49 protein-coding genes and 1 pseudogene (1 of these 50 running past the window's edge) are annotated in these 57,671 nt (G+C 71.8%); 33 read left to right on the top strand and 17 right to left on the bottom strand.

The window, feature by feature from the left end; translation table 11 throughout:
- Window positions 1–122: 122 nt before the first annotated feature.
- The 3 genes from Aru02nite_RS12745 to Aru02nite_RS37200 form a co-directional block, all read right to left on the bottom strand.
- Window positions 123–1,358, bottom strand: coding sequence for a phosphatidylserine decarboxylase (locus Aru02nite_RS12745; protein ID WP_203657693.1), 1,236 nt, complete (start codon window positions 1,356–1,358; stop codon window positions 123–125).
- Window positions 1,359–1,443: 85 nt separating this feature from the next.
- Window positions 1,444–1,674 carry a hypothetical protein gene (locus Aru02nite_RS12750; protein WP_203657694.1) on the bottom strand — a complete coding sequence of 77 codons (231 nt, stop codon included), beginning with the start codon at window positions 1,672–1,674 and terminating at the stop codon, window positions 1,444–1,446.
- A complete protein-coding gene (locus tag Aru02nite_RS37200; RefSeq protein WP_203657695.1) occupies window positions 1,671–3,842 on the bottom strand; it encodes a PspC domain-containing protein in 2,172 nt (723 codons plus the stop codon). The genes Aru02nite_RS12750 and Aru02nite_RS37200 overlap by 4 nt, the downstream gene beginning before the upstream one ends.
- A 288-nt stretch (window positions 3,843–4,130) precedes the next feature.
- On the opposite strand from Aru02nite_RS37200, the gene Aru02nite_RS12760 reads away from it, so the two are divergent.
- From Aru02nite_RS12760 to Aru02nite_RS12775, 4 genes are all read left to right on the top strand, one after another.
- The gene (locus Aru02nite_RS12760; protein WP_239076643.1) at window positions 4,131–5,576 is read left to right on the top strand and encodes an ATP-binding protein; all 1,446 of its coding nucleotides are present in this window, start codon (window positions 4,131–4,133) and stop codon (window positions 5,574–5,576) included.
- Window positions 5,577–5,622: 46 nt separating this feature from the next.
- Window positions 5,623–6,282 carry a response regulator gene (locus Aru02nite_RS12765; protein WP_203657696.1) on the top strand — a complete coding sequence of 220 codons (660 nt, stop codon included), beginning with the start codon at window positions 5,623–5,625 and terminating at the stop codon, window positions 6,280–6,282.
- The gene (locus tag Aru02nite_RS12770) at window positions 6,279–6,869 is read left to right on the top strand and encodes a class I SAM-dependent methyltransferase (RefSeq protein ID WP_203657697.1); all 591 of its coding nucleotides are present in this window, start codon (window positions 6,279–6,281) and stop codon (window positions 6,867–6,869) included. The genes Aru02nite_RS12765 and Aru02nite_RS12770 overlap by 4 nt, the downstream gene beginning before the upstream one ends.
- A gap of 317 nt (window positions 6,870–7,186) precedes the next feature.
- Window positions 7,187–8,338, top strand: coding sequence for a thioester domain-containing protein (locus Aru02nite_RS12775; protein WP_203657698.1), 1,152 nt, complete (start codon window positions 7,187–7,189; stop codon window positions 8,336–8,338).
- Window positions 8,339–8,444: 106 nt separating this feature from the next.
- Here the strand turns inward: Aru02nite_RS12775 and Aru02nite_RS12780 are convergent, their stop codons facing one another.
- From Aru02nite_RS12780 to Aru02nite_RS12790, 3 genes are all read right to left on the bottom strand, one after another.
- The gene (locus Aru02nite_RS12780; RefSeq protein ID WP_203657699.1) at window positions 8,445–9,155 is read right to left on the bottom strand and encodes a PIG-L deacetylase family protein; all 711 of its coding nucleotides are present in this window, start codon (window positions 9,153–9,155) and stop codon (window positions 8,445–8,447) included.
- Window positions 9,156–9,363: 208 nt separating this feature from the next.
- Window positions 9,364–9,672: a chorismate mutase gene (locus Aru02nite_RS12785; RefSeq protein ID WP_203657700.1), complete on the bottom strand. Its 309-nt coding sequence runs from the start codon at window positions 9,670–9,672 to the stop codon at window positions 9,364–9,366.
- A 233-nt stretch (window positions 9,673–9,905) separates the two neighbouring features.
- The gene (locus tag Aru02nite_RS12790) at window positions 9,906–11,882 is read right to left on the bottom strand and encodes a M4 family metallopeptidase (RefSeq protein WP_203657701.1); all 1,977 of its coding nucleotides are present in this window, start codon (window positions 11,880–11,882) and stop codon (window positions 9,906–9,908) included.
- Window positions 11,883–12,198: 316 nt separating this feature from the next.
- Here Aru02nite_RS12790 and pcrA point away from each other — a divergent pair, with 316 nt between their 5' ends.
- Entirely contained in the window at window positions 12,199–14,637 is a 2,439-nt protein-coding gene (gene pcrA / locus Aru02nite_RS12795) for a DNA helicase PcrA (RefSeq protein ID WP_203657702.1), read from the top strand.
- Between the two features lie 27 nt (window positions 14,638–14,664).
- Here pcrA and Aru02nite_RS12800 read toward each other — a convergent pair whose 3' ends face one another.
- Together Aru02nite_RS12800 and Aru02nite_RS12805 are read right to left on the bottom strand one after the other, a co-directional pair.
- Window positions 14,665–15,405: a M23 family metallopeptidase gene (locus Aru02nite_RS12800; protein WP_203657703.1), complete on the bottom strand. Its 741-nt coding sequence runs from the start codon at window positions 15,403–15,405 to the stop codon at window positions 14,665–14,667.
- Between the two features lie 167 nt (window positions 15,406–15,572).
- Complete coding sequence (locus Aru02nite_RS12805; RefSeq protein WP_203657704.1) at window positions 15,573–16,331, bottom strand: esterase/lipase family protein; 759 nt, start codon at window positions 16,329–16,331, stop codon at window positions 15,573–15,575.
- 107 nt (window positions 16,332–16,438) lie between these two features.
- On the opposite strand from Aru02nite_RS12805, the gene icmB reads away from it, so the two are divergent.
- The 5 genes from icmB (at window position 16,439) to Aru02nite_RS12830 (ending at window position 21,776) form a co-directional block, all read left to right on the top strand.
- Window positions 16,439–16,843, top strand: coding sequence for a coenzyme B12-dependent isobutyryl CoA mutase small subunit (gene icmB / locus Aru02nite_RS12810; RefSeq protein WP_203657705.1), 405 nt, complete (start codon window positions 16,439–16,441; stop codon window positions 16,841–16,843).
- Window positions 16,844–17,546: 703 nt separating this feature from the next.
- Window positions 17,547–18,086: a hypothetical protein gene (locus tag Aru02nite_RS12815; RefSeq protein WP_203657706.1), complete on the top strand. Its 540-nt coding sequence runs from the start codon at window positions 17,547–17,549 to the stop codon at window positions 18,084–18,086.
- 129 nt (window positions 18,087–18,215) lie between these two features.
- Window positions 18,216–19,394 (top strand): ADP-forming succinate--CoA ligase subunit beta, encoded by a 1,179-nt coding sequence (sucC, locus tag Aru02nite_RS12820; protein ID WP_203657707.1) that lies wholly within the window; start codon window positions 18,216–18,218, stop codon window positions 19,392–19,394.
- A 1-nt stretch (window position 19,395) separates the two neighbouring features.
- A complete protein-coding gene (gene sucD / locus Aru02nite_RS12825) occupies window positions 19,396–20,280 on the top strand; it encodes a succinate--CoA ligase subunit alpha (protein ID WP_203657708.1) in 885 nt (294 codons plus the stop codon).
- Window positions 20,281–20,528: 248 nt separating this feature from the next.
- Entirely contained in the window at window positions 20,529–21,776 is a 1,248-nt protein-coding gene (locus Aru02nite_RS12830) for a cell division protein PerM (RefSeq protein ID WP_203657709.1), read from the top strand.
- 131 nt (window positions 21,777–21,907) lie between these two features.
- Here the strand turns inward: Aru02nite_RS12830 and Aru02nite_RS12835 are convergent, their stop codons facing one another.
- Together Aru02nite_RS12835 and Aru02nite_RS12840 are read right to left on the bottom strand one after the other, a co-directional pair.
- Window positions 21,908–22,396 carry a CD225/dispanin family protein gene (locus Aru02nite_RS12835; protein WP_203657710.1) on the bottom strand — a complete coding sequence of 163 codons (489 nt, stop codon included), beginning with the start codon at window positions 22,394–22,396 and terminating at the stop codon, window positions 21,908–21,910.
- A 133-nt stretch (window positions 22,397–22,529) separates the two neighbouring features.
- Entirely contained in the window at window positions 22,530–22,796 is a 267-nt protein-coding gene (locus Aru02nite_RS12840) for a hypothetical protein (RefSeq protein ID WP_203657711.1), read from the bottom strand.
- A 424-nt stretch (window positions 22,797–23,220) separates the two neighbouring features.
- On the opposite strand from Aru02nite_RS12840, the gene purN reads away from it, so the two are divergent.
- The 6 genes and pseudogenes from purN to Aru02nite_RS12870 all read left to right on the top strand — a co-directional run bounded on the left by purN (window position 23,221) and on the right by Aru02nite_RS12870 (window position 31,895).
- On the top strand, window positions 23,221–23,829 hold the full coding sequence (gene purN, locus Aru02nite_RS12845; RefSeq protein WP_239076644.1) for a phosphoribosylglycinamide formyltransferase: 609 nt from the start codon (window positions 23,221–23,223) through the stop codon (window positions 23,827–23,829).
- Entirely contained in the window at window positions 23,826–25,385 is a 1,560-nt protein-coding gene (gene purH / locus Aru02nite_RS12850) for a bifunctional phosphoribosylaminoimidazolecarboxamide formyltransferase/IMP cyclohydrolase (RefSeq protein ID WP_203657713.1), read from the top strand. Before purN ends, purH begins: the two co-directional genes overlap by 4 nt.
- Window positions 25,386–26,752: 1,367 nt before the next feature.
- Window positions 26,753–28,483, top strand: a pseudogene (locus Aru02nite_RS12855) (sensor histidine kinase); the annotation flags it as partial.
- 737 nt (window positions 28,484–29,220) lie between these two features.
- Complete coding sequence (locus tag Aru02nite_RS12860; protein ID WP_203657715.1) at window positions 29,221–29,910, top strand: enoyl-CoA hydratase/isomerase family protein; 690 nt, start codon at window positions 29,221–29,223, stop codon at window positions 29,908–29,910.
- An 11-nt stretch (window positions 29,911–29,921) separates the two neighbouring features.
- Window positions 29,922–31,094, top strand: a complete 1,173-nt coding sequence (locus Aru02nite_RS12865) for an ABC transporter substrate-binding protein (RefSeq protein ID WP_203657716.1) — start codon at window positions 29,922–29,924, stop codon at window positions 31,092–31,094.
- 12 nt (window positions 31,095–31,106) lie between these two features.
- Window positions 31,107–31,895 (top strand): class I SAM-dependent methyltransferase, encoded by a 789-nt coding sequence (locus Aru02nite_RS12870; protein ID WP_203657717.1) that lies wholly within the window; start codon window positions 31,107–31,109, stop codon window positions 31,893–31,895.
- A gap of 43 nt (window positions 31,896–31,938) precedes the next feature.
- On the opposite strand, the gene Aru02nite_RS12875 is transcribed toward Aru02nite_RS12870, so the two are convergent.
- Together Aru02nite_RS12875 and Aru02nite_RS12880 are read right to left on the bottom strand one after the other, a co-directional pair.
- A complete protein-coding gene (locus Aru02nite_RS12875; RefSeq protein ID WP_203657718.1) occupies window positions 31,939–33,300 on the bottom strand; it encodes an FAD-binding oxidoreductase in 1,362 nt (453 codons plus the stop codon).
- Window positions 33,301–33,373: 73 nt separating this feature from the next.
- Entirely contained in the window at window positions 33,374–34,834 is a 1,461-nt protein-coding gene (locus tag Aru02nite_RS12880; RefSeq protein WP_239076645.1) for an MFS transporter, read from the bottom strand.
- A gap of 134 nt (window positions 34,835–34,968) precedes the next feature.
- On the opposite strand from Aru02nite_RS12880, the gene Aru02nite_RS12885 reads away from it, so the two are divergent.
- From Aru02nite_RS12885 to mdh, 5 genes are all read left to right on the top strand, one after another.
- Complete coding sequence (locus Aru02nite_RS12885) at window positions 34,969–35,691, top strand: TetR/AcrR family transcriptional regulator (RefSeq protein WP_203657720.1); 723 nt, start codon at window positions 34,969–34,971, stop codon at window positions 35,689–35,691.
- 79 nt (window positions 35,692–35,770) lie between these two features.
- Entirely contained in the window at window positions 35,771–37,327 is a 1,557-nt protein-coding gene (locus Aru02nite_RS12890; protein WP_203657721.1) for a Na+/H+ antiporter, read from the top strand.
- A 4-nt stretch (window positions 37,328–37,331) separates the two neighbouring features.
- Window positions 37,332–37,598: a UBP-type zinc finger domain-containing protein gene (locus Aru02nite_RS12895; protein ID WP_203657722.1), complete on the top strand. Its 267-nt coding sequence runs from the start codon at window positions 37,332–37,334 to the stop codon at window positions 37,596–37,598.
- Between the two features lie 108 nt (window positions 37,599–37,706).
- Entirely contained in the window at window positions 37,707–38,570 is an 864-nt protein-coding gene (locus Aru02nite_RS12900) for a bifunctional methylenetetrahydrofolate dehydrogenase/methenyltetrahydrofolate cyclohydrolase (RefSeq protein ID WP_203657723.1), read from the top strand.
- 40 nt (window positions 38,571–38,610) lie between these two features.
- Complete coding sequence (gene mdh, locus Aru02nite_RS12905; protein ID WP_203657724.1) at window positions 38,611–39,561, top strand: malate dehydrogenase; 951 nt, start codon at window positions 38,611–38,613, stop codon at window positions 39,559–39,561.
- Between the two features lie 28 nt (window positions 39,562–39,589).
- On the opposite strand, the gene Aru02nite_RS12910 is transcribed toward mdh, so the two are convergent.
- Window positions 39,590–40,030 carry a DUF1707 domain-containing protein gene (locus tag Aru02nite_RS12910; protein ID WP_203657725.1) on the bottom strand — a complete coding sequence of 147 codons (441 nt, stop codon included), beginning with the start codon at window positions 40,028–40,030 and terminating at the stop codon, window positions 39,590–39,592.
- Window positions 40,031–40,282: 252 nt separating this feature from the next.
- Between Aru02nite_RS12910 and Aru02nite_RS12915 the strand changes: the two genes are divergently transcribed.
- A complete protein-coding gene (locus tag Aru02nite_RS12915; protein ID WP_203657726.1) occupies window positions 40,283–41,494 on the top strand; it encodes an NADP-dependent isocitrate dehydrogenase in 1,212 nt (403 codons plus the stop codon).
- 106 nt (window positions 41,495–41,600) lie between these two features.
- Window positions 41,601–42,416 (top strand): GNAT family N-acetyltransferase, encoded by an 816-nt coding sequence (locus Aru02nite_RS12920; RefSeq protein ID WP_239076646.1) that lies wholly within the window; start codon window positions 41,601–41,603, stop codon window positions 42,414–42,416.
- Between the two features lie 69 nt (window positions 42,417–42,485).
- Here the strand turns inward: Aru02nite_RS12920 and galK are convergent, their stop codons facing one another.
- Genes galK through Aru02nite_RS12940 form a run of 4 tightly spaced genes read right to left on the bottom strand, consistent with a single transcriptional unit; the run spans window position 42,486 to window position 46,514 of the window.
- A complete protein-coding gene (galK, locus tag Aru02nite_RS12925; RefSeq protein WP_203657727.1) occupies window positions 42,486–43,637 on the bottom strand; it encodes a galactokinase in 1,152 nt (383 codons plus the stop codon).
- Entirely contained in the window at window positions 43,634–44,632 is a 999-nt protein-coding gene (galE, locus tag Aru02nite_RS12930) for a UDP-glucose 4-epimerase GalE (RefSeq protein ID WP_203657728.1), read from the bottom strand. The genes galK and galE overlap by 4 nt, the downstream gene beginning before the upstream one ends.
- Window positions 44,629–45,723: a galactose-1-phosphate uridylyltransferase gene (gene galT, locus Aru02nite_RS12935; RefSeq protein WP_203657729.1), complete on the bottom strand. Its 1,095-nt coding sequence runs from the start codon at window positions 45,721–45,723 to the stop codon at window positions 44,629–44,631. Before galT ends, galE begins: the two co-directional genes overlap by 4 nt.
- On the bottom strand, window positions 45,720–46,514 hold the full coding sequence (locus Aru02nite_RS12940; protein ID WP_203657730.1) for a DeoR/GlpR family DNA-binding transcription regulator: 795 nt from the start codon (window positions 46,512–46,514) through the stop codon (window positions 45,720–45,722). Before Aru02nite_RS12940 ends, galT begins: the two co-directional genes overlap by 4 nt.
- 389 nt (window positions 46,515–46,903) lie before the next feature.
- Here Aru02nite_RS12940 and Aru02nite_RS12945 point away from each other — a divergent pair, with 389 nt between their 5' ends.
- The 10 genes from Aru02nite_RS12945 to Aru02nite_RS12990 all read left to right on the top strand — a co-directional run.
- Entirely contained in the window at window positions 46,904–48,241 is a 1,338-nt protein-coding gene (locus Aru02nite_RS12945) for an ABC transporter substrate-binding protein (RefSeq protein ID WP_203657731.1), read from the top strand.
- A 76-nt stretch (window positions 48,242–48,317) separates the two neighbouring features.
- Entirely contained in the window at window positions 48,318–49,322 is a 1,005-nt protein-coding gene (locus Aru02nite_RS12950; protein WP_239076647.1) for a carbohydrate ABC transporter permease, read from the top strand.
- Complete coding sequence (locus tag Aru02nite_RS12955) at window positions 49,319–50,230, top strand: carbohydrate ABC transporter permease (protein WP_203657732.1); 912 nt, start codon at window positions 49,319–49,321, stop codon at window positions 50,228–50,230. The genes Aru02nite_RS12950 and Aru02nite_RS12955 overlap by 4 nt, the downstream gene beginning before the upstream one ends.
- 79 nt (window positions 50,231–50,309) lie before the next feature.
- Window positions 50,310–51,320: a tryptophan--tRNA ligase gene (gene trpS, locus Aru02nite_RS12960; protein WP_203657733.1), complete on the top strand. Its 1,011-nt coding sequence runs from the start codon at window positions 50,310–50,312 to the stop codon at window positions 51,318–51,320.
- 88 nt (window positions 51,321–51,408) lie between these two features.
- Window positions 51,409–51,933, top strand: coding sequence for a 2'-5' RNA ligase family protein (locus tag Aru02nite_RS12965; protein ID WP_203657734.1), 525 nt, complete (start codon window positions 51,409–51,411; stop codon window positions 51,931–51,933).
- Window positions 51,934–52,402: 469 nt separating this feature from the next.
- Window positions 52,403–52,666, top strand: coding sequence for an SCO4848 family membrane protein (locus Aru02nite_RS12970; protein ID WP_203657735.1), 264 nt, complete (start codon window positions 52,403–52,405; stop codon window positions 52,664–52,666).
- 182 nt (window positions 52,667–52,848) lie between these two features.
- Window positions 52,849–53,913: a BMP family lipoprotein gene (locus tag Aru02nite_RS12975; RefSeq protein WP_203657758.1), complete on the top strand. Its 1,065-nt coding sequence runs from the start codon at window positions 52,849–52,851 to the stop codon at window positions 53,911–53,913.
- Between the two features lie 123 nt (window positions 53,914–54,036).
- The gene (locus tag Aru02nite_RS12980; RefSeq protein ID WP_308446266.1) at window positions 54,037–55,521 is read left to right on the top strand and encodes an ABC transporter ATP-binding protein; all 1,485 of its coding nucleotides are present in this window, start codon (window positions 54,037–54,039) and stop codon (window positions 55,519–55,521) included.
- Window positions 55,514–56,875: an ABC transporter permease gene (locus Aru02nite_RS12985; RefSeq protein ID WP_203657736.1), complete on the top strand. Its 1,362-nt coding sequence runs from the start codon at window positions 55,514–55,516 to the stop codon at window positions 56,873–56,875. The genes Aru02nite_RS12980 and Aru02nite_RS12985 overlap by 8 nt, the downstream gene beginning before the upstream one ends.
- Window positions 56,863–57,671, top strand: the 5' portion of a protein-coding gene (locus Aru02nite_RS12990; RefSeq protein ID WP_373324863.1) for an ABC transporter permease. The gene runs 487 nt beyond the window's last position; the window shows 809 of its 1,296 coding nt (coding positions 1–809); its start codon is at window positions 56,863–56,865; its stop codon lies off the right edge, out of view. Before Aru02nite_RS12985 ends, Aru02nite_RS12990 begins: the two co-directional genes overlap by 13 nt.

Genomic DNA, 57,671 nt, shown 5'->3' on the forward strand with positions numbered 1-57,671 from the left:
GGGGACGGAAGCGAGCCGAGCCTGATTCGTTCGCTGGCAAGCCGAGATTCGGCGCCGTGCGCGTCAGCACACAAGCCGGAGATCGGCGCAGTCCAGCGGGCGAACCAGGCCGGCGCAGCGCCCTAAACCCACCGAGCGATGGGGGTGGCGCCGCCGGCGACCTTTTCGCCGGGGGCGACGAGGGCTTCGGCGGCGTCGGCGGGGAGGTACACGTCGGTGCGGGAGCCGAAGCGGATGAGGCCGAAGCGTTCGCCGCGGGAGAGGAGCGCACCGGCGGGGGCACGGTGCACGATGCGGCGGGCGACGAGGCCGGTGCGTTGGGCGACGGCGACGGGTCCGCGCGGGGTGTCGAGCACCGTGTACGCGGCGACGTTGTGTTCGGCGGCTTCCTTCATCGCCGGCGCGTACCCACCGGATTCGCGGAAGACCTCGATGACGCGGCCGGCGACGGGCGCCCGGTTGATGTGGACGTCGAGGACGGACAGGAAGACGGCGATGCGCAGCCATTCGCCGGTACCGACGCCGAAACGGTCGTCGCTGAGCCGTTCGACGCTGAGTACGGTGCCGTCGCTGGCGGCGACGACGAGCGACTCGTCGTCCGGTACGGCACGCTCGGGGTCGCGGAAGAACGCGGCGACGGGGAGCGCGGCGAGCGCCGGTACGAGCCAGAGTTTCGACTGGGGGCGGGCGCGCTTGGTGAGCAGCGCCAGGCCGAGCATGGCGGCCCCGGCGACCACGCCGTTCGAGTCGAGGTGCATGCCGCCGGCGAGCGGGACGCTGCTGGGGCGGGTCGCGGGCGCGAGGGTCGCGGCGAGCGCGGGCTCGGCCGCCGTGAACCGCAGCCGGTGTACGCGCATCGGCGGGAGGTGCCGCAGCACCAGGTCGCTGCCCACCCCGTACTCCTCGGCGAGCTCGCGGAGTTCGACGTCGGCCGGGTCGCCGGGCCGGGCAGCGGCGGCGGCGACGAGGACGCCGCCGGGCGCGACCAGTTCGCGGAGGTCGGCGAGAAAGGTGGCGACCTCGTCGGCCGGGCCGGACAGCGGGGCGGCGACGACGACCACGTCGCACGGCTTGGCGTCGGCGAGCGAGGTGACGACCTCGGCCCGGCCGGCGACCTCGTCCCGTACGGCGGCGGGGGCGTCGACCGAGCCGGCGTCGGGCAGCACGGTCAGGGTGTCGCCGTCGCGGAGGCCGGCGAGGGCCCCGGCGAGCACCGGCGAGGCCGCCGGTACGCCGACCAGCAGTGCGGTCTTCGGTCCGGTGTGCCGGGCCAGCTCGCCCAGCAGCTGCGCGGCGACGCGGCCGCCCAGCTTGCCGGATCGCAGTGGCAGCACCGTACGGCTCGCGGGTTGCGTCATCGCGGGGCCTGCTCCGTCTTCCTCGGCGGGTGTGTCCACTGCCACGGTAACCCGGCGTACCGGACGGACCGGCGCGCCCCCGCGCTCAGGACGACGGCGGGGAGCCGCGGCGGCCGGAACGGATCGCGGCCACCAGGCCGATCACGCCGATCACGATCAGCGACCCGGCCGCCAACCAGCCGAACGGCACGGTCACGGTGGCGACCGCGGCGACCAGCCACCAACCGCCCATACCGAGGAAGATCAGGCCGAAGACCAGCGACAGTACGTCGGTCGCGTGCGGCTTCAGGGTGCGCCTGCGCTCGTCGTCGCTCACCGGGCCACCTCCACGTTGCCGACGCCGGACTGTACGTCGAGGGTCACGGTCCCGCCGCCGGGCCCGTCCGGGCCGTCGTCGGTGACGCGCTGCATGCCGGGCTGGTGCCCGTCGTACTGCTTGCCGAAGAGGGTCGCGTCGCCGGCGCCGCCCTGGAGTTCCACGGTCGCGTCCACGTTCCTGGGGAGGAGCACCTTCACGTCACCGACCTCCGCGCTGATCCGTACCGGGGGGATGGGGCCCTCGGGCGGCTGACCGGCGGCGCTGGTGCGCGCGAAGTCCACGTGGGTCAGGTCGAGCGTCGCGTCACCGACCCCGGTGTGGTAGTCGGACTGGATCTCGTCGACCGTCAGCGGCGTCCACGTCATGTCGCGTACGGTCGCCGGCCCCGGCTGCGGGATCCGGTCCCAGTCGGCCCGCTCGGACACCCACGAGATCGGCAGCGCCAGCGCGAACACGCAGCCCAGCGCGATCAGCCAGCGGGCCCGGCCGCGCCACGCGCCGACCACCAGGCCGGTACCGAGCACCGCGAGGCCCAGGGCGAAGAACCCGGACGCCGGCACGTGCAGGCCGAGTACGGCCAGGACGGCGAGCCCGCCGAGCGCCAGGCACAGCGCGAAGAACGTGAGGCGGCCCAGCGCCGACTTCTCCCGCGGCGGCTTCGGCGGCCGCGGCGGCTTCGACGGGCGGGCGTGGAACTGCGGCGGCGGAGGCGGGGGCGGCAGCGTGCCGGTGCCCGCCGGACCGTACGGTCCGTGCGGCGCGAACGCCTGCCGGTAGCCCGGCTGCTGCGGCCCCGTCGGCGGCACCGTGTACCCGGCGGCCGGCGCGACGCGCGTCGGCTCGGGCCGCTGCGTACCGACCGACCAGTCGGCGTTCGGTCCCGGCGGAGCGGTCGCGGGGGCCGGCGCGGCACCGTCACCGGCCGCGGTACCGGTCGCGGACCGCGCCTGGCTGCGCCGGGTCAGGACGACCGCGACGGTGGCCGCGACGGCCGCCGCCAGTACGGTGAACCGGAAGCTGTCGTTCAGGACGAAGAACACCAGCGCGACGCCGGCGACCCCGAGCAGTACGGTCACGGCCGGGTTCGTGCTCGACCGGCCCCGCCCGATCAGCGACTCCACCGGAGCCACCTGGTCGTCCTCGCGCGGCATCATCAGCCAGCCCACCACGTACGCGAGCAGGCCGACGCCGCCGAAGAACGCGGTCACCGTGAGTACGACCCGCCACAGCACCGGATCGGTGTCCGTGGCCCGCGCGAACGCGCCGCACACCCCGGCGATCTTCTTCCCGTGTACGGGACGTACCAGTCGGTGCCGGCGCGCGAACGCGGTGATCGGCGGCAGGTCGCCGTTCGCCCCGGGCCCGGGCTGTCCGGCCCCACCGGGCGGCATCCCCGCGCCGGGCGGCACCGATCCACCGGGCGGCACCGATCCACCGGGAGGCACGGATCCGCCCGGTGGCACCGATCCACCCGGTGGCACCGATCCGCCAGGAGGCATCGAGTCGCCGGGTGGCACCGATCCGCCAGGAGGCGTCGGGTCGCCGGGCGGCATCGGGGTGTCGGCGGGCGGCGGCGCGTCGGCCGCGGAGTACGTGGTGGTGTCGACGAACTCGGTCGGGCTCTCGTCCGCGGCCGGGCCGGCGTCCAGATCCACCGTCCGGTCCGGGTACGCGGCGACCGGCACGGTGTCCGACTCCGCGTCGACCCGCCGGGTGTCCGGCTCCGCGTCGACCGGCACGGTACGGTCCGCGTCCGGTTCGGCGCCGCCGTCGCCCGGTGCCGGGTCCGGGGCCGCGTCCGCCGTCGGGTCGGAGCCCGCGTCCGCGGCTGGAGCTGCCGCGCCGCCCGTGCCCGCTGTGCCGTCCGTACCCGGAACGGCGGCGGATTCCGCGAACGGCGTATCCACCGCCGACCCGCCCGCGACGTCAGCGTCCGTACCGTCCACGGCCGGTGCGTCCACGCTGTCCGCCGCCGGACCGGGCGGCGTGTCCGTGCCGTCCGCGGACGGTGCGGGCGGTACGTCCGGGTCGGGTGTGGTGCGGGCAGCGTCCGGGTCGGGCGCGGCGGCTGGCGTGGGGTCGCCGGGTGCGTCGGACCGCCGGGCCGGGTCCGTCCGGTCCGCGCGCTCCTCGCCGCCGGTACCCGGGGCGGTGTCGCTGGTCATGACACGATCGTGCCCAGGCGGGGGCGGCCACGTCATCGGGCGTCGACCCTGAGTCGACCCTGAGCCCGGACGGGGCGAAGCTCCGGGGTGCGTCCGGTGGTCCGGCGGCCGCGCCGCGTGTGACGATCGATGCGGACGGATGGGCCGTCCCCGCACGTGAGGAGCGCCGCGATCAGCACGCCGACCGGACCCGTACCCGAGCCGACGGGGTCAGGGCAGCAGCCCGGCAGCGCCGCGCCGTCGACCGGTGCCCGGCCGGGGCCGTTCCCGCCGCGCATCCTGCGCCCCATGGCGACCGCCCCGCCGCACCAGCTTCCGCCGTATCCGCCGCCGCGGCCTTACCAGCCGGGCCCGGCGTACGCGCCGCCCGGGTACGTGCCGCCGGGTGCGACGGGCCGCCCGCGTGGCCGGGCGTACGCGCCGCCAGGGCCGGTGCCGCCGGTCGCGCCGCGCCCGACCCCGCAGCCGCCGGTACCGGCGGGGCCTCGGCTCAGTCGCGCCACGAACGGCCGGGCGCTGGCGGGTGTCGCCGCGGGCATCGCGCACCACCTGCGCGTACCGGTGATCGCGGTGCGGCTGGTCTTCGTCGTCCTGATCGTGGCGTACGGGCTGGGCGCGATCCTGTACGCGGCGTTCTGGGCGGTGCTGCCGGTGGACGGCGCGCCGAAGACGTCCCGCCGTGACCTGGGCCAGCTGGCCGCGCTCGCCGCGGTCGGGGTGGGCCTGCTCGTACTGTTCGGCATGGTCGGCTGGGGCGGTACGGCCCTGCTGGTCGGTCTGCTCACCGCGGTCGTCGCGATGGGCGCCGGGGTGATCTGGCACCAGGCCGATCCGGACCGGCGCCGGCGGATGGAGGAGGCCGGCGTACCGGATCTGTCGTTCCTGGGGCGGATCGGGGACCGGGTCGGCGACCGGCGGGCGATGATCCTGCGGTTCGGCGGCGGCGCCTTGCTGGTGGCGGTCGGCATCATCGGCCTGGTCGCGATCACGACGGCGACGGGGCCGATCCGGTCGGCGGGATCGGGGGTCGGCTGGAACGCCATCCTGAACGGGCTGCTCTTCGCGCTGATCGCGGTCGCCGGCATCACGGTCGTGTTCGGGCCGCTGCTGTGGCGTTCGATGGGCCAGCTGCGTACGGAGCGGGAGGCCCGGATCCGGGAGACGGAGCGCGCCGAGATCGCCGCGATGGTGCACGACCAGGTGCTGCACACGCTGGCCCTGATCCAGCGGAACGCGCAGGACTCGCGCGAGGTGCAGCGGCTGGCCCGCGGCCAGGAACGTACCCTGCGCAACTGGCTGTACAAGCCGACCGCGTCGCCGGCGGAGAAGCTGGGCGCCGCGCTGGAGGAGGCGTCGGCGGAGGTCGAGGACTCGTTCGCGCTGAGCGTGGACACCGTCGTGGTCGGCGACTGCGACGTCGACTCGGACATCGCGGCGCTGGCCGCCGCCGCCCGCGAGGCCATGGTCAACGCGGGCAAGCACGCCGGCGTCGAGACCGTCTCGCTGTACGCGGAGGTCGAGCCCGAGCAGGTCAGCGTGTTCGTACGGGACCGGGGCGTCGGGTTCGACCCCGCCGCCGTACGGGATGATCGGCACGGGGTGCAGGGTTCGATCATCGGCCGGATGGAACGCCACGGCGGCCGCGCCGAGATCCGCAGCACCCCGGGCGAGGGCACCGAGATCCGGCTGTTCATGCCGCGGAAGGCCGAGGACTCCAAGGGTGACCGGCCGTGAGGCGGTGCATGATGGTCGGGGAATCCACCAGCGCGGAGGCGAGGACATGACGGACGAGACGCCGGCCCGGCCGTTGCGGGTCTTCCTGGTCGACGACCACGCCATGTTCCGCGCCGGCGTACGGGCGGAGCTGGGGCCGCGGGTGTCGGTGATCGGTGAGGCGGCCACGGTCGCCGAGGCGATCTCGGCGATCGCCGCGCACGAGCCGGACGTGGTCCTGCTGGACGTGCACATGCCGGACGGCGGTGGCCGCGCCGTACTGGAGGCGATGCGCAAGACGCATCCGCACGTCAAGTTCCTGGCGCTGTCGGTGTCGGACGCGGCGGAGGACGTGATCGGGCTGATCCGCGCCGGCGCCCGGGGGTACGTGACGAAGACGATCTCGGCGGACGAGCTGGCCGACGCGATCCGCCGGGTGGCCGACGGCGACGCGGTGTTCAGCCCGCGGCTGGCCGGGTTCGTGCTGGACGCGTTCGCGTCCCGGCCGGACCAGCCGGTCAGCGACCCGGAGCTGGACCAGCTGACGAACCGCGAGCGCGAGGTGCTGCGGCTGCTGGCCCGCGGCTACGCGTACAAGGAGATCGCGAAGGAGCTGTTCATCTCGATCAAGACGGTCGAGACGCACGTGTCGAACGTGCTGCGCAAGCTCCAGATGTCCAACCGGTACGAGTTGTCCCGCTGGGCGGCCGACCGCCGCCTGGTGTGACCGGCTACTACGACCGCGAGGCCGTCCGGTACGACGCGACCCGCGGTGGCCGGCCCCGTGCCCGTGCCGCGGCGACCGCGCTGGCCGGGTTGCTGGGGCCGCCGTCCGGCCCGGTGCTCGACCTCGCCGGCGGTACGGGTTCGGTGGCGGCGGAGCTGACCGCGGCCGGCCACCGGGTCCTCGTACTCGACGGCTCGGCGGGCATGCTCCGCCTTGCCGCGCAACGGATCCCGGGCCGGGTGGTACGCGGTTCGCTGGCCGCGCTGCCGGTGCGTACCGGGTCGGTGTCGGCGGTGGTGGCGGTCTGGGTGCTGCACCTGCTGCCGCCGGAGCTGGTCGCGGCGACGATGGCCGAGGTGGCCCGGTGTCTCGCCCCGGGCGGACGGTTCGTGTCCACTGTGGACAAACGGGCCGCCAACCACGGGACGCCGCGCGATCCGGACGCCACCGACTGCCGCGACACCGTCACCCGCCTCGCCGTCCACAATGGACTCACCCGGTACGCCGACGGCGGCTTCGCCGGGCACGGCCAACGTACCGACGCCGGCGCGACCCCCTGGTACCCCTTGCTCTGTCTGGGTCGTTGACCGGGCAACGGTTTCGTTTTCGGTTGCCGGGAATTGTGTGAACAAGATCCCGGCAAGTGGGCTTGTTCCCTCCGCGCGGTTCGCATAGAGTCTGCCTCTGCATTTCCTTTGGTAACTGTCGCACTCCTTGATGTTTGAAAGTCCTGGGGCGAGGATTCGTGCGCATTGCGGGGAAACCGCCGTTGCAGGGACTTCTCCTCCGGGCACTTCTTCGCGCGGCCCGTCACCTTCGGTGGGCTGCCGGTCACCCCCCAGCAGGAAGGCATTCCGTGTTCGCAGGAAAGAACCGGCGTAGAGGTCTGGGCCTCCGTGCCGCGGTGGTCGTCGCCGCGACCGGCGCGCTCGTCCTCGGCGGCGCGAGCAGCGCGTTCGCCAAGAGCGACAGCGACAAGGCGGTCAGCCCCAAGGCCGCCTCCGAACTGCCGTCCGGCGGTGCCGTCATCGGCCGCGAGGACCGCATCGCGTTCGTCGAGGACAACCAGCCGACCAAGGCCGCACCGATCGCCGAGTTCACGCTGAAGTTCAGCGACGGCAGCGTCAAGAAGGCGTACTGCATCGATTTCCACCACGACGCCGACTCCAGCGGCACCGAGTACGACCCGGGCCAGTGGAACGAGTCGACGGTGAAGAACCTGCCGAAGATCCAGTGGATCCTCACCAACAGCTTCCCGCACGAGAGCGCCACCGAGCTGCTCAACCAGGCCGGCGTCAGCGACACCGCCGGCATCGACACCGAGTTCGTGGCGTACTCGGCGACCCAGACCGCGATCTGGCACTTCAGCGACGGCGTCGAGATCACCGGTAACTCGTCGAGGTCCGGCGGCCGGGTCAAGCCGTTCTCCGACAAGGAGTACGCGGCGCTCACCAAGGTCCGGGAGTACCTGGTGGGCAAGGCGGGCACCACGCCCGAGCCGCCGGCGCCGAGCCTGAGCATCGACCCGCAGCAGGCGTCCGGCCACGCGGGCGACAAGATCGGCCCGTTCACCGTGCAGGGCACCGGCACCGTCGACCACGTCAAGCTGACGGTCAACGGCGACGCCGAGGCGGTCGACGCGGACGGCAACGCGGTGTCCTCGCCGGCCGTGGGCAGCAAGTTCTGGCTGGTGGGCAAGTCGGCCTCCAGCGTCACGGTGTCCGCCGACGGGGTCGGCGTGCTGCCGACCGGCTCGGTCTACCTGGCCAAGGCCGGCCCGCACAAGTTCCAGCAGCTGATCCTGGCCGACACCGCCACGAAGAACGTCGGGGCCCAGGCCACGGTGACCGTCACGACCAAGCCGTCGCCGAGCCCGACGCCGTCCAGCGCCTCGCCGAGCGCGCCGGCCGCGTCCCCGAGCGCCTCCGGTACCGCGGGCGGCGGCCTGCCCGTCACCGGTACCTCGCTGCCGATCATCGTCGGGGTGGCGCTGGTGCTGCTCGCCGGTGGTGGCGCCGCGGTGGTGTTCGCCCGCCGTCGCCGGGTGACCCAGTGACCCGCTGAACCACGAAGAAACGGCGCCCCCGGGGACATCCCCGGGGGCGCCGTCCTGTCCGGCCCGCGAATCGTTGCGGTACAAGCGAATCGCGGGCCCGGTGTGGTCAGTCGCGGGCGATCGCGAACGCCTCGGCGATCCGCCCCTCGCCGAACCCCGCCGTACGGCCCAGCTCGGTGAACCGGTCGCGCATGAACGCGACGGTCGCGTCCGGGTCGGTCAGCTGGCTGGCGTGCGCCCGCAGCGCCGTCACCTTCCGCTCGAACGTGTCGGTCACGTCCACGTAGTGGTCCGGCTCGGGACATCCCGAGTACCAGACCTCGGGGACGGTCCACGCGTCGAGGCCGAGATCGGTGTGCGCGAACGGATTCCGCGCGTCCGGATACACCGCGTACGTGGTGGCCTGGCCGACCGCCTGGTGGTCCGGATGGTTCGGGCCGCCCAGCCTGGACCAGTCGCGGACCGGCGAGTTCGTGAGGACCCGGTCCGGCCGGAACTCGCGGATCCGGCGCGTGATGTCGCGCCGCAGCTGATGCGTCACGTACACCGCGCCGTCCTGGTGACCGTCCAGGAACGCCACGTCGCTGACCCCCACCGCCGCCGCGGCCGCCCGCTGCTCCGCCTCCCGGATCCGCGGCATCTCCTCCCGCGGCGTGTCGTCGAACCCGCCCGCATCGCCCCGCGTGACCAGCAGGTACGCCACCTCGATGCCGGCGTCGGTCCACGTGGCGATCGTGCCGGCCGCGCCGAAGTCGATGTCGTCGGGGTGCGCGAAGACCGCGAGTACGCGCTTGACCTCGTTGTCGTGTTGGCTCACGGCGGAATCGTATGCGCCGCCAGCGAATCCGGCACCCACCCGCACCCCCCCGCGCCGCGTCTGCGGACCCGAGCGTGTCGACGAACTCGCCCGCCGCTTGCCCACACCGCAACCGCGTACGAGTCGCGAGCGGCCGGCCCGGTACGGGCGCCGTTCCGCGCATCCGCCGATTCGGCGCGGAACGGCTCCGTACGGCCGGTTCCGGGTGTCAGGCGTCGTCGATGCCGCCGAGCGGCCCGCGCCCGGCGCGGAGTACGAGCAGGGCGACCTGGGTGCCGTCGGGGCCGAGACCCTGGCGGTAGCGTTCCATGATCTCGCGTTCGCGGGAGAGGACGAGCCGGGTGCCGCCGGAGGCGATGCGGGTGGCGCCGACCTCGCGGGACGCGGCGGCGCGTTCCTGCCAGAGGTCGATGATCTGGCCGTCGATCTCGTCGATGCGGCGGCGCAGCTGCTGGATGCGGTCGCTGGCGGCGGGCTGGCTGGTACCGGTGTCCGGACCGTTGTCGGCGGAAGTCATGGCGCTCTCCTGTGGTCGTCGCGGCCGGGTGCTCCGTTGCCGTCCCGGGACAGCGAAAACGCCCCGGGCTCGGAGGAGCCCGGGGCGTCTGCGTCGGTCTGGTGTGCGCTCAGGCGCGACCTACGGTCACCGGGTCTCCGGTGCCATAAAATCGCCCGCCGAACGTCACGGCCCGACTATACACAGGGCTGCAGCTGGCACAGCAGCTCGCGCCGTGTTCGGTGGTGCGCCGGTCAGAAGGTGACCGACCAGGAGTTCAGCGTGCCCGTGTCGCCCGAGTACACGTCGGTCACCTTGAGCTTCCAGGTGCCGTTGCGGGTCTCGTCCGACGCGTTCACCGTGTACGTCGCGTTGACGTCCGCGGCGCTGTCGTACGGGTTGGCGTTCTTCAGCCGTGCCGTGTCACCCTTCGGCGAGATGAGGTCGATCTGCAGATCGCCCCGGTACGAGTGGGTGATGTGCACGGTGATCTTGGTCTGCGCGGTGGCGTTCGCCGAGCAGCCGGTGACCGCGATGGAGCTGGTGACCGAGCTGGCGTCCGGGATCGCCTGGGCCGCGCTGCTCGTCACCGCGTCGCAACTGCCGCCCTGGGTGGGAGTCGGCGTCGGCGAGGTCGGCGTGGGCGTCGGCGACGAACCGTCGCACGGCGTGTCCGAGCCGGTGACGGCCACCGCGGTCCACGCGGCCTGCGTCGCCTTGTACTCCGCGCTGCACTGGCCGTACAGGTCGGTCGCGGACTTCAGGGTGTCCTGCCGGGCCTGCGCGTACGACTCGGTGCTGACCATGTACGCGTCGAGCGCGTGGTACCAGATGTTCGCGGCCTTGTCGCGGCCGATGCCGGTGACGGTCGAACCGTCGCAGGTCGGGCTGGTGCCGTACTGCGTGTTCCCGCTGCCCTCGGCGAGCAGGAAGAACAGGTGGTTCCCGACGCCCGACGAGTAGTGCGGGTCGGCCTGCGGTACCGCCGACGACCAGCAGTCGAAGGACGCGCCGTCCTTGGACGGCTGGTACATGTAGCGCAGCGGGGTGCCGTCGCCGTTGATGTTGATCTCTTCGCCGATGTCGTAGTCGCCCGGGTCGTTCGGGTTGTTGGCGTAGAACTCGACCATCGTGCCGAAGATGTCGCTGTTGGCCTCGTTGATGCCGCCGACGTCACCGGAGTAGCCCAGGTCGGCGAGCGCCTCGGAGACGCCGTGGGACATCTCGTGGCCGGCGACGTCGATCTCGACGAGCGGGGCGTTGTCGCCCTCGCCGTCGCCGTACGTCATCTGCTGGCCGTCCCAGAAGGCGTTGACGTACCCGCTGCCGTAGTGCACGCGGGACGGCACACCCTTGCCGTCGCCGAAGATGCCGTTACGGCCCTGCTTCTCCTTGTAGTAGTCGAAGGTCATGGCCGCGCCGTAGTGCGCGTCCACGGCCGCCGACGCCCGGTCGGAGTTGGCACCCGTACCCCACGCGTTGTCCGCGTCGGTGAACTTCGTGCACGTGCCGCTCTCGGTGTTTTTCATGTCGCACGTGTAGCCGTTGCCGTGCGACGGGTCGGTCATCTCGTAGCCGCCGCTGGCCTGGGTGGTGTCCAGGTTGACGTCGCCGACGAAGATGCCCTTGCCGGTACCGGCCACTTCCTCGACGGTGTCCCAGCTGCGGATGGTCTTGCCGGTGTCGGCGTTGACCAGCACGTGCTCCTTGCTGGGGGTCTGGCCGTCCTGCTTGAAGCCGGTGACGATCGCCTCGTACGCGAGGACCGGGGCGCCGTCGGCGGCGTCGACGAGCAGGGTCGGGGTGTCGACCGAGGTGACCTTGCCCTTGTGCGCGGTACGGGCGGTGCGCGCGGCGCTCGACGCGGGGATCTTCGCCGTGGTGCCGACGCCGATCGTCTGGTGCTGCGCGACGGTCACGCCCTCGTACGACCCGCCGGGGGCGTTGTGCACGACGAAGTCGCCGCCGTACACGGGCAGGCCGTGGTAGGTGCGGGTGTAGCGGACGTGGGTGGCGCCGTCGGAGTCGGTCACGACCCGGTGGACCTTGAACGCGTCGGAGCTGGACGCGTGGATCGCGCTGCGGTGTGCGGACAGCGCGGTGTTGGCAGCGGAGATCGCCTGCGCCCGGCTGGGGGTCACCGGCCCTGCTTGTGCGGTCGCCGCGAGCCCGACGCCGATACCTCCGGCGACGAGTACTGCTGCGCCCGCGGCGGCGAGGGTCTTTTTCACCCTGAGCCTCCCTGACTTGAGGGGTACGTGACTGTTGTCACGGAAGCGGGTATAACAGGGCAGCTACCGGCCAGTAAAGAGGTACTTAAGCGACCATTAAGATTGATCGCGGTAATTGGGCAGAATTACCCAGCGGATAGCCGCCACCTGGCGGTATTGCGACCCACAGCGCGGTCTGTGGACTCCGGGACCGCGCCGGCGCGGGCGACCTTCCGCGACACCGTGCCGGGCCCGGGTACCTCCGCCGGTTCGGGGCGGTCCGTGGGCGCCGCGTCGCCGATCGAACTGTCGGTGCCCCGGAATAGACTTTGCCGCGATGCACGCACTCTTTGAGATCCCGCCGGTCAACCCCAGCGCGCAGCGAACGGGACGGCCGCACGGGCCCGACCCCGACGACCTGCTCCGCGGGCTGAACGCGCAGCAGCGCGCCGCCGTGACCCACACCGGTTCGCCGCTGCTCATCGTCGCCGGCGCCGGGTCCGGCAAGACCCGCGTCCTCACCCACCGCATCGCGTACCTGCTGGCCGCGCGCGACGTGACGCCCGGCCAGATCATGGCGATCACGTTCACCAACAAGGCCGCGGGCGAGATGAAGGAGCGGGTCGGCGCGCTGGTCGGGCCGCGCGCCCGGCGGATGTGGGTGTCCACGTTCCACTCCGCGTGCGTGCGGATCCTGCGCGCCGAGCACGAGCACGCCGGGCTGAAGTCCACCTTCTCGATCTACGACGCGGACGACTCGCGCCGGCTCATGCAGCTCGTCGCCCGCGAGCTGGACCTCGACCCGAAGCGGTACCCGGCGCGGTCGCTCGCCGCCCAGGTGTCGAACCTGAAGAACGAGCTGGTCGATGCGGAGACGTTCGCGGCGCGGGCGTCCGGTCCGGCGGAGCGCGCGCTCGCCGAGGCGTACACGATGTACCAGCAGCGGTTGCGTGAGGCGCACGCGCTGGACTTCGACGACCTGATCATGACGACGGTGCACCTGCTGCAGGCGTTCCCGGCGGTCGCCGAGCACTACCACCGGCGGTTCCGGCACATCCTCGTCGACGAGTACCAGGACACCAACCACGCGCAGTACGTGCTGGTCAAGGAGCTTGTCGGGGGCGGGGTGGGCAGCGCGCCCGAGGTGATCGCGGAAGGCGAGCCGCTGGGGCCGGCGGAGCTGTGCGTCGTCGGCGACGCCGACCAGTCGATCTACGCGTTCCGCGGCGCGACGATCCGCAACATCATGGAGTTCGAGCGCGACTTCCCGGACGCCGAGACCATCCTGCTGGAGCAGAACTACCGCTCCACCCAGACGATCCTCAACGCCGCCAACCAGGTCATCGCCCGCAACACCGAGCGCAAGCCGAAGAACCTGTGGTCCGACTCGGGCACCGGCGAGAAGATCGTGGGCTACGTCGCGGACAACGAGCATGACGAGGCCGACTGGGTCGCGCGCGAGATCGACCGCCTCGTCGACGACGACGGTGTCAAGCCGAGCGACGTCGCCGTCTTCTACCGCACCAACGCGCAGTCCCGCGTGTTCGAGGACATCTTCATCCGGGTCGGCCTGCCGTACAAGGTGGTCGGTGGGGTGCGGTTCTACGAGCGCAAGGAGGTCCGCGACGCGCTGGCGTACCTGCGGGCGATCGCGAACTCCGACGACGTGGTGAGCGTCCGCCGGATCCTGAACACGCCGCGCCGGGGCATCGGCGACCGGGCGGAGGCGTGCCTGGAAGCGTTGGCGGCCAAGGAGAAGATCTCGTTCGGTGCCGCGCTCGAAGAGGTCGGCGACGCAGCGGCGAGCGGTGGTCGCAAGCACGCACCGGCAGGCATCTCGTCGCGCGCGGTCAACGGGATCGGCGACTTCGTCGCGATGATGGCCGAGCTGCGCACCATGGCCGCGACCGAGCCGCCCGAGGACGTACTGGAGGCGGTGCTCGCGCGCTCCGGATACCTGGCCGAGCTGGAGGCCAGCGAGGACCCGCAGGACGCCGGCCGGGTGGAGAACCTGCAGGAGCTCGTCAGCGTGGCCCGGGAGTACACGGAGCGGATCGAGCGGGCGGCGGCGGCCGGGGACACCGACGACGCCGACGCGGAGGAGACCCCGTCGCTGGCCGGGTTCCTGGAGCAGGTCGCGCTGGTCGCCGACGCCGACGAGATCCCCGAGGGCGACGAGGAACACGCCGGGGTCGTCACGCTGATGACGCTGCACACGGCGAAGGGGCTGGAGTTCCCGGTGGTGTTCCTGACCGGGATGGAGGACGGCGTCTTCCCGCACCTGCGTTCGATGGGCGACAAGCGGGAGCTGGAGGAGGAGCGCCGCCTGGCGTACGTGGGGATCACCCGCGCGCGGCAGCGGCTGTACATCTCGCGTGCCGTCACGCGTTCCGCGTGGGGGCAGCCGCAGTACAACCCGGAGTCGCGGTTCGTGGGCGAGTTGCCGAGCGACCACCTCGACTGGAAGCGCACCGCCGACGCGTACACGACGTGGACGCGTGGCGGGGTGGGTCGCGGCGAGACGGTGGCGGCGCAAGGGCCCAAGGGCAAGGCGCTGGCCGACAAGCTCGGCCTGGACCCGCGGCTGGTCGGCGCGGCGAGCGAGATGCGGCAGGTGCCGTCGCTCGCGCCCGGTGACCGGGTCAACCACGACCGGCACGGCCTCGGCCGCGTCGTCGCGGTGCAGGGTTCCGGCCCGCGTGCCCAGGCGCAGATCGACTTCGGCAGCCAGACCATGTGGATCGTGCTGCGGCACGCCCCGGTCGAGAAGCTCTGACCCCCCGCCGTCTGGTGCGCGGCCGGGTCAGCCGCCGGCGAGGATGTTCAGACCGCGCGCCTTCAGGTACGGCACGGGGTCGAACGCGGTGCCGTTGAGCCGGAGTTCGAAGTGCACGTGCGGGCCGGTGGCGTCGCCGGTGGCCCCGGCGTACGCGATGAGCTGGCCGCGCTTGACGTACTGGCCGGGCGACACCGCGACGGACGAGTTGTGCCCGTACACGACGGTGATGCCGCCGCCGAGGTTCATCTCGACGCCGTTGCCGTAGCCGCCGTCCCAGCCGGCGAGGGTGACGGTGCCGGAGTGCGCGGCGTACACCGGGGTGCCGGTGGGGACGGCGAGGTCGACGCCCGGGTGGTTGGTGCCCCAGCGCGGCCCGAACTCCGACGTCACCGTGTACCCGTGCACGGGGACGCTCCAGGTCACGGCCGGTTTCTTCGTCTTCGACGGCGACGGGCTGGGGCTCGCCGACCGGCTGCGGCTCGGGCTCGGGCTGGTGCTGTGGCTGGGACTCGGGCTCGTCGTACGGATCTTGCTGCGGTTGGCGCGCTGGGACGCGTCGGCGCGGCGCGCGTCGTCGACAGACCCGCTCGGGGTCGCCGGGCGCGCGCCGGACGCGGCCTCGTCGTGCCCGGTCGCGGCGTACGCGGCGCCCGCGCCACCGATGCCCAGGACCGCGACGGCGGACGCGGCGATCACGATCCGGCGTACCGGTCGGGCCGGCTGATGGTGCCGGCCGGTGCTGCGGAAGCGCTTCGGCAGTACCACGGCTCGTCCCTCCGACTCGTGAACGACACGCCGGGTGGCGCGCGCCGGTCACCGTAAGCGGAACGTGAGCGGCGCCGGGTCACGCTTCGCCGCATATACCGGGTCTCGCCGAAACTGCGTACTTCGCTTTGCCCGCAATGGAAATACTTTGCCCACTGCGGGCTGTGTCACAACGTGACGGCGCCCTCGTCGGCGCGGTCGGGGGTGAGCGCTGTGTACACAGCGGTGAGGACCGTGGGGTGCACCAGCAGCGCCTGGTGGCCGACGGCCGGCACCTCGACGCTGCGGCAGTCCAGGTCCGGATGGTCCAGCCGGGCCGACCGCCCCGGTACGACGATCTCGTCGACCGGGCTCCACACCGCCACGAACCGGGTCGCGCAGTCGGTCGGCCCGGCCAGGTCGTGCAGCAGCCGGGAACCGGGCCGCAACTGCCGCCCCAGCCGTACCGGGAAGAGACGGGCGAGATGGGTGCCGCCGTGCGGGCTGCCGAGCGTGACGAGCACGTCGACCCGGCCGTCGCCGCCGAGCCGCTGCACGTAGTACCGGGCGATGAGGCCGCCGAGGCTGTGCCCGACCAGGCGGATCCGGCGGTGCCCCGTCATCACGCACAACCGCTCCACGTACGCGCCGAGCACCGCCGCGGCGCCTCGTACGTCGTTGGTGAGCAGGCCGTAGTTCATCGTCACGACCTGGCGGAAACCGCGCCGCCGCAGCGCACGCCGGAGTACCGCGAAGATCGAACGGTTGTCGCCGAAGCCGTGCACCAGCAGGACGGGGACGTCGCCGTCGTCGGCCGGCGCGGGCGCGAACGGGCGCGGATCGGTGTGCGTCGCCACGAAACCGAACGGCCAGAGCGCGGCGTGCAAGCCGGTCCAGGCCGCCTCAACCGCCGCACCGCGTACCAGAGCGCTCGCCGTCCGCCACATCCGACCGCCTCCCCGGCCCGACTATCGGCCAGCTCGCCATGGCTTGTCCACACCTGCCGGCCCACCCCTTAGTATTCGTTCAGTTGCCGGGTGCGGAGGGACTGACGATGACTGGACGGATCCGCGTGGTGGTCGCCAAGCCGGGCCTCGACGGCCACGACCGCGGCGCGAAGGTGGTCGCCCGCGCGCTGCGCGACGCCGGCATGGAGGTCGTGTACACCGGGCTGCACCAGACGCCCGAACAGATCGTCGCCACCGCGCTCCAGGAGGACGCCGACGCCATCGGCCTGTCCGTACTCTCCGGCGCCCACATGACCCTGTTCCGCCGCCTCGTCGAACTGCTCACCGAACAGCACGCCGGCGACATCGTCGTGTTCGGCGGCGGCATCATCCCCGACGCCGACATCCCCGAGCTGGAACAGATCGGCGTCGCCAAGATCTTCACCCCCGGCGCCAGTACGCAGGCCATCGTCGACTGGGTCACCGAACACGTCCCCGCCCACGCCGCCTAGCCCGGATCCCCAACCACGGCACCATTTCCGCCCGCGCTGCGAAGCAGCCGCGGCCCCGCACGAAATCGGATTGCCGCGCCGCGAAGCGGTCGCGACTCACGGCCTGCCTGTTGGTTCGCCGCGCCGCGAAGCGGCCGCGGCCCATCGTCACCTACGGGGGACGTGAGCGAGCCGAGCGTGATTCGTTCGCTGGCAAGCCGAGGCGAGGCGCCGTGTGCGTCAGCACACAAGTCTCGAATCGGCGCAGTCCAGCGGGCGAATCCCGCCGGCGCAGCGCCACCAACCCAAGTGAAGGGCCGGGTGCACCCCTCAGACACCCGGCCCTTCCTGTGCACGATGCCCCGCCGCCACCCCTCGACCGACAGGGCATCGGCCGTCTGTGTTGCTTGTCGGTTCCGGCTGTACCGGCGCCGACGTCCCGTTCAACGACGGCCCGTGACCGAGGTAACGCCCGGTCGTGAGGAGTTTTACGGAGAGTCCCGGACAGACCGGGGTGGCGTTGATGACTCGGCGCGGGTGGCGGTTTCCCTTTCCGTACGTTTGCTGGCAAGGTGAGGGGCCTACCGAACGCGCCGGGCCGCGCCGCCGGTCGGATCCGGCTGAGATCGCAACTGGCCAGCACAGGAGAATCGCTGTCGTGAACGACGCCCCTCGGTACACGACCCGGGTACCGGCCGGTCGACCGGTCGTGGTTGAGCCCGACATGAAACGCATCGCCCGGCGGTACAGCCGACGGTTGGCGGTGGGGGTCGCGATGCTCGCGCTGTGGATCGCCCTCGCCGTGCTCGGCGTGGCGCGCGGCGCGTTGGACGTGGACACCCCGACGTTGATCGCGTGGATTCTCGGCGCTGTCGTCGTGGTCATCGCGGTGATGCTGGTGATCCAGCGGTGGCGGGCGGAGTCCCGCGGTCCGCTGCTGGTCGCCGACGAGTCCGGGGTGTGGCTGCGGATGGGCGGCACGATCAAGGTGCGCGGCCTGTTCCTGCCGTGGGACACCGTCGACAACGTCGAGATGGTGGAGTACAGGCGGGCCAGGGTGCTGTGCGTGCGCAGCGAGCTGGGCGAGGCGACGGTGCGGCAGAAGTCCGACGACCTGCTCATGGAGGTACGTCGGCGGCGCCGCTGGTGTGACAGCTCGTTCGCGGTGCACGACTGGTACACGCGGGCGTCGCTCCCGGAGACCCTGGAGAAGCTGTACGTGTTGGGTGGCGAGCGGGTGAAGGTCGACAACGCGTCGGCGTGACCTATCAGCCAGCCGCGGTACCCCACGGCGCCGAGTGGCCGGCATCTCGCTACCCTGCGCCGGTAGGCCCGCTGGGAAGCAGCGGGGAATGACGACATCACGTCAAGGACGACGGAACGGGACGCGCACGTGGACCTGTACGAGTACCAGGCGCGGGAGCTGTTCGCACGGCACGGTGTGCCGGTGTTGGACGGCGGAGTCGCTAGCACCCCGGAAGAGGCCCGGAAGGTGGCCGAGCAGCTCGGCGGCCGGGTCGTGGTGAAGGCCCAGGTGAAGACCGGTGGCCGTGGCAAGGCCGGCGGGGTCAAGCTCGCCGACACCGTGGCGGACGCGCAGGCCCGCGCGACCGACATCCTCGGGATGGACATCAAGGGCCACACCGTGCACAAGGTGATGCTGGCGGTGACCGCCGACATCGCCGACGAGTACTACTTCTCGTTCCTGCTGGACCGGGCCAACCGCACCTTCCTGGCGATGTCCAGCGTGCAGGGCGGCATGGAGATCGAGCAGGTCGCCGAGGAGAGCCCGGAGAAGGTCGCGAAGGTCGCCATCGACGCGAACGTCGGGGTCGACCGCGCGAAGGCCGACGAGATCGTCGCCGCGACCGGCTTCCCGGCGGAGGTGGCCGACCAGACCGCCGAGCTGATCGTGAAGCTGTGGGCGGCGTTCGTGGCGGAGGACGCCACGCTGGTCGAGGTCAACCCGCTGGCCAAGACGCCGGACGGCCGGGTGCTCGCGCTCGACGCGAAGGTCACCCTGGACGAGAACGCGGCGTTCCGGCACCCGGAGCAGGCCGAGCTGGTCGACTCCAGCGCGGTGGACCCGCTGGAGCAGCGCGCCAAGGAGAAGCACCTCAACTACGTCAAGCTCGACGGCGAGGTCGGCATCATCGGCAACGGCGCCGGTCTCGTGATGTCCACCCTCGACGTCGTTGCGTACGCGGGGGAGGAGTTCGGCGGGAAGAAGCCGGCGAACTTCCTCGACATCGGCGGCGGTGCGAGCGCCGAGGTGATGGCGAACGGGCTGGAGATCATCCTGTCCGACCCGGCCGTGCAGTCGGTCTTCGTGAACGTCTTCGGCGGCATCACCGCGTGCGACGCGGTCGCCAACGGCATCGTGCAGGCGCTCGGCGTGCTCGCCGAGCGGGGCGAGGACGTCAGCAAGCCGCTGGTCGTACGGTTGGACGGGAACAACGCCGACGAGGGTCGCCGGATCCTGACCGAGGCGAACCACCCGCTGGTCGAGCAGGTGGACACGATGGACGGTGCGGCCCGGCGCGCCGCCGAGCTCGCCGCGCAGGGGGCATGAGATGGCGATCTTCCTGACCGAGAACAGCAAGGTCATCGTCCAGGGCATCACCGGCTCGGAGGGCACCAAGCACACCCGCCGCATGCTCGCCGCCGGTACGAACGTGGTCGGTGGCGTGAACCCCCGCAAGGCGGGCCAGAAGGTCGACTTCGACGGTCAGCAGCTGCCGGTGTTCGGTACGGTCGCCGAGGCGATGGCCGAGACCGGCGCGGACACGACGGTCATCTTCGTACCGCCGAAGTTCGCCAAGGACGCGATCATCGAGGCGGTCGACGCGGCGATCCCGCTGGCCGTGGTGATCACCGAGGGCATCCCGGTGCACGACAGCACCGCCGCCTGGGCGTACGCGAAGTCGAAGGGCAACGCGACCCGCATCGTCGGGCCGAACTGCCCCGGCGTGGCGAGCCCCGGCAAGTCGAACGCGGGCATCATCCCGGACACGATCACCGGCCCCGGCCGGATCGGTCTGGTCTCGAAGTCCGGCACGTTGACGTACCAGATGATGTACGAGCTGCGGGACATCGGCTTCTCGACCGCGGTCGGCATCGGCGGTGACCCGGTCATCGGGACGACGCACATCGACTGCCTGGCGGCGTTCGAGGCGGACCCGGAGACCGACGCGATCGTGATGATCGGCGAGATCGGCGGCGACGCCGAGGAGCGCGCGGCCGACTACATCGCGGCGCACGTGACCAAGCCGGTCGTGGCGTACGTCGCGGGCTTCACCGCGCCGCCCGGCAAGACCATGGGGCACGCCGGCGCGATCATCTCCGGTTCGTCCGGCACCGCCGCGGCGAAGAAGGAGGCGCTGGAGGCCGCCGGCGTCAAGGTCGGCAAGACGCCGACCGAGACCGCGAACCTGATGCGCGAGCTGATGAGCAAGTAGTTCCACCGGTACGACAGTGGGGGCACACCGTTGGCGGTGTGCCCCCACTGTCGCGTCGTGGCCGGTCGCTCGGTAGCCACCGCCGTCGAGGCCGTCGCTCGCGTCCTTGGCGGCCGTCATGGCGCCGCAGCCGCGGTGTCGATGACGCGTCGTGCCGCCCCGGTACGCGCCGGGTGACGTCGGGCCCGACCCGCGTGTCGTGTAGGGACTTCGGACGCCGGATGGTGTTCGGTGGAGGGGAGATGTCCGTGACCGAACCCCCGACCACCCCCACCGAGGACCCGCCGCCGGTCGCCGAGTCGCCGGCCGGCGGCCCTTCGCGTACCCCGGTGGCGTCGCCGCGTGCCGGGGTCTCCGTGTTCGTCGCCGCGGCGGCCACCGCGGGGTGGGCCGCCCTGGTCTCGTTCGTACCGTTGCTGGTGCTCGTCGTACTCGGGTGGCTGGTGGACGGGCGCGGCGCGAGTTCGGCGGTGACGGCGCTGCGGTTCGCCGGGGCGGGCTGGCTCGCCGGCCACGCCGTACCGGTCGGGACGGTCGCCGGGCCGTTCGCGTTGACGCCGCTGGCGTTGACCGCCCTCATCGTGTGGCGACTCGTACGGGCCGGCGCGCACACCGCGCGGGCGGTCGGCGGCGACCGGCGTACCGCGCTGTCCGGTGCGCTCGGCGTCGCCGTGGGATACGGGGTGCTCGCCGCGATCGTCGCGCTTCTGGTGTCCACCAAGGGAATCGTGGTGTCGCCGCTGCGGGCGTTCCTGACCGCGGGCCTCATCGCGCTCGTCGCCGCCGTCGCCGGCGCCGTCCGCGAGAACGGCATGGCCGCGCACGTCGCCGGCCAACTCTCCCCGGCCGTACGCGCCGGGTTGCGCGGCGGGACGTTCGCCGCGCTCGCCCTGCTGGCCCTCGGCGCGCTGGCCGCCGGCGCGTCCCTCGCCTGGCACGCCGACAGCGCCGCCGACACGCTTCGCGCGTACCAGGCGGGGCCGGTGGGCGACATCGGCATCACCCTGCTCTGCCTGGTGTACGCGCCGACCGTGTCGGTGTGGGCCCTCAGCTACCTCGCCGGCCCCGGCTTCGCCGTCGGCGTCGGCACCTCCGTCGGCATCGCCGACGTCCACCTCGGACCGCTGCCGGCGGTACCGGTGCTCGCCGCGCTGCCGACCGGGGCCGCACCCGCCGCCGGCGCGCTGCTGCTCGGCCTGCCGCTCCTGGTCGGTGTCGGTACCGGATGGTTGACCGCGCGGCGCGACACGGGCGCCGGACTGACGCCGTTGTTGCTGGCCACCGCGCTGTCCGGCGGTGTCGCGGGCGCGCTGACGGCGGTCGCCGGCGTACTCTCCGCCGGCAGCCTCGGCGGCGGCCGGCTCGCCGTGATCGGACCCGTCTGGTGGCAGCTCGGGCTCGCCGTCGCCGGACTCATCGGGGTCGGCGCGATGGTCGCCGGCGTCGTCGCCCGTACGTTCGGCCACGTGGCGCCCCGCCCCGACCAGGAACCCTGACCCCGCACCGGATGGCGGGCCCGTGCGCGGCAGGCCGGATTCCCCATGAACTGGGCAGACCGGCCGTACGCACCGGGCGATGAACCGGCCAACAGCGGTGAACCGAGCGGGCCACCGCACGGCCGGGGAGGTCAGCCGAGCAGCCCGAACTTGCGGAGCACCAGGCCGACGCCGCCGCAGCACACCAGCAGCGCCCACGAGACGATGCCGGCGATCAGCGCGATCCGGCTCCACCGGCGCGACTCGTTCGCCGCGTCGTCGGCGGCCACCCGGTCACCCGCCTGGTACGCCACGCGCGCCCGGTACGCGTCGATCGTCGCCGGCAGCGCGAACGGCGGGAAGAGTACGAACATGACGACCGAGGTGGCGAGGTTGCTCGCGAACCCGTCCATCGGGCCCGCGGCGGCCTGCGGTGGTACGGGGGCGCCGGGCTGGTGCGCGGGAGTACCCGGTGGGGTGGGGGCAGCGGGCGCGGGCTGCTGTGCGGGCGCGGCGGGCGTGGTGCCGAAGCGGAGGCCGTCGGCCGGTGGCGGCGTCGTCCAGGAACCGGGGCGGTGCCGGGGCTCGGCCGTACGGTCCGGGTCGGGGCGGTCCGGGTCGGGCTGGCCGGGCTGCATCATCCCGCTCCTCGGCGGCCGGGGACATTCACCCTGTCGGGTGGCTCGAAGAAGCCTAGCGAAGACGTCCCGTCGATGCCCGGATGCGCGTCGTGGCCGGCGGAGGGCGCTCCGCCGGCCACGAATGTCGCGGTACTCAGCTGGTGCTGCTGAAGGTGCTCGGGTTCACGCTCAGGCCGACGATGATGAGGATCAGGTAGATCGCCGAGAGCGCCGCACCGATGATGCCGAGGATCAGGCCGACCTTGCCCAGGGTCGGGTTGTTGGCCTGACCGGCCTCGGCCTTCTTCTTGCCCTGGATGGACAGGATGATCGCGGCGACACCCGTGAGGATGCCGAAGCCGTAGAGGCAGCACGCCACGACCGAGACGATGCCGGCGACCAGGGACAGGATGTTGAGCACGTTGCCGCTGGTGTCGCCACCGGGCTGGCCGCCACCTCCGCCGTACGGCGGGGCGGGCGGCGGAGGAACGCCGGGGCCGCCGGGACCGGGTGCGCCACCGTATCCCTGGTTGCCGTACGGATCGTTTCCGTAGCCGCCGGGACCGCCAGGTCCGGACGGAGGTGGCGGCGCCGTCGGGTCTGTCACGTCGAGTTCCCCCTTGCGTACTGACGGCTTCCAGGGCTGGAAGCCTGATAGAGATCTTCGGCGTCCCAGTCTTACCGAGTCAAGCCAACTTCGCTGGGAGAGGCGCGCGATGCGGTCCGTACGGGACCGTCGGGAGCCGGCGGCCGGGTGGCCCGGCGTACCGGCTATGGTGGTCGCATCGCCCCTGGTAGCAGCCGATGCACGGGCCGTCGCGCGCCCGGCGTCTGAGGAGTCTGGTGTGGCCGCTCGCCTCGTCGTCCTGGTCTCCGGGGCCGGTTCCAACCTGCAGGCCCTGCTCGACGCCTGCGCCGACGAGGCGTACGGGGCGCGGGTCGTGGCCGTCGGTGCGGACCGGCCGGGCGTCGAGGGCCTGGCCCGGGGCGCGCGGGCCGGCGCCGACACGTTCGTGGCGCGGGTGGGCGACTACGCCGACCGGGCCGCGTGGGACGTCGCGCTGACCGAGCAGGTCGCCAAGTACGAGCCGGACCTGGTGGTGTCGGCCGGTTTCCTGAAGCTCGTCGGGCCGGCGTTTCTGGCCCGCTTCACCGGGCGCTACGTCAACACGCACAACGCGCTGCTGCCGGCGTTCCCGGGGATCCACGGGCCGCGGGACGCGCTGGCGTACGGGGTGAAGATCGCCGGGGCGACGTTGTTCCTGGTGGACGAGGGTGTGGACACCGGAGCGATCATCGCGCAGGTGGCTGTGCCGGTGCTCGACGACGACACCGAGGACACCCTGTCCGAGCGCATCAAGCAGGCCGAACGGCCGCAGCTGGTGGAGTACGTCGGCCGGATGGTCCGGAAGGGCTGGACGGTCACCGGAAGAAAGGTCACGGTGCCAGAATGACCGCCCCCGCGCAGGACCGTACGCCGGTCCGCCGCGCCCTGATCAGCGTGTACGACAAGACCGGGCTGGTCGAGCTGGCCCGCGGGCTGGCCGAGGCGGGCGTCGAGCTCGTGTCGACCGGGTCGACCGCGGCGCGGATCGCCGAGGCCGGCCTGACGGTGACCCGGGTCGAGGAGCTGACCGGATTCCCCGAGTGCCTGGACGGCCGGGTCAAGACGCTGCACCCGAAGGTGCACGCCGGCCTGCTCGCCGACGTACGGCTGGACGCACACCGGGCGCAGCTCGCCGAACTGGCCGTGGAGCCGTTCGAACTGCTGGTCAGCAACCTGTACCCGTTCCAGCAGACGGTCGCGTCGGGCGCCGCGCCGGACGAGATCATCGAGCAGATCGACATCGGCGGCCCGTCGATGGTGCGCGGCGCGGCGAAGAACCACGCCAACGTCGCCGTCGTCACCGACCCCGGGACGTACGAGGAGGTGCTGGCGGAGGTCCGCGCCGGCGGCTTCACGTACGGGCGGCGGCGGGCGCTGGCGGCCGAGGCGTTCGCGCACACCGCGCGCTACGACGTGGCCGTCGCGTCCTGGTTCGCCGCGACGGAGCCGGAGGCCGGCGAGTTCCCCGCGTTCACGGGCGCCACCTGGGACCGCCGCGCCGTCCTGCGGTACGGCGAGAACCCGCACCAGTCCGCCGCGCTGTACACCGATGGCCGGGGCGGGCTCGCCGACGCGGACCAGTTGCACGGCAAGGAGATGTCGTACAACAACTACACGGACACCGAGGCCGCGTGGCGTGCCGCGTGGGACTTCGCCGAACCGTGCGTCGCGATCATCAAGCACGCCAACCCGTGCGGCATCGCGATCGGCGCCGACGTGGCCGAGGCGCACCGCAAGGCGCACGCCTGCGACCCCGTCTCCGCGTACGGCGGGGTCATCGCGGTCAACCGTGAGGTCACCGTCGCCCTCGCCGAGCAGATCGCGCCGATCTTCACCGAGGTCGTCATCGCCCCCGCGTACGAGGACGGTGCCGTCGAGGTCCTCGCCCGCCGCAAGAGCCTCCGCGTACTCCGGTGCGCGTCACTGCCCGCGTCGGGGCTGGAGTACAAGCCGATCTCGGGCGGGGTGCTCGTGCAGGACGCCGACCGGATCGACGCCGACGGCGACGACCCGGCCAACTGGCGGCTCGTCACCGGCAAGCCCGTCGACGAGGCGACACTGCGCGACCTGGCGTTCGCGTGGCGGGCCGTACGCGCCGTCAAGTCCAACGCGATCCTGCTCGCCGCCGACGGCGCCACCGTCGGTGTCGGCATGGGCCAGGTCAACCGCGTCGACTCCGCGCGGCTCGCCGTCACCCGCGCCGGTACCGAACGGGCCGCGTCGGCCGTCGGAGCGTCCGACGCCTTCTTCCCGTTCGCCGACGGCCTGGAGGTACTGACCGAGGCCGGCGTACGCGCCGTCGTCGAACCCGGCGGCTCGAAGAACGACCCCGAGGTCATCGCCGCCGCCGAAGCCGCCGGCATCGCGCTCTACTTCACCGGCACCCGGCACTTCTTCCACTGACGTACCGGGCGGCGGCGGGTGCCGGCGCACGTTGGTCGGCGCTGGGGCGCGGCGTTGATGTGGCCGGTTCTTGGCACGTCGACGACGCGCTCGTAGCACGTCGACCTGGCGGTCGGCAGGTTGTCCACAGCCCGCCCCGGTCTGTCCACAGGCCGGGGCGGGCTGTTGTGTTTGGCCGTAGGATCGTGTCGGGGTGCGCCCCCCAGGGTGGGTGGGGGTATGACATCCCGCTGTCGCCAGCGCCACCCGTGCGGCCCTTCCAGCAGTCCCAGCACGCTTCGGCCGTAGCGCTCTGGCGCCTCCCGGCCGTGCTGCTCCACCAGTTCCAGCATGTTCCGGCCGTGGCGCTTCAGCGCTTCCGACCGTGCTGCTGCAGCATTCGCGCCGTCAGGTGCCCGCGGCCGGCCGTGCTGCTCTGGCATTCACGCCATCACGCGCCCGCGTTTCCTGCCGTGCTGCTCCATCACGCGCCCGCGTTCCTGCCGTACTGCGCCGGAACTTCGCGCCGTGACGCGCTCGCGTTCCCTGCCGTGACGGTTCCCGCGTGCCCCCGGGACGCCTCCCGGTGCCGTCCCCGCGACAGTTCCGGCGCGGCCCCTCCGCCCCTTCCCGCGCGGCCCCTCCGGCCCTTCCCGTGCCGCCGTGGCGAGCTTCCGGCGTACGCCCCGTGTGCCCTTCTGGCCCTCCCCGTGCCGCCGCGGGGATCTTCCCGCGTACGCCCCGCGCCGCTTACCGCGATTTGCGTACGGCAACGTCCCCGCCACCGTGAACGTCGCGTGTCGTTTCGCGTAAAACGGATGTACGCGCCGGTCAACGCCGCAGAGAGCACATCAACGTCCATTCGTTATGTTCGATGGGATCTTGAACTCGATAGGTTCGGTCTGTAACATCGGCGCCCGATACGACGAAAGCATGATCTTCCAGGGCTTTAACTGAGCGAGGCGTATAACTCTTACTTCGTGCATTTCGTACCGCGCATTGTTTCCGCGGGTTCCGGTTGTCGTGCGGTCGTTGGCCCGACCGTTTCTCCGCACCGGTGCGGTCGACACCGGTCAGTGTTCTCTCGGTGAGGGAACTGTTGTGCCCCAAGGGAAGTAGCTGTGCCGTCGGTACGGGAGGCACGCACCGGGGAAGGTAGCTCATTGGCTGGGCGTACTCGGAAATCGGCGGGCGGCACGGCGCGCGGAGGCCACCTGCCCTCGCTCCGGAACGTGCGGGTCAGGTCGAAGCTCGCCGCCCTGTTGGTCATTCCGATCGTGGCGATCCTCGCGCTGGCGGCGATCAGTCTGGGTGAGGTGGCCGGGCAGGGCCTCGACGCCAACCGGGTACTGGCGCTCGCCCGGCTGTCGTCGTCGGCGGGTGTGCTGGTGCAGCGGCTTCAGGACGAGCGGGCGGTGTCGGCGACGTACCTGTTCGCGTCGGCGAAGCGGCAGGACCAGTTGACCCGGCAGCTGGAGACGTCGCGCAGCGCCACCGACCGTGCCGCGACGACGTACGCGTCGCGTCGGGCGGCGGTGTCCGGTGACGTGTCCGGGCTGGACGCGATCGACGCCGGCGTGGCGAACCTGCGCGACCTGCGACTGTCGATCTCGACGCCGGGGAAGATCGCGCTGTCCGCGGCGGTGTTCAAGTACCGGATCCTGATTGCGGATCTGATCTCGTTCCGGCAGAAGTTGACGCAGTTGGGCGCGAGTTCTGGCACGTCGGATCTGGCGGGCGCGTCGGCGTCGATGTCGACGGCGATGGAGAACCTGGCGCTGGAGCAGCTGAACGTGCTGCGTGCGGTGCAGTTCGGCGCGCTGACGCCGGAGTTGCAGAAGAACTTCGTGGGTGCGACGACGGCGCGCGACGAGGCGCTGCTGGAGTTCGACGGGACGGCCCCGGCGGCGGACCGTTCGCTGTTCAGCCGGTCGATGCAGGGTGCCGCGGTGCAGATGGTGCAGCGGGTCGAGGGCACGATGGCGCAGACCGGGCTGGGCCGGCCTTTGTCGCTGCCGACCTCGATCGACGACGTCGACCAGGCGTACGCGGGGCAGCGGGCGCTGATGCGCAAGGTCGAGGCGCAGACGGACGGCGAGCTGGTGGACCGGCTGACGGCGTACCACGATTCGCGGATCGACCAGGCGGCGATCGAGGCCGGCGCGGTGGCGGTGACGCTGGTGCTGGCGATCGGCCTGACGCTGATCGTGGCACGCGGCATGGCGGGGTCGCTGCGGCGGCTGCGGCAGGGCGCCCTGGACGTGGCGTACCGGGAGCTGCCGGGTTCGGTGGCGCGGCTGCGCGAGGAGGAGGGGCTGGGCGACCGGACCCCGGCCGAGTTCGCCGAGCAGGTACGGGACGCGGTGCCGGTGTCGGGCCGGGACGAGATCGGTCAGGTCGCGCAGGCGTTCAACGCGGTGCACCGGGAGGCGGTGCGCGGGGCGGCCGAGCAGGCCGTGATGCGCGCGGGCGTGTCGATGCTGTTCGTCAACCTGGCGCGTCGCAGCCAGGTGATGGTGGACCGGCTGATCGGCCAGCTCGACGGACTGGAGAGCGGCGAGGAGGACCCGGACCGGCTGGCGCAGCTGTTCCAGCTGGACCACCTGGCCACCCGGATGCGCCGCAACAACGACAACCTGCTGGTACTCGCGGGTGCCAACGCGGCGCGGTCCCGGCGGGACGCGGCCCCGCTGTCGGACGTGCTGCGGGCGGCGCAGGGCGAGATCGAGCAGTACACGCGGGTCGAGTTCGGGGTGGTGGACCCGGACGTACGGGTGGCGGCCGGTGCGGTCAACGACGTGGTGCACCTGGTCGCGGAGCTGCTGGACAACGCGACGGCGTTCTCCCGCCCGGACACGGTCGTACTGCTGGAGGCGTGCCGGGTGGGGCACCGGGCATACGTGACGATCGTGGACCGCGGCATCGGCATCGCCCCGGAGCAGTTGGCCGAGCTGAACGAGCGGCTGGCGAGTCCGCCGCCGGTGGACGTCGCCGCGTCCCGGATGATGGGTCTGGTCGTGGTGGGCCGGATCGCCCGCCGGATCGGCGTCACGGTGGAGCTGCGCCCGGCGACCGGCGGCGGCACGCTCGCCGAGGTCGTGATGCCGGGCGACCTGCTCGACGACGACGTCCCGCCGGCGCGGCGACCGGCCGCGGTCGGCGCCCAGCGTCGTCCCGCGCCGACCCCGGTACCGGTGGCGCCGCGCCGTGCCGTACCGGCGGCCCCGGCCGAGTACCCGGTGGCGCCGGTGTCGCGGGGAACCGTTGGGGCGCAAACGACGTACGAGCATCGGACGGTGTCGCCGGTGAGCGACGACACGGTGCACGCCGACCCGGCGCGGGCCGACGTGATGCACGGCGACACGGTGCATGGCGACGCGGCGCCGGCGGAACCGGTGCGGGCGGACGCGGCGGACGGGGTGTCGGCGTGGCTGCGGCGGCCGCCGCCGAGCGCCGCGGAGGCACCGGCCGACCAGTGGCGTACGACGGCGGACAGTGGATGGCGGGCGGCGTCGGCGGTGGGTGCGGCCAAGCCCGCGCCGCCGCCCGCGCCGGGCACCGGGGGGCTGCCGCGCCGGCAGCCGATGGCGGAGCTGGTACCGGGGGCGGTGGAGGGCCCGAAGCCGGTGGCGCGCCGCTCCCCGGAGTCGGTACGCGGGCTGCTGTCGGCGTACCAGCGGGGCATCGAGCGCGGCCGGGCCGCCGGGCCCGACGCGTGACGGCGTCGTCGGCGGTGCGGCACGGTCCGGCCGCCGGGCCGGGTGCGGGTGTACGGCGCAGCGCCGCGTCGTCCACGCACCTCCGAACGGACGCGCCACCGGTACGGTGCGGCGCGCTGCGATGTGGAGGACGACAGATGGCGCAGAGTCTGATCGGGTTGACCGTCGACGGGCCCACCGCGGTACTGACCCTGGACCGCTCCGCGAAGCTGAACGCGCTCAACCGGGAGCTGCTCGCCGATCTCGGCGCGGCGCTGGACCGGGTCGAGCAGGAGCCGGACGTGCGGGTGGTGGTGCTGCGCGGTTCCGGTCGGGCGTTCAGTGTCGGGCTGGACCTGACGATGGTCGCCGACGAGGGCGTGCCGGCGGACTTCTTCGAACTCCAGGAGCGGGTGTACCGGCGGTTCGAGGCGCTGCCCGCGGTCACCGTGGCGCTGGTGCACGGGTTCTGCCTGGGCGGCGCGATCCAGCTCGCGCTCACCGCGGACGTACGGATCTGTTGCGAGGACGCGAAACTGGGCATGCCGGCGGTCGACGAGGGCATGTTCCCCGGCCTGATGCCGTACCGGTTGGCGCGTACGGTCGGCCCCCGGGTCGCGGTGCGGCTGATGCTGGCGGGCGGCAACCTCACCCCGGCCGAGGCGTACGAGGCGGGTCTCGTCGACCACGTGGTACCGGACGCGGACGCGGCCGAGGCGTTGATCGCGCCGTACCGGACGGCGTTGCACGCGGTACCGCTGACGAAGCGGCTGATCGGGCACGGGCTGACCGGCACCTACCGCGAGGCGTACGACGACTGCCTCGCCACACTGAAGGCAGACAGGTGACACGACAACCCTTGAGCCGCAGGCGTTTCCTCGGTCTCGGCGCCGCGCTGGCCGGCACCGCGCTGGCCGGATCCGGCTGTACGACGACCGAGACGGTGCAGCGCGACCCGATCCGCGTCGGGCTGATCCTGCCGAAGGTCGGGCCGTACCTGCCGATCGGCGCCGACGAGCTGAAGGGCTTCACGCTGTACCTGAAGCTCAACGGCAACAAGGTCGGCGGCCGGCCGGTGCAGCTGTTCCACGCGGACGAGGGCGTGACGCAGGAGAGCGCCGCCGCGGCGGCGAAGAAGCTGATCGACCAGGACCGGGTGCACGTCATCACCGGCTGCATCAGTTCGCTGGGCATCGGCGGCGCGGCCGAGGTGGCGCCGAAGTCGAAGGTCCCGCTGCTCGGCTCGTGCGCGAACTCGTCGGCCACCCAGGGCCGGGACTACGTGCGCAGCACCGGTTTCATCAACGCGCACTCCGGCATCTCGCTCGGCCGGTACGTCGCCGCCGCGCACAAGTCCGACAAGGTGTTCCTGATCGGGCCGGACTACCAGGCCGGTCACGACTACCTGAACAGTTTCAAGACGACGTTCGTCCCGGCGGGCGGGAAGATCGCCGGCACGGTGTACACGCCGTTCCCGGGGACGAAGGACTTCCGCTCGGCGTTCGACCAGGTGCGCAACTCCGACGCGGACGCGGTCTACGCGTTCTACGCCGGCGCCGACGCGGTCAACTTCGTGCAGCAGTACCAGAAGTACGGGGTGGCGGACGACTACCAGCTCTACGCGCCGGGGTTCATGACCGAGGGCAGCAACACGTTGAAGCAGGAGGGTTCCGCCGCGACCGGCCTCCTCAACGCCATGTACTACTCGCCCGACCTCGACAGCCCCGCCAACCGCTCGTACGTCGCGGCCTACCAGGACGAGTACGATGCGCTGCCCAACGCGTTCTCGGTGTCCGCGCACGACGCCTTCGCCGTACTCGACCGGGCGGTCACCGCGGCCGGGTCGGATCTGAGCGGGCCGCGGCTGTTCGACGCGATCGCCGCGGTGGGCCAGGTGGACAGCCCGCGCGGCGCGTGGACGTTCGGCCGCAACGGCGTACCCGTGCAGAAGTGGTACCTGCGCAAGGTCCAGCGGGACGGCGAGGTGCTGTCCAACGTGGTCGTGCAGGACCTCGGCACCCTCGGCGACTAGGAGGCAGAAGAAGTGCCCGAGTACGTGTTCGACAACTCCGGGGAGCAGACCGTCGACCGGTTCGCCGCGCTGGAGTCCTTGTACGACAAGGTGACCGTGGCCCGGCTCGGTGAGCTGGGTGTCGCCGCGGGCTGGCACTGCCTGGAGGTCGGCGGCGGTGGCGGCTCGGTCGCGCGCTGGCTCGCCGGCGCCGTCGGCCCGACCGGTTCGGTACTGGCCACCGACATCGATCCGTCCAGAATGGACAGTTCGGCGCCGGGAGTGACCGTACGGCAGCACGACATCGTCACCGATCCGTTGCCGGAGGCCGGGTTCGACCTCGTGCACGCCCGGCTCGTCCTGCTGCACCTGCCCGGCCGGTTGCGCGCGCTGGAGCGCATCCGGACCGCGCTGAAGCCCGGCGGGTGGCTGCTGCTCGACGAGTTCGACTGCTCGTACCTGCCGCTGCTGGCGGCGCCGGACGAGGCGAGCCGGGAGCTGTTCGCGGCGGTGAGCGGCGGCGTGCACCGGCTCATCGACGACATCGGCGGCGACTCGGCGTGGGGCCGCAACGCGCTGGCCGCGATGCGCGACAAGGGCTTCGCCGACTGCGCCAGCACCGCGTACTGCGAGTCGTGGCCGGGCGGGTCGCCGGGCGCGCGGCTGCACCGGGCGAACGCCGTACAGGTGCGGGATCAGTTGGTGGGCAAGGGAATCGTGACAGCCGAGCAGTTCGGCGCGTTCCTCGACCTGATCGACGACCCGTCGCTGGTGATGAACTCCTACCTGATGCACTCGGTCCGCGGCCGCCGCCCGGAGTGACCCCCGCGTACGCCCCGGGCGGCCGGCCCCGGGGCGTCGCCGGTCAGGGGACGATCGGCCGGTCGCCGCCGAACATGCCGGCCGGGTCGTACTCGGACTTGAGCGCGGCGAGGCGCTCGTAGTACCAGGGGGCGAAGACGCCGCGCACGCGCTCGGCCATGTCGACCGGCCCGGGCGGCGCCAGCAGGAACGACATCAGGTTCCGCGGGGCGAGGTGGTCGGCGGTCGCCGCGGTGAGCGCGGCGGCGAACTCCTCGGCCCCGCGTACGGCGGCGTCGTCCGGGGTGACCGCCATCGTGAACAGCAGGAACCCGGCCCCGTCGTACCCGAGGCCGGGGTCGTCGTGGGCGTGCGCGCCGCCCGCGTGCCGCAGCTCCAGCGCGCCGTACGTGGCGCCCGGATGGGCCGCGTCGACGAGCCGGCCGGTCAGTTTGTCGTCCACATCGGACAGTCCGCGGGAGTAGCCGATGCGGGGCAGCGGGGCGGTCGAGTCGTTCGTGATGGAACCGATGTCGGTCACCGGCATCGTCCGGTACGAGTCGGTCAGCTCGCCCGGCAGCGCCCGCAGCGGCGCCAGCACGTCGGGGCCGCCGGGGCCGAGGTGCACCGCGCGGACCCCGACGACCGCCTTGCCGCGCAACGGTTCCGGCAGCTTGGGGCTCGCCGGGAACTGCATGAACGCGACCGACGAGGTCGTGTCGTCGGGCACCGTGCCGGTCCACTCCCGGTACCGGCCGATGATCTCGGCCGCGCGCTCGATCGGCCAGTAGCGCGCGCCGCCGTAGATCTCGGCGATCGGGAACAGCCGCAGGCGCAGCCGGGTCACGATGCCGAGGTTGTCGTCCGCGCCGCGCAGCCCGCGGAACAGTTCGGGCTCGGAATCGCCGTCCACCCAACGGATCCGGCCGTCGGCGGTGACCACCTCGGCGGCCAGTACGCTGTCCGAACACAGCCCGTACCGCCGGGCGAACCAGCCGGCGCCGCCGCCCAGCGCGTATCCGGTGACGCCGACGCTGGGGGCGGGCGGGGTGAGCCCGGCCAACCCGTACGGTGCGGCGGCGGCGAGCACGTCCTGCCACCGCGTCCCGGCGCCGACGGTCACCGTACGGCCGGCGGGATCGACCGTGGCGCCGCCGATCCGGGTCGCCACGAGCACCCCGCCGTACTGCGGCAGCAGCGCGCCGTGCCCGGTGCCCTGCACCCGGACGGACAGCCCGAAGGCACCGGCCAGCCGCACCGCGGCGGCCACGTCGGCCGGGTCGGTGGCGGCGACCGCCAGGTCCGGCCGGTGCCGCACCCGGCTGTTCCACCCGGAGCACAGCTCGTCGTACCCCGGGTCGCCGGGCCGGAACCCCTTGCCGTGCAACGCTTCCGGCAGCGTCTCGATCCGACCGGTGTCCGCCATCGACTCCTCCGTCGCTCGCCGTCCCGCCGACCGTATCGGATCGTGCCCAGCCGTGCGGGGCGGCGACCGGCCGTCAGCCCGCGCCGGCGGCGGCCCGCTTCGGCAACAGGTACACCAGGGCGAAGCTGACCGCGACGACCGCGATCACCACGGGCAGCACCACCCGCACCGCCCCCGTGTACGCGGTGGCGTCGGGGTGCGTGCCCGCGACGGTGAAGAACAGCGTGCCGACGACGGCGGCGCCCGTGGCGTTCGCGACCTGCTGCACCGCGTTGAGTACGCCGGAGCCGGCGCCGACCTCGTCACCCGCCACCTCGCCCAGTACGAAACCGAACAGCGGTGCGAACACCAGCCCCAGGCCGACGCCGACGACGAGCAGCGGGGCCGTGAAGTACCAGGGGGTGAGGGTGGTGCCGACCAGGGTGACCAGCACGGTCAGGCCGGTGAGCCCGACGGCGATGACGGCGAGGCCGAGGTGCAGCGCGCGACGGCCGAGGCGGGCGGAGAGGGTGCCGGCGAGGATGCTGCCGACGACGATCCCGAACGCGTTCGGCGCGGTGGTGAGGCTCGCCCGGACCGGCGTGTACCCCAGCCCGAGCTGCAGGTACAGCCCGAGCGTCAGCAGCATGCCCATCACCGCGGTGAAGAACACGACGCCGAGGACGAGCCCGCCGGTGAACGACCGTCGCCGGAACAGCGCCGGCGGTACGAGCGGGTCGCGGCCGGCGCGCGCCCGGCGTACCTGGTGGCCGGCGAACGCGACGAGCAGCGCGACCCCGAGGCCGAGCAGCGCGAAGCCCCACCACGGCCAGCCCAGCTCACGCCCCTGCACCAGCGGGTACAGCAGGGCGACGAGGCCGCCGCCGACGAGCAGCACGCCGAGCGGGTCGAGCCGCTGACCGCGTACGGCGGGGACCGTCGGCAGGAACAGCGCGGCGCCGAGCACCGCGGCGAGCCCGATCGGCAGGTTGATGAGGAAGATGGCGCGCCACCCGGTGCCGTACAGGTCGGCGTCGATGAGGACGCCGGCGAGGATCGGCCCGCCGACCGCGGACAGCCCCATCACCGGGCCGAACGCGCCGAACGCCCGGCCGGTCTCCTCGGGCGGGAACATCTCCTTCAGCAGGCCGAAGCCCTGCGGGATGAGCACCGCGCCGAACACGCCCTGGAGTACGCGGGCGGCGACGAGGGTGCCGGGGCCGGTGGCGAGCCCGCACGCGACGGACGCGGCGGTGAAGCCGGCCGCGCCGACGAGGAACATTCGGCGCCGCCCGAACAGGTCGCCGAGCCGCCCGCCGGTGATCAGCCCCAGCGCGAACGCCAGCGTGTACGCCGCGGTCAGCCACTGCATGAGCGCCGTACCGCCGCCGAGCGAACGCCGTACGGTCGGCGCCGCGACGGTCGTGACGGTGCTGTCGAGCAGGTCCATCACCTCGGCGCACAGCACCACGGCGAGGCCGAGCCACCGGTACCGGTAGCCCGGTGGTCCGGGGGGTTTCGTGTCCTGCGTCGTGGGGTGGGCGGTGGCCGTCACGGCGCCTCCCGTACGTTGATCGCTTGACGAACGGTGTTCGTTCATAAGACGGTGTTCTACAGTGCGAATGGCGATCGGGTCAAGTGCTACCGTTCGACGTGCCCGCCCGACGCGCGGCGGCGAAGGAGGACGCGGTGACCAGGCGCACGACCGACATCCCGGCGCCGCCGTGGCGTACCGGGAAACGGCCGGTACGGCAGCCGCTCAGCCAGGACGCGATCGTCGCCGCAGCGCTGCGCCTGCTCGACGCCGAAGGGCTCGACGCGGTGTCGATGCGCCGGGTCGCGCAGGACCTCGGCACCGGCCCCGCCTCGCTCTACGCGCACGTCGCGAACAAGGACGAACTCATCGAACTCGTCCTCGACGAGGTGCTCGGCGAGGTCGTCGACGAGGCCGAACGGGTCGCCGCCGCCAGCGACCTCGACTGGCGCGACGCGGTCCGCACCGTGACCCGTACGTCCCGGCGTGCGATGCAGCGGCACCGGGACATCGCCCGCGCCGCCATGGTCGGCGTACCGCTCGGGCCGAACGGGTTGCGCGTCTCCGAGGCGTACCTGGGGATCCTCACCGGCGCGGGGCTGCCCGACCAGATCGTCGCCTGGGGCGTCGACCGCCTCTCCCTGTACGTCACGGCCGACGTGCTGGAGGGCGCGTTCTACCGCAACCGCGGCTTCCGCAACGAGTCCGACGCCCGTCGGTACTGGACGCAGGTCGGTGACTACCTGCGCAGCCTGCCGCCGGACCGGTTCCCGCACACGGTGCGGATGGTCGACGCGATGATGACCGGCGACTCCGACGAACGGTTCGAGCACGGCCTCGACATGATCCTCGACGGGCTGGCGCGCCACCTGCCGTGACCCGGGTTGGGACGAGCCGGCGTGCGTCCCCCGGCCGGCACGTACGCTCGTTGACCGTGGAACGCGGGGGAGAGGTCTCGTGAGCGAGCTGGAGACGATCGTTCTGCTCGCCGTGGTCGTGACCGCGGTGTACGCCGTGGCCAAGCGGATCCGGCTGCTCGCCCCGATCCTCCTGGTACTGGTCGGCATCGCCATCTCGGTGCTCCCCGGCGTACTGGAGGTGCGCCTCGACCCGGAGATCGTGCTCGTCGGCATCCTCCCGCCCCTGCTGTACGTGGCGGCGATCGAGACGTCGGTCCAGGCGTTCCGGCTGCACCTGCGGCCGATCCTGCTGCTGGCGATCGGGCTGACGCTGTTCACCACGTTCGCCGTGGGGTTCGCGCTGCACGCCGTCGTACCGGCGCTGCCGCTCGCGGCGACCTGCGCGCTCGGCGCGATCGTCGCCCCGCCGGACGCGGTCGCCGCCACCGCCGTCGCCCGGCGTATCGGGCTGCCGCGGTCCGTCGTGACGATCCTGGAGGGCGAGAGCCTGATCAACGACGCGACCGCGCTGGTCACCCTGCGCGTCGCGATCGGCGCGACGGTCGGCGCCTCGGTCGGCGCCGTCAACATCGGCTGGCACGCGGTCCTCGCCGCCGGCGGCGGCCTCGCCGTGGGCCTGGTCGTCGCGGTCGTCGTCGCGTTCCTGCACCGGCGTACCACCGATCCGCTGCTGGACAACTCGCTGTCGCTGCTCACCCCGTTCGTGGCGTTCTTCCCGGCCGAGGCGATCGACGCGTCCGGCGTGGTCGCCGTCGTCACCGCCGGCCTGTACCTGGGGCACCGCTGGCCGTTGCTGATGTCCGCGGCGTCCCGGCTCCAGATGGCCGCGTTCTGGGCGATGGTCCGGTTCCTGCTGGAGGGTGCGGTCTTCCTGCTGGTCGGCCTCCAGCTGCGGGGCATCCTGGTCGCGCTCAAGGAACCGCCGGCGGTCATCGTCGGCGCCACCGCCGCCGTGGTCGGCACCGTGATCCTGGCCCGCTTCGTCTGGATGTACCCGGCGACGTACCTGGCGCGGCTCATCCCCCGGGTACGGGCGCGCGAGCCGCGGCCCGCCGTGGCGAAGCCGACCGTACTGGCGTGGGCCGGGATGCGCGGCGTGGTGACGCTGGCCGCGGCGTTCTCGCTGCCTCGGCTGTTCCCCGGGCGGGACCTGTTCCTGTGGCTGGCGTTCTCGGTGATCGTGGTGACGCTGGTCGGCCAGGGCCTGACCCTGCCCACCCTGGTACGCCGGCTGAAGCTGCCCCCGGACGACCCGACGCAGGACGCGCTGGCCGAGGCCGCCGTCCAGCACGCCGCGACCCGGGCGGCCCTCGACCGGCTGGAGGAGGCGTCCGCCGACACCGAGGTACCGGAGCACGTCATGAAGCGGCTGCGCGGTCTCGCCCAGACCCGGACGAACACCGCATGGGAACGGCTGGGTGATCCTGGTCGCGCCCCATCCGCGGTGTACCGGCGGCTGCGACAGGAGATGATCGATGCGGAGCGCATCGTGTTCCGCGAGGCGCGCGACGCGGGCCGGATCCCCGAGGAGGTCCTCCGCCGCGCCCAGCGCGACCTGGACCTCGAAGAGTCCATGCTCAGCCGAGAGGAATGACCCGATGACCTGCGAGCACCTGGTGAAGATCGCCGACCTGCCGGACCCCGCGCCGCAGAGTACCGACGGGTGCGTCGGCTGCCTGGCGGAGGGCCGGCACGACTGGGTGCACCTGCGGCTCTGCCTGGACTGCGGGTACGTCGGCTGCTGTGACTCGTCCCCGCGCAAGCACGCCAGCCTGCACTTCGGCGAGACCGCGCACCCGGTGATGCGCTCGTTCGAGCCGCACGAGTCGTGGCGCTGGTGCTTCGTCGACGAGACCGTCGGCTGACCCTCGCGTACCCGGCGGTCCGTCCGGTCGGCTGACGTGCCGCGGGGCCGGCGTGAAAGACTGCGGGCACCGGCTTTCCACCACGCGTACCCCTGGGAGGGCGCCTCGATGACCGCGACGATCCTGGACGGCAAGGCCACCGCGGCGGCGATCAAGGACGAGCTGCGGGCCAGGGTCAAGGCGCTGTCCGAGCGCGGCGTCACGCCCGGCCTGGGCACCATCCTGGTCGGCGACGACCCCGGCTCCCACGCGTACGTGGCGGGCAAGCACCGGGACTGCGCCGAGGTCGGCATCACGTCGCTCCGGCGGGACCTGCCGGCCGACGCCACCCAGCCCGACGTGGAGCGCGCCGTCGACGAGCTGAACGCCGACCCGGCCTGCACGGGATACATCGTGCAGCTACCGCTGCCGGCGCAGATCGACACGCAGGCGATCCTGGAGCGCATCGACCCGGCGAAGGACGCCGACGGGCTGCACCCGGTGAGCCTCGGCCGTCTCGTACTCGGGGAGGCCGGTGCGCTGCCGTGCACGCCGCGCGGCATCGTCGAGCTGCTCACCCGGTACGGGGTGGGTCTGCGCGGCGCGGAGGTCACGATCATCGGCCGCGGTACGACGGTCGGCCGCCCGCTGGGCCTGCTGCTGACCCGCCGCTCGGAGAACGCCACGGTCACCCTCTGCCACACCGGTACCCGGGACGTGGCGGCGCACACCCGCGGCGCGGACGTGGTGGTCGTCGCGGCGGGCCGCCCGCACCTGCTCACCCCGGACATGGTCAAGCCGGGCGCCGCGGTCCTCGACGTCGGCATCACCCGGGTACCGCAGGAGTCCGGCAGGGCGAAGCTGGTCGGCGACGTGCACCCGGACGTGGCGGAGGTGGCCGGTCACCTGGCGCCGATGCCGGGCGGGGTCGGCCCGATGACCCGCGCCATGCTGCTGTCGAACGTGGTGGAGGCGGCCGAGGCCGCGAGCTGACCGGAGGCCCGCGGGGCCCGGACCCGACAGGGGGTACGCCATGGCTGGCAAGGTCGCGGTGATCGGTGCCGGATTCTACGGGTCGACGACCGCGCAGCGGCTCGCCGAGTCCGGCGCGTTCGACACGGTGGTGCTGACCGACGTGATCGAGGGCCGGGCCGAGGGGCTGGCGCTGGACATCGGCCAGGCGAGGCCGATCGAGGGTTTCGAGACGCGGCTGGTGGGCCGCACCACCGGCCCCTCCGGCGAGGGGTACGAGGCGGTCGACGGCGCGGACGTCGTGGTGGTCACCGCGGGGTTGCCGCGCAAGCCGGGGATGAGCCGGCTGGACCTGTTGGAGACGAACGCGAAGATCGTCCGCCAGGTGTCGGAGAACGTCGCGCGCCACGCCCCGGACGCGGTCGTGATCGTCGTGTCCAACCCGCTGGACGAGATGACCGCGCTGGCCCGGCTGGCGACCGGGTTCCCGCCGCAGCGGGTGATCGGCCAGGCCGGCATTCTCGACACGGCGCGGTTCGCCACATTCGTCGCCGACGAGCTGGGCGTACCGTGCTCGTCGGTTCGTACGCTGACGCTCGGCTCGCACGGCGACACGATGGTCCCGGTACCCTCTCGGTCCACTGTGGACGGTCGGCCGCTGGTCGAGCTGCTCGACGCCGAGACGCTGGACGAGATCGTGGAGCGCACCCGGTCCGGCGGCGGTGAGATCGTCGCCCTGCTCAAGACCGGTTCCGCGTACTACGCGCCCTCGGCCGCGGCGGCGCAGATGGCCCGCGCGGTCGTCGAGGACAGCGGCGTGGTGCTGCCGGTCTGCGCCTGGCTGGACGGGGAGTACGGGCTGTCCGGGGTGTACCTGGGGGTCGAGGCCGAGCTGGGCGCCGGTGGCGTACGCCGGGTGGTGCCGACGCCGCTGACCGACGACGAGCTGGCCGCGCTGCGGGAGGCCGCCGAGACGGTCCGGGCGAAGCAGGAGCAGATCGCCGGTCTGTGACCGCGGGTTCCCCGGTGGTGGCGGGCGGTCAGTGGTGCGCCGCGTGCAGCACCCGGGCGGTACGCCGCGGCGTCTCGGCCACCCACCACAGTGCGGTCACGATGACGGCCCCGACCGCCGCGGACCACAGCCACCACGGTGTGTCCCAGCCGCCGACCAGCCCGATCGACGCCCACACCACCACCTGTACGGCGGTGGACACGAGGCACAGCGCGGCGAGTACGCGGACGAGGGTGGTCAGGCCGGACGCGGGGCGGACGGCGCCGGGCAGGTCACCGACGCCGGCGTCCAGCTCGTCCCGGGTACGGGCGTCGGCGACGGCGGCGCGGGCGAGTCCGGCGCGTTCCTGGTCGATCAGGCCGCGGGCGTACGCCTGGTCGACGACGCGGGTCGCGATCTCCCGGTCGATCTGGTCCACCCGGACCTGGCCCGGACGGAACAGGTGCGTGGTGACGGTCGCGATACCCATGACTACCTCCGCTGACGCCCGGCGGTAGGTCCGCCGGCTGCTGGGTACCCACTCTCCTGTGCGGGCCGTTCGGGGGCGATCCGGACGGCAGGTCGATCGGTGTTGGGGCTGGCACCCGGTGGCCCTGGTGCTGTCCCCATCCGCGACCGTGGTCGCCCGGGCCGTGGTGACCGTGGTCGCCCCGGGCTGTGCGGCGGCCACCGTCTCCAGTACGCTCGTACTGTTAATGACAGTGAGAGGAGAGCCCGGCCGATGGCCAAGATCAAGGTAGCCAACCCGGTCGTCGAGCTCGACGGCGACGAGATGACCCGGATCATCTGGAAGCAGATCAAGGACCAGCTGATCCTGCCGTATCTCGACGTCGATCTTGAGTACTACGACCTGGGCATCGAGCACCGCGACGCGACCGACGACCAGGTCACGATCGACGCGGCGCACGCGATCAAGAAGCACGGCGTCGGCGTCAAGTGCGCGACGATCACCCCGGACGAGGCCCGGGTCGAGGAGTTCGGCCTCAAGAAGATGTGGCGCTCGCCGAACGGCACGATCCGTAACATCCTCGGCGGCGTGATCTTCCGCGAGCCGATCGTCATGTCCAACATCCCGCGGTACGTGCCGGGTTGGACCAAGCCGATCGTCATCGGCCGCCACGCGCACGGCGACCAGTACAAGGCGAGCGACTTCGTGGTGCCGGGGCCGGGCAAGGTGACGATCACCTACACCCCGACCGACGGTTCGCCGATGGAGTTCGAGGTCGCCGACTTCACCGGCGGCGGCGTCGCCGTCGGCATGTACAACTTCGACGACTCGATCCGCGACTTCGCGCGCGCCTCGTTCCGGTACGGGCTGGAGCGCAAGTTCCCGGTGTACCTGTCGACGAAGAACACGATCCTCAAGGCGTACGACGGCCGGTTCAAGGACATCTTCGCCGAGGTGTTCGAGGCCGAGTTCAAGGCGGAGTTCGACGCCGCCGGCATCTGGTACGAGCACCGGCTGATCGACGACATGGTGGCGCAGGCCATCAAGGGCGACGGCGGGTACGTGTGGGCCTGCAAGAACTACGACGGTGACGTGCAGTCCGACGTGGTGGCGCAGGGCTTCGGTTCGCTGGGCCTGATGACCTCGGTGCTGATGACCCCCGACGGCCGTACGGTCGAGGCCGAGGCCGCGCACGGCACCGTGACCCGGCACTACCGGCGCTGGCAGAAGGGCGAGAAGACGTCGACCAACCCGGTCGCGTCGATCTTCGCGTGGAGCCGGGGCCTGGAGCACCGGGGCAAGCTGGACAACACCCCCGAGCTGATCGACTTCGCGCACCAGATCGAGGCCGCCTGCGTCGAGACCGTCGAGTCCGGCCAGATGACCAAGGACCTGGCGCTGCTGATCGGCAAGGACGCGCCGTGGCAGACGACCGACGAGTTCATGTCGTCGGTGTCCGACCGGCTGGCGGGCAAGCGCGCCTGAGGAGTACCACCGCGAACGGCCCGGACCAGTACGGTTCGGGCCGTTCTGCGTACGCGGTGTGGCCAAATGCCTTGCCGCGGGCGGGATTCCGTGCTCGACTGCCGGCGTGATCGAACTGGACACGTCGGCCGAGGCGCTGCGCCTCCGCGCCGAGTACGACAGGCAGGTGCGGGGTCGCGCGGGCAACACGTTCGGCCGGCCGGTGGAGCGGGTCGGGCCGCTGATCCGCAAGACGGACGTCAACGGCCCTGGCTTCGTCATGTACCGGGATCTCGGCGGGCTCGACGGCGCGGAGCTGGACGAGCTGATCGCCGACCAGGTGCGGCACTTCGCCGCGCTGGGGCAGCCGTTCGAGTGGAAGTGGCACAGCCACGACCTGCCCGCCGACCTGCCGGACCGGTTGCGGGCGCACGGTTTCGTCCCCGACGAGGACGAGACGGTACACGTGGGCCCGGTGGCGCCGCTCGCCGTCGACGCGCCCGTACCGGATGGTGTGGTGGTGCGGGAGGCGACCGGTCGGCCGGACCTGGAACGCATCCGGGTGATGGAGGAGGCCGTCTGGGGCTTCGACCACGGCTGGCTGCCGGACGCGCTGGAACGCGAGATGTCCGGCGCCGACAGCGATCCCGGCGTCGTCGTGTACGCCGAGGCCGGCGGCGAGGTGGTCAGCGCGTCGTGGATCCGGTTCCACACCGGCACCGAGTTCGCGTCGCTGTGGGGCGGGTCGACGCTGGAGAAGTGGCGGGGCCGCGGCATCTACCGGGCGCTGGTGGCGTACCGGGCGCGGCTTGCCGCGGCGCGCGGCGTGCGGTACCTCCAGGTGGACGCGTCGCCGGACAGCCGGCCGATCCTGACGCGGCTGGGGTTGCGCCCGGTCGCCGTCACCGTCCCGTACATGTGGCGGCCGGCGAGCGCCGGGTAGGACCGCCTCGTCTGTCCACTGTGGAAACGGGCGGGTGGGCCGCGGTCCCGCGGACCGCGGCCCGGACCGTCAGGCGAGCCGGCCGGCGCCCTGCGACGGTACGCCGATGAACGCCACCGGCTGGTCGAAACCGTTGCTGGCAAAGGCATCCCGGATCGCGCCGGCGACCGTGTCCACGGCGTCGGCGTCGACCAGGGCGAGGACGCAGCCGCCGAAACCGCCGCCGGTCATGCGCGCCCCGTACGCCCCGGCGCGCAGCGCGGTCTCCACCGCGATGTCCACCTGCGCGACGGTGATCTCGTAGTCGTCGCGCATGGACGCGTGCGACGCCGTCAGCAGCGGCCCGATCGCGCGTACCTCACCGACGCGCAGCAGCGCCACGGTGTCGAGTACGCGCTGGTTCTCGGTGACGATGTGGCGGACCCGGCGGCGCGTCACGTCGTCGGGCAGCGCGGCGAGCGCGTCGTCCAGCCGGTCCTGCCCGATGTCCCGCAGCGCCGGTACGCCGAGCGTCGCGGTGGCGGCCTCGCACGTGGCGCGGCGCTTCGCGTACTCGCCGTCGGAGTGCCGGTGCGGCGAGCGGGTGTCCACGACCAGCAGGGCGAGGCCGTCGCCGGCGAGGTCGAACGGCACCTGCTCGCCGGTCATGTCGCGGCAGTCCAGGAACAGCGCGTGCCCGGCCTGGCACAGGATCGACGCGGACTGGTCGAGGATCCCCGTCGGCGCCCCGACGTACTCGTTCTCCGCGCGCTGCACCAGCCGCGGCCGGCGCGCCACCGGTACGTCCACGGCGGACAGGTCGGCGAGCGCGCCGAGTACCGCGCACTCCATCGCGTGCGACGAGGACAGCCCGGCACCCAGCGGTACGTCCGAGTCGACGTACAGCTCCGCTCCGCCCACCTCGAACCCGTCGGTACGCAGCGCGTACACCACACCGGCGACGTACGCCGCCCAGCCGGTGACGGCGCCCGGCGCCAGCTCGTCCACGCCGAACGAGACGGTCTCGTCCGTGAGTACGGAATGGACAGTCCACTGTGGACTGTCCAGCCGCCGGCCCGCCACCGTGGTGCGCTGCGCGAGCGCGAACGGCAGGACGAAACCGTCGTTGTAGTCGGTGTGCTCCCCGATCAGGTTGACCCGACCCGGCGCGTACCACACGCCGTCGGGCGCCCCGCCGAACACCGCGGCGAAACCGCCGCCCGGTACCGGATCCGCGCTCACGACCGTCCCTTGTCGTACTGGTAGAAGGCCCAGGCGTCGGCGATGATGGCGGCCAGGTCCGGCTTCGCGGGCGCCCAGCCCAGCTCGCGCCGCGCCTTCTCGGCCGACGCGACCACGACGACCGCGTCGCCGTCCCGCCGCGGCGCCAGCGTGACCGGCAGCTTCGCCCCGGTCACCTCCCGCACCACCTCGACGACCTGCTTGTTGCTGTACCCGTTGCCGTTGCCCAGGTTGTAGATCTTGTGCGTGCCCGCCTCGGCGCTGTCGAGCGCCAGCAGGTGCGCCGTCGCCAGGTCCTCGACGTGGATGTAGTCGCGGATGCAGGTGCCGTCCGGCGTGTCGTAGTCGTCGCCGTACAGCAGGAACTCGGCGCGGTCGCCGGCCGCGGCCTGCAACGCGATCGGGATCAGGTGCGTCTCCGGGTCGTGCCGCTCACCCAGGAACGCCGCCGACGAACCCTCCGCCGGGACCGACGCGCCGGCCGCGTTGAAGTACCGCAGGCTGACGGCGCCGAGGTCGGACGCGCCGGTCGCCGCCGTGATCATCATGTCCACGGCCAGCTTGCTCGACCCGTACGGGTTGGTCGGCGCGGGCGGGGTGGTCTCGGTGATCAGCTCGTCGGTGCCCGGACCGTCGCCGTACACGGCGGCCGTGGAGGAGAACACCAGCCTCCGCACACCGGCCGCGCGGATCGCCTCCAGCAGCGCGAGCGAGCCGCGGATGTTGACGTCCCAGTACAGCTCGGGCTTGACGACCGACTCGCCGGCCGCGATCTTGGCGCCGAAGTGCAGCACCCCGTCGAACCCGGCGCCCGGCGTCAGCACCTGCGCGACGTCGTGGATGGACAGCTCGTGGAACGGCACCTCGGCCGGTACGTTGTCGCGGTGTCCGGTCGACAGGTCGTCGAGGATCTCGACCTGGTGGCCGGCGGCCAGCAACTGCCGCGTGACGATACTGCCGATGTACCCGGCGCCGCCGGTGACGAGAAGCTTCACTGTTGGTTCGACTCCCTCAGCATCTGTGCCGCCTGCTCCGGGCGGATGTCGTTGACGAATGCCCCCATCGCCGACTCCGATCCTGCCAGGTACTTGAGCTTGCCCGCCGCGCGGCGGACGGAGAACAGCCGAAGATGCAGGTACGCGAGGTGCCGGTCGGCGTGTACCGGGGCCTGGTCCCACGCCGCGATGTACGGCATCGGCGCGTCGAACAGCCCGTCGAAACGCCCCAGTACGTCCAGGTACAGTGCCGCGAACGCGTCCCGCTCGGTGGAGTCCAGCGCCGGGATGTCCGCCACCTGCCGGTGCGGGTACAGGTGCACCTCGAACGGCCAGCGCGCCGCCGCGGGTACGAACGCCGTCCAGTACTCGTTGGCGGCGACGACCCGCTCGCCGCCGGCACGTTCCGCCGCGAGCAGGTCGGCGAACAGGTTCCCGCCACCGGTCCGGTGCGCGTACCGCCGGGCCGAGTCGAGCATCGTCGCGGTCTGCGGCGTCACGTACGGGTAGCCGTAGATCTGGCCGTGCGGGTGGTGCAGCGTGACGCCGATCTCCTCGCCGCGGTTCTCGAAGCAGAACACCTGGGCGATGCCGGGCAGCGCGGACAGCTCGGTGGTGCGGTCCGCCCACGCCTCCACGACCGTACGCACCCGCGCCGGTGACAGCCGCGCGAACGCCGAGTCGTGGTCGGCGGTGAAACACACCAGCTCGCAGCGGCCGCGCCCGGGCACCGTCGGTACCAGCCCGGCGTCGAGGGCGCCCGGCCCGCCGTCCGGCCCGATCCGGTGGCTGAACGACGGGAACCGGTTCTCGAACACCACCACGTCGTAGTCGTACGCGGGGATCTCGCTGGACCGGGCCGGCGTGGACGGGCACAGCGGGCACTCGTCCGACGGTGGCAGGAACGTACGGTCCTGGCGGTGCGCGGCGACGGCGACCCACTCGTCCATGACCGCGTCGTACCGCAGCTCGGAGGCGGGGGGCGGCTCGGGCAGCGAGCGCCGGTCGGGCATGGACCGGTCGGCGTCGTCGCGCTCGTCGAAGTAGATCAGCTCGCGGCCGTCGGCGAGCAGGATCGGCGTGCGCTTCATCGGGCGGCCCCGTCGTTCTCCTCGCCGGCGATGAGCAGCTGGCCGACCAGCCCGTCGAGCGCGGCCCGGGCACTCGCGGGCAGCCCGGCGTCGCTGACCACCACGTCGGCCTCGTCGAGCCGGGCGATCGTGGAGATGCCGACCGTCTCCCACTTGGTGTGGTCGGCGAGTACGACCAGGCGGCGGGCCGCGGCGACCAGCGCCTGGTCGGTCTCCGCCTCCATCAGGTTCGGGGTGGTGAAGCCGGACCGCTCGTTGATCCCGTGTACGCCGAGGAACAGCTGGTCCAGGTTGAGCGACCGGATCGCCGTCACCGCGAACGGCCCGACCAGCGCGTCCGACGGCGTACGGATGCCGCCGGTGAGTACGACGGTCTGGTCGACGCGCCCGTTGTGGTAGAACACCTCGGCCACCGGTACGGAGTTCGTCACCACCGTCAACCCCGGTACGTCCAGGAGCTGGTGCGCGAGCGTCCACGTCGTCGTACCGGCGGACAGGGCGATCGCGGTGCCGGGGGAGACGAGGGACGCGGCGCGGCGGGCGATCGCCTCCTTCTCCGCCTGCTGGCGTACGGACTTGGCGGCGAAACCCGGCTCGTCGGTCGAGCCGGGCGCGAGGGTGGTGGCGCCGCCGTGCACCTTGGCGAGCAACCCGCGTTGGGCCAGGTTCTCCAGGTCGCGCCGGATCGTCATGTCCGACACGCTGAACTCGCGGACGAGGTCGGACACCCGGACTCCGCCGTGCCGACGTACCAGGTCCAGGATGGCGGTCTGGCGTTGCTGTGCGAGCATCAGGCCTCCTGCGTCGGGTGTGCCGACCACTCGCGGCGCCACCGGATGCCCGGTCGTCCCGGTGCGTTCGGGCAGGTGCGCCGCTGCACCCACCTTCGTTCCAGACCGACCAAGAGTCAACACGTTCGAACGAAAGTGTGGCACACCCGTGCCGCGGCGGGCCCAGCCGGGTGACGCGGTCGCCGCGGCAGGTTTCGGGTCCATTGCCGCGCCGCGGTCGATGCGTGACCGGCCCGTGGCGTACGCGTATCCGCGGGTCGGCCCGGGTTTCGCATCGATAAGGCCACGAGCCTGGTGAAGGGCTTGACAGCCCTCATCCAGGGCGATGGAATGTGGGGACTTTTGAAAGGTCGCGTTTGATTCTTCGTACTTTCCTGTAGGGGGTTCCGATGGCCCAGTCTCCGACCGGCCCGGGTCCGCACCTGTCCCGGCGTGGCCTGCTGCGCGGTGCCGCGTTCGGCGCGGGCGCGCTCGCCGTGCCCGGCCTGCTCGCGGCCTGCGGTGGCGGCAACAGCAGCAGCAGTGGCACCACGAAGAGCGGCGGGAGCGGTACCAACATCTCGTTCGGCTCGAACTACTCCGACCCGGCGCCGAAGTCCGCGTTCGCCGGGCTGATCAACGACGCGAAGGCGGCGACCGGCGTCACCACGAAGATCAACACCACGGACCACAACACGTTCCAGAACAACATCACGTCGTACCTGCAGGGCACGCCCGACGACCTCGCGACCTGGTTCGCCGGCTTCCGCCTGCAGTACTTCGCGGCGCAGGGCCTGCTGTCGCCGATCGACGACGTCTGGGACAAGATCGGCAAGAACTTCAACGACGCGGCCAAGTCGCTGTCGAAGGGCGCCGACGGGCACTACTACCTGGTGCCGCTGTACAACTACCCGTGGGTCGTGCACTACAACAAGAGCACGTTCGCGCAGAAGGGCTACGAGGTCCCGACCACGTGGGACTCGTTCATCGCCCTGGCCAAGAAGATGAAGAAGGACGGCCTGACGCCGCTGGCGTTCGCGGACAAGGACCTGTGGCCCGCGCTCGGCACGTTCGACATCCTCAACATGCGCATCAACGGCTTCGACTACCACATGAAGCTGATGCAGAACAAGGGCGCGGCGTACACCGACAAGGAGATCACCGCGGTCTTCGACCACTGGCGCGAGCTGATGCCGTACCTGCAGTCCGGGGCGAACGGGCGGATCTGGCAGGACGCGGCGAAGACGCTGGAGGCCAAGCAGGCCGGGATGATGTTCCAGGGCACCAACCAGGTCGCCGCGCAGTACGCGACCGACAAGAAGGACGTCAAGGACCTCGACTTCTTCGCGTACCCGGAGATCAACTCGGCGTACGGCCAGGACTACATGGACGCGCCGGCCGACGGGTTCATCATGCCGAAGAAGGCGAAGAACACGAAGGGCGCCAAGAAGGTCCTGGAGTACATCGGCACGCCGGAGGCCGAGACGTCGTACCTGAAGGGCGACTCCTGGGACGTCGGTCTCGCCACCGGGCTCGTCGCGCCGACGTACAACGACATCCAGAAGAAGTCGGCCACGATGATCGCGAAGCAGAAGGCCGTCGCGCAGTTCGGCGACCGGGACACCGACCCGGCCATGGCGACCGCGCTGGAGCACGCGATCCAGGACTTCATCGGCAACCCGACCGCGTCCAACGTCCAGTCCCTGCAGAAGAGCCTGGCCAAGCAGGCCAAGTCCATCTTCGGCTGAGCGGTTCGCACGGCAGGCTGCCGGTACGACGAGGGGTCGTGCCGGCAGCCCCACGAGTACGGGAGGAGCCCGGCACATGGCTTCGACGGTGACCGACGCGGCGGACGACGCCGCACCGTCGCCGGTGACACCGCGGCGCCGGAAGCACCGGGTCGGCCGGCTCACGCGGGGCGAGAAGATCGTCGTCCTGGTGATGCTGGCGATCCCGGTGATCGTGGACCTGGCGTTCGTGTGGGGTCCGGCGCTCGCCTCGGTGTTCCTGTCGTTCTTCAAGTGGAGCGGCATCGGCGGGCTGGCGCTGCGGCACTGCCGGGCGCCGGGTGGCCTGCTGCCGGACAACGGCTGCTTCATCGGCGGGGACAACTACACGCAGGCGGCGACGAACTACCCGCCGTTCTGGCCGGCGGTCGAGCACAACGTCATCTGGCTCGTCGTGTTCATCGTGTTCGCGACGCCGCTGGGGATGCTGTTCGCGGTGGTCATCGACCGCGGAATCAAGGGCAGCCGGATCTACCAGAGCGCGCTGTTCCTGCCGGTCATGCTGTCGCTGGCGCTGATCGGGATCATGTGGGAGTTCGTCTACTCGCCGAACTACGGCCTGATCAACACCCTCACCGGCCACAACACCAACGGCAACCTCGTCGACTGGCTCGGCGACCCGCACCTCAACCTCTGGGCCGTACTCGTCGAGGCGACCTGGCGGCAGGCCGGGTACGTGATGGTGCTCTACCTGGCCGGGCTGAAGGCGGCGGACCCGTTGCTGCGGGAGGCCGCCACGGTCGACGGGGCGAACGCGTGGCAGACGTTCTGGCGGGTCATCTTCCCGACCCTGAAGCCGATCAACATCGTCATCCTGGTCGTCACGGTGATCGAGTCGCTCCGCGCGTTCGACCTGGTGTACATCACGAACCGCGGGTCGAACGGCCTGGAGATGCTGTCGGTGCTGGTCACCAACAACATCGTCGGTGAGACGTCGCGGATCGGATTCGGCTCGGCGCTCGGCGTCGTGCTGCTGGTCATCTCGCTCGTCCCGATCTCGATCTTCCTGTACCAGAACTTCAAGCGGAAGGCGGAGCGATGACCGCGGCTGCCGTGTCCGAGCGGGTGCGGCCCGCGCGCGCGTCGGGTACCGGCCGGGCCCGCGTCGGACGGATCCTGTCGTACGTGCTGATGATCGGCGCGACGGTCCTGTGGATCACCCCGATCGTGTTCACGCTGTACGTGTCGCTCCGGCCGTACTCGGAGACCTCGAAGCTGGGGTACGTGTCGCTGCCGCGCAGCCTCACGTTCGACAACTATCGCCAGGCGTGGACGCAGTCGGACATGCTCCACTTCTTCCTGAACTCGGTGGCCATCACGGTGCCGGCGGTGATCCTGACGCTGTTCTTCGCTTCGCTGGTGGCGTTCGTGGTGGCGAAGGTCAACATCAAGATCAACGTGGCGCTGCTGATCGTGTTCACGGCCGGCAACCTGCTGCCGCAGCAGGTCATCATCACCCCGCTGTACCGGTTGTACCTGCTCATCCCGGTGCCGGGTTTCCTGTCCGAGAGCGGCCTGCTGTACAACTCGATCATCGGCCTGGTCGCCATCAACGTGGCGTTCCAGCTCGGCTTCTGCGTCTTCGTGCTCAGCAACTTCATGCGCACGGTGCCCGACGAGATGTACGAGGCGGCCGTGGTGGACGGCGCCTCCCTCTGGACCCGGTACTGGCGGCTCACCATGCCGCTGTGCCGGCCCGCGCTGGCCGCCCTCGCCACCCTGCTCACGACCTGGATCTACAACGACTTCTTCTGGGCGATCACGCTGATCGAGACGGGCAGCCGGCGGCCGGTCACCTCGGCGCTGGCGAACCTGCAGGGACAGTTCGTGTCGAACCAGAACCTGATCGCCGCGGCCGCGATGATGGTCGCCATCCCCACCCTCGTCGTGTACGTCCTGCTCCAGCGACAGTTCATCTCGGGGCTGACGCTGGGTTCCACCAAGGGCTGAGCCCGCCGCGCCCGCGCGGTCCGACCGGTGCAGGGGGTCGGCGCGCGGGCCCGGGCGTACCTGCTGACAGAATCGAGCCATGCCCGACAGCCGACCGCGCGTCTTCTCCGGCATCCAGCCCACCGCCGACTCGTTCCATCTCGGGAACTATCTCGGCGCGCTGCGCAACTGGGTGCCGCTGCAGGACACCCACGACTGTCTGTACTGCGTGGTCGACCTGCACGCGATCACCGCCGGCCACGACCCGAAGGTGCTGCGCCAGCGCACCCGGGTGGCCGCCGCGCAGCTCCTGGCGATCGGCATCGACCCGGAGCGCAGCATCCTGTTCGTACAGAGCCACGTGCCGGCGCACGCCGAGCTGGCCTGGGTGCTGAGCTGCATCACCGGCTTCGGCGAGGCGAGCCGGATGACCCAGTTCAAGGACAAGACGGTCAAGCAGGGCTCCGACCGGGCCAGCGTCGGCCTCTTCACGTACCCGGTGCTCATGGCCGCCGACATCCTGCTGTACCGGGCGCACGAGGTACCGGTCGGCGAGGACCAGCGGCAGCACCTGGAACTGTCCCGCGACCTGGCGCAGCGGTTCAACCGCGACTACGGGAAGACGTTCGTGGTGCCGGAGCCGTACATCCTGCGGGACACCGCGAAGATCGTGGACCTCCAGGACCCGACGAGCAAGATGTCCAAGTCGGCGTCCACCCCGAACGGCATCATCGAGCTGCTGGACGAGCCGGCCCGCTCGGCGAAGAAGATCCGCAGCGCCGTCACCGACACCGGCCGCGAGATCGTGTACGACCCGGAGCAGAAGCCCGGCGTCTCCAACCTGCTCACCATCCACTCGGCGCTCACCGGTACACCCGTCGCCGACCTGGAGAAGCAGTACGAGGGCCGCGGGTACGGCGACCTCAAGAAGGAGCTGGGCCAGGTCGTGGCCGACTTCACGGCGCCGATCCGGGAGCGCACGCAGGCGTACCTGGACGATCCGGCGGAGCTGGACAAGGTGCTGGCGGTGGGAGCGGAGAAGGCGCGGCAGATCGCCGACCAGACCCTCCGCACCGTGTACGACAGGGTCGGGTTTCTGCCGGCCCGCTGAGCCGGCGGGGCTGTACGGGAAACGTTCCGGCCGGTTAGGGTGCTGGCGCTTGGTGCCGGCGGTACCGACGCGGTCATGTGGAGGCGCGATGCGGGTCATCGGGGTGGCGATCGACGTACCCGAGCCCTGGGGCAGCTATCTGAACCGCTGCCGGGCGCGGACCGGCGACCCGCAGGCCGCGTACGTGCCGACCCATCTGACGCTGCTGCCGCCGACCGAGATATCCGACGAATCCGAGCCGGAGGTCGAGCGGCACCTGGCCCGGGTGGCCACCGCGCATCCCGCGTTCGGCCTGCTGCTGCGCGGTACCGGCACGTTCCGGCCGATCACCGACGTGGTGTTCGTGACCGTCGCGGCGGGGATCAGCGAGTGCGAGCGGCTCGCCGCCGACGTACGGTCCGGGCCACTCGCCCGCGAGCTGAGCTACCCGTACCACCCGCACATCACGGTGGCCCAGGACGTACCGGAGATGGAGCTGGACCGGGTGTTCGCCGAGCTGGCGGACTTCGAGGTGCGGTTCGACGCGGTACGGTTCCGGCTGTTCGCGCACAACGGCGACCGGCGCTGGCGACCCTGCCGCGACTTCGCGCTCACCGGCCCGACCCGGTCCTGAGCGGACGACACCGCGGGCCAGGCGGCGGCGACCGCGGGCAGGACAACGGTTTCAGCCTTCCAGCCGCACAGGGCTTCGGGCACAGGGCTTCGGGCATAAAAAACGACCCATGGGTGCTTCCTCCCCTGCTGTCGCAGGAAAGGTCCGGGTGGACAAGTCCCGGAACCCATGGGTCGGATGGTTGTCTGGGATTCACCGGCCGCCACGGTCGTCGCCGCCCACGTGTTGGCGACGATGGCTGCCTCTGGTCGGTAAAAACCAGTCGTCCGACGTTCGGCGGCCTAGCGGACAACCACCTCGTGAGTCCGTTTACCACACATTGATCGGACCACCTCCTTTCCCACGTGGCTCGAACAGTACTTCGCCGTCGCGGCGTCGCCAAGGTCTTTTCCCGCCGGTACCGGGACGGCGTCGGCCGTACGCGGGGGCAGCTTCGACCGTACGTAGAAGGATGGTCATACTCGGCGGTGTGAAGCTGTCTCGGTTGACGTCGACCCTGCTCGTCGCGTTCGGTGTGTGGTCGTGGGTGATCTGGCCGCGGTTCGCGGTGGCGATCTGGCAGGACGACCGGTCCTGGCACGGCGGTTCGCCCACCTCGTTCCTCTGGGTACACGCGCTGATCGTGGTCGCGTCGGTGGTGTTCGGCACCGCCATCGGGGTGCTCGGGATCCGCGGCTGGTGGGCCCGTCGTCCGGTCCGCGGAGACGGTGCCGGAGGCCCGCATTCGAGATAGTCGGCTCCGATCGTCGCCCTCCGCCGTGGCCCTCGTCGTCCTGGCAGGTCACGGCTCGGTGTCGGGAGCCCCTCCGTGTCGGTACCAGCGGGTAGTGCCCGCTACGCTGCCCACCGGTGAAAGCCACCGCGACGGCGCGGTGGCTGCTGCGGAAGGAGACCGTCTTGCGCCGGGTGCGTGGGGTGCGGCTCGTCACGGTGCTCGCGGTCGGAGGGCTCTCGCTCGCCGTGGCCGCCGGGTGTGGCAAGCCGCCAGCGAAGAATGCCAGCGGTGGTAGTGGCGGCGGGCAGTACAAGGCCTGCATGGTCACCGACACCGGTGGCATCGACGATCACTCGTTCAATGCGTCGGCCTGGCAGGGCATGCAGGACGCCAAGGCGGCGGACAGCAGCGTGGTCGTCCAGAACACGCAGTCGTCGAGCGAGCAGGACTACGAGCCGAACCTGACGAAGTTCGTACAGGCCAAGTGCGACCTGATCGTCGGGGTCGGCGGCCTGATGGCGGACGCGGTCACGAAGGTCGCGAAGGCGAACCCCAAGCAGCAGTTCGCGATCATCGACGCCAACGTCGCCCTGTCGAACGTGTACTCGATGCAGTTCAACACGGCGCAGCCGGCGTTCCAGGCCGGGTACCTGGCCGCGGGCATGTCGAAGACCGGCAAGGTCGCCACGTACGGCGGGCTCAAGATCCCGCCGGTGACGATCTACGAGGACGGCTTCGCCGAGGGCGTCGCGTACTACAACCAGCAGAAGCACAAGAGCGTCAAGCTCCTGGGCTGGGACGAGAAGAGCCAGAAGGGCGTCTTCGCGAACAGCTTCACCGACCAGAACAAGGGCCAGTCGATCACCAAGACGTTCCTGTCGCAGGGCGCGGACATCGTCCTGCCGGTGGCCGGCGGTACCGCGCAGGGCACGGCGTCGACGACCGCCGCGTCGAACGGCAAGCAGTCGACCATCTTCGTGGACTTCGACGGCTGCGTCAGCGCCTCGACGTACTGCAAGACGTTCCTGACCTCGGTGACCAAGGGGATCGCCGGCTCGGTCAAGGACGCCGTCGTGGCCGGGCAGAAGGGCAAGCCGCTGACCGGGTCGTACATCGGCGACCTGAAGAACAAGGGCGTCGGCCTGGCGCCGTACCACGACTGGGACTCGAAGGTTCCCGGTGCGCTGAAGACCGAGGTGACCCAGATCGGCGCGGACATCGAGTCCGGCAAGATCACGGTCAAGTCCACGGCGCAGCCGAAGTAACGAAGGGTTGTTCGGCGGTGGGGCCCGCGGGCTCCACCGCCGGCTCGTCAGGGGAGGCGGACGCTGAAACTCGAACTGCGCGGCATCACCAAGCGGTTCGGCGATCTGGTCGCCAACGACCGCATCGACCTGACGGTGGAGCCGGGAGAGATCCACGCGCTCCTCGGTGAGAACGGCGCCGGCAAGTCCACCCTGATGAACGTCCTGTACGGCCTGCTGACGCCGGACGAGGGCGAGATCCTGGTGGACGACGTACCGCAGCGGTTCGGTTCGCCGCGGGACGCGATCGGCGCCGGGATCGGCATGGTGCACCAGCACTTCATGCTCGTCCCGGTGTTCACCGTCGCCGAGAACGTCATGCTCGGCGCCGAGCACACCACCGGCATCGGCTGGCTCAACCGGCGCAAGGCGCGCCGGGACGTCGCCGAGGTGTCCGAGCGGTACGGCCTGCGGGTCGACCCGGACGCGCTGGTCGAGGACCTGCCGGTCGGCATCCAGCAGCGCGTCGAGATCATCAAGGCGCTGGTCCGCGAGGTGGACCTGCTGATCCTGGACGAGCCGACCGCGGTGCTCACCCCGCAGGAGATCGACGACCTGCTCGACGTGATGCGTTCGCTCAAGGACGCGGGCAAGTCGATCGTGTTCATCACGCACAAGCTGAAGGAAGTCAAGGCGATCGCCGACCGGATCACCGTGATCCGGCGCGGCCAGGTCGTCGGGGCCGCCCAGCCGGACGCGTCCGAGGACGAGCTGGCCGCGCTGATGGTCGGCCGGAGCGTGAAGCTCACCGTGGACAAGCTGCCGGCGTCGCCCGGCGACCCGGTCCTCGACGTCGCCGGCCTGGCCGTGGTCGACGACCGCGGCCAGCGCGTCGTCGACGACATCGACCTGGAGGTACGCCACGGCGAGATCCTCGGTGTCGCCGGTGTCGAGGGCAACGGCCAGACCGAGCTGATCGAGGCGATCATGGGCCTGCGCCCCGCCATCGGCGGTACGGTCCGGCTCAACGGTCGCGCCATCCACGACACCCTCGGCCACCAGTACGGGACGACGAGCGACATCCTCGCCCGCGGCGTCGGGTACGTGCCGGCCGACCGCGGCCACGACGGGCTCGTCGCCGACTTCTCCGTCGCGGAGAACCTGGTGCTCGACACGTACCGGCGCCCGCCGTACGGGAAGGGGCTGTCGCTGCGGCCGACCGCGATCCGGGAGTCCGCGCGCGAGCGGATCGACGAGTTCGACGTGCGGACCTCGTCGTACACGACGGCGGTGGGCACGCTGTCCGGCGGCAACCAACAGAAGGTCGTGGTGGCGCGGGAGATGTCCCGCCCGCTGGAACTGCTGATCGCGGCGCAGCCGACCCGCGGTGTCGACGTCGGGTCGACCGAGTTCATCCACGGGCGGATCGTGGCGGAGCGCGACCGGGGCACCGGCGTCCTGCTGGTGTCGAGCGAGCTGGACGAGATCCTGGCGCTGGCCGACCGGATCGCGGTCATGTACCGGGGGAAGGTGCTGGCGGTCGTCGGCCCGGACACCCCACGCGAACGGATCGGCCTGCTCATGGCCGGCGTCACCGGCGAGTCGGCCGCGGAGGAGACCGATGAGTAGCGACGAGGAGCGCCCCGGCGGCGGTCCGGCCGACCCGGACGGCGGGGCCCCCGGCACCGGTACCGAGACGGCCACCGCCCCGGCGAAGCGGTCCGGGCCCAGGGCCGCGGTGCCCGGCGACGCGAAGCGCACCCGTACCGGGATCGTCATCGACGCGCTGACCACGGCCAACACCTTCACCGTCACCGTACTGGCGATCGTGCTGGCGCTGGCGGTCGGCGCGGTCGTGATCGCGCTGTCCGACCAGGCCGTGCTCGACTCGATGAAGTACTTCTTCGCCCGCCCCGGGGACACGTTCGCGGCGGCCGGGCACGCGATCGGCACCGCGTACGCGGCGCTGTTCACCGGTTCGATCGTCGACCCCGAGACGCTGAACGAGGCGTGGTGGGGCATGACGAGCTGGTCGTCGGTGCTGAGCCCGATCTCGGAGACCCTGACGTACGCGGCGCCCCTGATCGGTACGGGCCTGGCCGTGGCGCTGGCGTTCCGGGCCGGCATGTTCAACATCGGCGCGCAGGGCCAGGCGATGATGGGCGCGATCGGCGCCGGGCTGGTCGGGTTCATGGTGCCGTGGCCGCCGGTGATCGGCGTGATCGCGGCGCTGCTCGGCGGCCTGGTGGGCGGTGGCCTGTGGGGCCTGCTCGCCGGCTGGCTGAAGGCCAAGTTCGGCGCGCACGAGGTGATCACCACGATCATGCTCAACTACATCGCCGCGCCGAGCTTCGTGACGTGGCTGGTGACGCAGCACGGCGTGCAGCAGCCGGGCCGTAACGACCCGATCAGCAAGGCGGTCGAGCCGAACGCGCAGCTGCCGCACCTGTTCGGCAGCGGGTTGCGGGCGAACCTGGCGATCATCCTGGTGGTCGGCGCCGCGCTGGTGGTGTCGTGGCTGCTGCGCCGCTCGACGCTGGGCTTCGAGTTCCGCGCGGTCGGCTCGAACCCGAACGCCGCGCGTACTGCGGGCATCAGCCTGAACCGGACGTACCTGCTGGTCATGCTGTTCGCCGGGGTACTGGCCGGGCTGGGCGGGGCGAGCATCGTGCTCGGCAACACGCCGAACGCGATCACCCCGTCGGTGGTCGGCTCGATCGGCTTCGACGGCATCACGGTGGCGCTGCTCGGCCGGGGCCGCCCGGTCGGTACGGTCCTGGCCGGCCTGCTGTTCGGCGCGTTGCAGGCGGGTGCGGGTCAGATGCAGGTGACCTCGCAGGTGCCGATCGAGGTGTCCACGATCATCCAGTCCCTGATCGTGATCTTCGTGGCGGCGCCGGCGCTGGTGCGGGCGATCTTCCGGCTGCGGGCGCAGCGGGTCGGCGCACTCGGGCAGAACCTGGCGAAGGGATGGAACGGCTGATGGTCGGCCCCGGGCAGGTGATGGTCTCCGACGTTGTCGCGGAGTCCGTTGCGGTACACGGCTTCTGGACGCGCTCGCGCAAGTCCGGCCTGGTGTACCTGATCGTCGGGCTGTTCGCGGCGGTGGTGTTCGGGCTGGCGACGAAGGCCGGCGAGACCGCCACGTTCACGCTCTCCACGAAGCCGGGCGGCGCCGGGCTGGACCTGCCGGCGCGGGCGTTCGCGATCGGGTTCGGGCTGGTGTGCGCGCTGACCGGCGCGGCGCTGCTGGCCGGCTACTTCCGGCGGCACTTCGGCGCGACGACCGCGGTGGCGATCGTGTCGTTCGTGCTGTCGTTCCTGTGCTGGCAGGTGGCGGGCAACGACCTGCCGCTGGTCGGGCTGGCCCAGCAGACCCTGTTCCTCGCGGTACCGCTGATCCTCGGGTCGCTCGCCGGCGTGCTCGGCGAACGGTCCGGCGTGATCAACGTGGCGATCGAGGGGCAGCTGCTGACCGGCGCGTTCTGCGGCGCGCTGTTCGGTTCGATCGCGGCGAGCGCCTGGGTGGGCCTGGTCGCCGCGGCCATCGGCGGCGGCCTGATCGGCGCGATCCTCGCCGTCCTCGCCATCCGGTACCTGGTGGACCAGGTCGTACTCGGCGTCGTGCTCAACGTGTTCGCCATGGGCGTCACCGGCTACCTGTACGACCGGTTCATGCAGCCGAACACGCAGGCGTACAACAACCCGCCGACGTTCCCGGCGATCCACATCCCGCTGCTGGCCGACATCCCGGTGATCGGCCCGGTGCTGTTCCAGAA

The organism is Actinocatenispora rupis (assembly GCF_016861975.1).
Taxonomy (GTDB): domain Bacteria; phylum Actinomycetota; class Actinomycetes; order Mycobacteriales; family Micromonosporaceae; genus Actinocatenispora; species Actinocatenispora rupis.

Coding starts and splice junctions, on each gene's coding strand:
- Aru02nite_RS12745 (WP_203657693.1), bottom strand. CDS start 1,358: ATGACGCAACCCGCGAGCCGTACGGTGCTGCCACTGCGATCCGGCAAG.
- Aru02nite_RS37200 (WP_203657695.1), bottom strand. CDS start 3,842: ATGACCAGCGACACCGCCCCGGGTACCGGCGGCGAGGAGCGCGCGGAC.
- Aru02nite_RS12760 (WP_239076643.1), top strand. CDS start 4,131: ATGGCGACCGCCCCGCCGCACCAGCTTCCGCCGTATCCGCCGCCGCGG.
- Aru02nite_RS12765 (WP_203657696.1), top strand. CDS start 5,623: ATGACGGACGAGACGCCGGCCCGGCCGTTGCGGGTCTTCCTGGTCGAC.
- Aru02nite_RS12785 (WP_203657700.1), bottom strand. CDS start 9,672: ATGACTTCCGCCGACAACGGTCCGGACACCGGTACCAGCCAGCCCGCC.
- pcrA (WP_203657702.1), top strand. CDS start 12,199: ATGCACGCACTCTTTGAGATCCCGCCGGTCAACCCCAGCGCGCAGCGA.
- Aru02nite_RS12805 (WP_203657704.1), bottom strand. CDS start 16,331: ATGTGGCGGACGGCGAGCGCTCTGGTACGCGGTGCGGCGGTTGAGGCG.
- icmB (WP_203657705.1), top strand. CDS start 16,439: ATGACTGGACGGATCCGCGTGGTGGTCGCCAAGCCGGGCCTCGACGGC.
- Aru02nite_RS12815 (WP_203657706.1), top strand. CDS start 17,547: ATGAAACGCATCGCCCGGCGGTACAGCCGACGGTTGGCGGTGGGGGTC.
- sucD (WP_203657708.1), top strand. CDS start 19,396: ATGGCGATCTTCCTGACCGAGAACAGCAAGGTCATCGTCCAGGGCATC.
- Aru02nite_RS12835 (WP_203657710.1), bottom strand. CDS start 22,396: ATGATGCAGCCCGGCCAGCCCGACCCGGACCGCCCCGACCCGGACCGT.
- purH (WP_203657713.1), top strand. CDS start 23,826: ATGACCGCCCCCGCGCAGGACCGTACGCCGGTCCGCCGCGCCCTGATC.
- Aru02nite_RS12860 (WP_203657715.1), top strand. CDS start 29,221: ATGGCGCAGAGTCTGATCGGGTTGACCGTCGACGGGCCCACCGCGGTA.
- Aru02nite_RS12875 (WP_203657718.1), bottom strand. CDS start 33,300: ATGGCGGACACCGGTCGGATCGAGACGCTGCCGGAAGCGTTGCACGGC.
- Aru02nite_RS12895 (WP_203657722.1), top strand. CDS start 37,332: ATGACCTGCGAGCACCTGGTGAAGATCGCCGACCTGCCGGACCCCGCG.
- Aru02nite_RS12900 (WP_203657723.1), top strand. CDS start 37,707: ATGACCGCGACGATCCTGGACGGCAAGGCCACCGCGGCGGCGATCAAG.
- mdh (WP_203657724.1), top strand. CDS start 38,611: ATGGCTGGCAAGGTCGCGGTGATCGGTGCCGGATTCTACGGGTCGACG.
- Aru02nite_RS12910 (WP_203657725.1), bottom strand. CDS start 40,030: ATGGGTATCGCGACCGTCACCACGCACCTGTTCCGTCCGGGCCAGGTC.
- Aru02nite_RS12915 (WP_203657726.1), top strand. CDS start 40,283: ATGGCCAAGATCAAGGTAGCCAACCCGGTCGTCGAGCTCGACGGCGAC.
- galT (WP_203657729.1), bottom strand. CDS start 45,723: ATGAAGCGCACGCCGATCCTGCTCGCCGACGGCCGCGAGCTGATCTAC.
- Aru02nite_RS12940 (WP_203657730.1), bottom strand. CDS start 46,514: ATGCTCGCACAGCAACGCCAGACCGCCATCCTGGACCTGGTACGTCGG.
- Aru02nite_RS12945 (WP_203657731.1), top strand. CDS start 46,904: ATGGCCCAGTCTCCGACCGGCCCGGGTCCGCACCTGTCCCGGCGTGGC.
- Aru02nite_RS12950 (WP_239076647.1), top strand. CDS start 48,318: ATGGCTTCGACGGTGACCGACGCGGCGGACGACGCCGCACCGTCGCCG.
- Aru02nite_RS12955 (WP_203657732.1), top strand. CDS start 49,319: ATGACCGCGGCTGCCGTGTCCGAGCGGGTGCGGCCCGCGCGCGCGTCG.
- trpS (WP_203657733.1), top strand. CDS start 50,310: ATGCCCGACAGCCGACCGCGCGTCTTCTCCGGCATCCAGCCCACCGCC.
- Aru02nite_RS12965 (WP_203657734.1), top strand. CDS start 51,409: ATGCGGGTCATCGGGGTGGCGATCGACGTACCCGAGCCCTGGGGCAGC.
- Aru02nite_RS12985 (WP_203657736.1), top strand. CDS start 55,514: ATGAGTAGCGACGAGGAGCGCCCCGGCGGCGGTCCGGCCGACCCGGAC.